General features: G+C 48.3%; 54 protein-coding genes and 1 pseudogene (1 of these 55 running past the window's edge). 32 read left to right on the top strand and 23 right to left on the bottom strand.

Annotation, left to right across the window (positions count from 1 at the left end; all coding sequences use genetic code 11):
• Positions 1-279, bottom strand: the start of a protein-coding gene (locus tag M2277_RS00275) for an ABC transporter ATP-binding protein (RefSeq protein ID WP_280753912.1). Its footprint begins 1,479 nt before the window's first position; 279 of the gene's 1,758 nt are visible here — the first part of the coding sequence; its start codon is at positions 277-279; its stop codon lies off the left edge, out of view.
• 577 nt (positions 280-856) lie between these two features.
• On the opposite strand from M2277_RS00275, the gene M2277_RS00270 reads away from it, so the two are divergent.
• Together M2277_RS00270 and M2277_RS00265 are read left to right on the top strand one after the other, a co-directional pair.
• Positions 857-1,162, top strand: a complete 306-nt coding sequence (locus M2277_RS00270) for a HesB/YadR/YfhF family protein (RefSeq protein WP_006211225.1) — start codon at positions 857-859, stop codon at positions 1,160-1,162.
• 47 nt (positions 1,163-1,209) lie between these two features.
• Complete coding sequence (locus M2277_RS00265; RefSeq protein WP_280753911.1) at positions 1,210-1,659, top strand: NUDIX domain-containing protein; 450 nt, start codon at positions 1,210-1,212, stop codon at positions 1,657-1,659.
• 148 nt (positions 1,660-1,807) lie between these two features.
• On the opposite strand, the gene M2277_RS00260 is transcribed toward M2277_RS00265, so the two are convergent.
• Positions 1,808-2,320: a hypothetical protein gene (locus M2277_RS00260; protein ID WP_006211223.1), complete on the bottom strand. Its 513-nt coding sequence runs from the start codon at positions 2,318-2,320 to the stop codon at positions 1,808-1,810.
• Positions 2,321-2,568: 248 nt separating this feature from the next.
• On the opposite strand from M2277_RS00260, the gene M2277_RS00255 reads away from it, so the two are divergent.
• A complete protein-coding gene (locus M2277_RS00255; protein WP_036642144.1) occupies positions 2,569-4,314 on the top strand; it encodes an ABC transporter ATP-binding protein in 1,746 nt (581 codons plus the stop codon).
• A 118-nt stretch (positions 4,315-4,432) separates the two neighbouring features.
• Here M2277_RS00255 and M2277_RS00250 read toward each other — a convergent pair whose 3' ends face one another.
• The 9 genes from M2277_RS00250 to M2277_RS00210 all read right to left on the bottom strand — a co-directional run bounded on the left by M2277_RS00250 (position 4,433) and on the right by M2277_RS00210 (position 11,741).
• Positions 4,433-5,857: a M56 family metallopeptidase gene (locus M2277_RS00250; protein ID WP_063479998.1), complete on the bottom strand. Its 1,425-nt coding sequence runs from the start codon at positions 5,855-5,857 to the stop codon at positions 4,433-4,435.
• A 9-nt stretch (positions 5,858-5,866) separates the two neighbouring features.
• Positions 5,867-6,241 (bottom strand): BlaI/MecI/CopY family transcriptional regulator, encoded by a 375-nt coding sequence (locus tag M2277_RS00245; RefSeq protein ID WP_006211220.1) that lies wholly within the window; start codon positions 6,239-6,241, stop codon positions 5,867-5,869.
• Between the two features lie 271 nt (positions 6,242-6,512).
• Positions 6,513-7,805, bottom strand: coding sequence for a DUF6080 domain-containing protein (locus M2277_RS00240; protein ID WP_006211219.1), 1,293 nt, complete (start codon positions 7,803-7,805; stop codon positions 6,513-6,515).
• Positions 7,806-7,864: 59 nt separating this feature from the next.
• Complete coding sequence (locus M2277_RS00235) at positions 7,865-8,185, bottom strand: EamA family transporter (RefSeq protein WP_006211218.1); 321 nt, start codon at positions 8,183-8,185, stop codon at positions 7,865-7,867.
• Positions 8,175-8,516: a DMT family transporter gene (locus tag M2277_RS00230; protein ID WP_006211217.1), complete on the bottom strand. Its 342-nt coding sequence runs from the start codon at positions 8,514-8,516 to the stop codon at positions 8,175-8,177. Before M2277_RS00230 ends, M2277_RS00235 begins: the two co-directional genes overlap by 11 nt.
• Positions 8,504-9,136, bottom strand: a complete 633-nt coding sequence (locus M2277_RS00225; protein ID WP_006211216.1) for an HAD-IB family hydrolase — start codon at positions 9,134-9,136, stop codon at positions 8,504-8,506. Before M2277_RS00225 ends, M2277_RS00230 begins: the two co-directional genes overlap by 13 nt.
• Before the next feature lie 28 nt (positions 9,137-9,164).
• On the bottom strand, positions 9,165-10,070 hold the full coding sequence (locus M2277_RS00220; protein ID WP_036642148.1) for a decaprenyl-phosphate phosphoribosyltransferase: 906 nt from the start codon (positions 10,068-10,070) through the stop codon (positions 9,165-9,167).
• Between the two features lie 231 nt (positions 10,071-10,301).
• Positions 10,302-10,745, bottom strand: coding sequence for a DUF441 domain-containing protein (locus M2277_RS00215; protein ID WP_006211214.1), 444 nt, complete (start codon positions 10,743-10,745; stop codon positions 10,302-10,304).
• 18 nt (positions 10,746-10,763) lie between these two features.
• The gene (locus tag M2277_RS00210; protein WP_280753910.1) at positions 10,764-11,741 is read right to left on the bottom strand and encodes a YpdA family putative bacillithiol disulfide reductase; all 978 of its coding nucleotides are present in this window, start codon (positions 11,739-11,741) and stop codon (positions 10,764-10,766) included.
• A 212-nt stretch (positions 11,742-11,953) separates the two neighbouring features.
• Between M2277_RS00210 and M2277_RS00205 the strand changes: the two genes are divergently transcribed.
• Positions 11,954-12,262: a DUF2087 domain-containing protein gene (locus tag M2277_RS00205; protein ID WP_235187430.1), complete on the top strand. Its 309-nt coding sequence runs from the start codon at positions 11,954-11,956 to the stop codon at positions 12,260-12,262.
• Positions 12,263-12,416: 154 nt separating this feature from the next.
• Here M2277_RS00205 and M2277_RS00200 read toward each other — a convergent pair whose 3' ends face one another.
• The 5 genes from M2277_RS00200 to M2277_RS00180 all read right to left on the bottom strand — a co-directional run bounded on the left by M2277_RS00200 (position 12,417) and on the right by M2277_RS00180 (position 15,533).
• Positions 12,417-13,043 carry an FMN-dependent NADH-azoreductase gene (locus tag M2277_RS00200; protein WP_280753908.1) on the bottom strand — a complete coding sequence of 209 codons (627 nt, stop codon included), beginning with the start codon at positions 13,041-13,043 and terminating at the stop codon, positions 12,417-12,419.
• Between the two features lie 78 nt (positions 13,044-13,121).
• Positions 13,122-13,970 (bottom strand): DUF4097 family beta strand repeat-containing protein, encoded by an 849-nt coding sequence (locus M2277_RS00195; RefSeq protein ID WP_006211210.1) that lies wholly within the window; start codon positions 13,968-13,970, stop codon positions 13,122-13,124.
• Positions 13,967-14,527, bottom strand: coding sequence for a DUF1700 domain-containing protein (locus M2277_RS00190; RefSeq protein WP_036642153.1), 561 nt, complete (start codon positions 14,525-14,527; stop codon positions 13,967-13,969). Before M2277_RS00190 ends, M2277_RS00195 begins: the two co-directional genes overlap by 4 nt.
• Positions 14,520-14,849 carry a PadR family transcriptional regulator gene (locus tag M2277_RS00185; RefSeq protein ID WP_006211208.1) on the bottom strand — a complete coding sequence of 110 codons (330 nt, stop codon included), beginning with the start codon at positions 14,847-14,849 and terminating at the stop codon, positions 14,520-14,522. Before M2277_RS00185 ends, M2277_RS00190 begins: the two co-directional genes overlap by 8 nt.
• A 444-nt stretch (positions 14,850-15,293) precedes the next feature.
• Entirely contained in the window at positions 15,294-15,533 is a 240-nt protein-coding gene (locus M2277_RS00180) for a hypothetical protein (protein WP_006211206.1), read from the bottom strand.
• A 366-nt stretch (positions 15,534-15,899) separates the two neighbouring features.
• Here M2277_RS00180 and M2277_RS00175 point away from each other — a divergent pair, with 366 nt between their 5' ends.
• The 10 genes from M2277_RS00175 to M2277_RS00130 all read left to right on the top strand — a co-directional run bounded on the left by M2277_RS00175 (position 15,900) and on the right by M2277_RS00130 (position 27,477).
• Entirely contained in the window at positions 15,900-16,211 is a 312-nt protein-coding gene (locus tag M2277_RS00175; protein WP_006211205.1) for a hypothetical protein, read from the top strand.
• 91 nt (positions 16,212-16,302) lie between these two features.
• Positions 16,303-20,292, top strand: a complete 3,990-nt coding sequence (gene essC, locus M2277_RS00170; RefSeq protein WP_280753904.1) for a type VII secretion protein EssC — start codon at positions 16,303-16,305, stop codon at positions 20,290-20,292.
• 16 nt (positions 20,293-20,308) lie between these two features.
• Positions 20,309-21,115, top strand: coding sequence for a hypothetical protein (locus M2277_RS00165; RefSeq protein ID WP_006211204.1), 807 nt, complete (start codon positions 20,309-20,311; stop codon positions 21,113-21,115).
• A 27-nt stretch (positions 21,116-21,142) separates the two neighbouring features.
• Positions 21,143-21,655, top strand: coding sequence for a WXG100 family type VII secretion target (locus tag M2277_RS00160; protein WP_063479993.1), 513 nt, complete (start codon positions 21,143-21,145; stop codon positions 21,653-21,655).
• A gap of 157 nt (positions 21,656-21,812) precedes the next feature.
• The gene (locus M2277_RS00155; protein ID WP_006211202.1) at positions 21,813-22,088 is read left to right on the top strand and encodes a WXG100 family type VII secretion target; all 276 of its coding nucleotides are present in this window, start codon (positions 21,813-21,815) and stop codon (positions 22,086-22,088) included.
• 165 nt (positions 22,089-22,253) lie between these two features.
• Positions 22,254-24,350 carry a protein kinase family protein gene (locus M2277_RS00150; protein WP_280753902.1) on the top strand — a complete coding sequence of 699 codons (2,097 nt, stop codon included), beginning with the start codon at positions 22,254-22,256 and terminating at the stop codon, positions 24,348-24,350.
• 43 nt (positions 24,351-24,393) lie between these two features.
• Positions 24,394-25,146 (top strand): vWA domain-containing protein, encoded by a 753-nt coding sequence (locus tag M2277_RS00145; protein ID WP_006211200.1) that lies wholly within the window; start codon positions 24,394-24,396, stop codon positions 25,144-25,146.
• A 4-nt stretch (positions 25,147-25,150) separates the two neighbouring features.
• Entirely contained in the window at positions 25,151-25,990 is an 840-nt protein-coding gene (locus M2277_RS00140; RefSeq protein ID WP_006211198.1) for a PP2C family protein-serine/threonine phosphatase, read from the top strand.
• 185 nt (positions 25,991-26,175) lie between these two features.
• Positions 26,176-26,973: an SDR family oxidoreductase gene (locus M2277_RS00135; RefSeq protein ID WP_006211197.1), complete on the top strand. Its 798-nt coding sequence runs from the start codon at positions 26,176-26,178 to the stop codon at positions 26,971-26,973.
• A 123-nt stretch (positions 26,974-27,096) separates the two neighbouring features.
• Positions 27,097-27,477 carry a DnaJ family domain-containing protein gene (locus M2277_RS00130; RefSeq protein ID WP_280753901.1) on the top strand — a complete coding sequence of 127 codons (381 nt, stop codon included), beginning with the start codon at positions 27,097-27,099 and terminating at the stop codon, positions 27,475-27,477.
• A 61-nt stretch (positions 27,478-27,538) separates the two neighbouring features.
• Here the strand turns inward: M2277_RS00130 and gluQRS are convergent, their stop codons facing one another.
• A complete protein-coding gene (gene gluQRS, locus M2277_RS00125) occupies positions 27,539-28,516 on the bottom strand; it encodes a tRNA glutamyl-Q(34) synthetase GluQRS (RefSeq protein ID WP_280753899.1) in 978 nt (325 codons plus the stop codon).
• 191 nt (positions 28,517-28,707) lie between these two features.
• Between gluQRS and hrpB the strand changes: the two genes are divergently transcribed.
• From hrpB to M2277_RS00090, 7 genes are all read left to right on the top strand, one after another.
• A complete protein-coding gene (gene hrpB / locus M2277_RS00120) occupies positions 28,708-31,218 on the top strand; it encodes an ATP-dependent helicase HrpB (protein WP_280753898.1) in 2,511 nt (836 codons plus the stop codon).
• 81 nt (positions 31,219-31,299) lie between these two features.
• Complete coding sequence (locus M2277_RS00115; protein ID WP_006211194.1) at positions 31,300-31,851, top strand: general stress protein; 552 nt, start codon at positions 31,300-31,302, stop codon at positions 31,849-31,851.
• A 183-nt stretch (positions 31,852-32,034) separates the two neighbouring features.
• Positions 32,035-33,222 (top strand): acyltransferase, encoded by a 1,188-nt coding sequence (locus tag M2277_RS00110; protein ID WP_280753897.1) that lies wholly within the window; start codon positions 32,035-32,037, stop codon positions 33,220-33,222.
• 308 nt (positions 33,223-33,530) lie between these two features.
• The gene (locus tag M2277_RS00105; RefSeq protein ID WP_006211192.1) at positions 33,531-33,890 is read left to right on the top strand and encodes a replication termination protein; all 360 of its coding nucleotides are present in this window, start codon (positions 33,531-33,533) and stop codon (positions 33,888-33,890) included.
• Positions 33,891-33,932: 42 nt separating this feature from the next.
• Positions 33,933-34,937: a Gfo/Idh/MocA family protein gene (locus M2277_RS00100; protein ID WP_006211191.1), complete on the top strand. Its 1,005-nt coding sequence runs from the start codon at positions 33,933-33,935 to the stop codon at positions 34,935-34,937.
• Between the two features lie 195 nt (positions 34,938-35,132).
• Positions 35,133-36,407 (top strand): MFS transporter, encoded by a 1,275-nt coding sequence (locus tag M2277_RS00095; protein ID WP_280753896.1) that lies wholly within the window; start codon positions 35,133-35,135, stop codon positions 36,405-36,407.
• A gap of 92 nt (positions 36,408-36,499) precedes the next feature.
• Entirely contained in the window at positions 36,500-37,051 is a 552-nt protein-coding gene (locus M2277_RS00090) for a helix-turn-helix domain-containing protein (protein WP_280754294.1), read from the top strand.
• A gap of 65 nt (positions 37,052-37,116) precedes the next feature.
• Here M2277_RS00090 and M2277_RS00085 read toward each other — a convergent pair whose 3' ends face one another.
• Positions 37,117-37,680 (bottom strand): TraR/DksA C4-type zinc finger protein, encoded by a 564-nt coding sequence (locus tag M2277_RS00085; protein WP_280753895.1) that lies wholly within the window; start codon positions 37,678-37,680, stop codon positions 37,117-37,119.
• A 235-nt stretch (positions 37,681-37,915) separates the two neighbouring features.
• Here M2277_RS00085 and M2277_RS00080 point away from each other — a divergent pair, with 235 nt between their 5' ends.
• The gene (locus tag M2277_RS00080; RefSeq protein ID WP_036642178.1) at positions 37,916-38,293 is read left to right on the top strand and encodes a DivIVA domain-containing protein; all 378 of its coding nucleotides are present in this window, start codon (positions 37,916-37,918) and stop codon (positions 38,291-38,293) included.
• Between the two features lie 83 nt (positions 38,294-38,376).
• Here the strand turns inward: M2277_RS00080 and M2277_RS00075 are convergent, their stop codons facing one another.
• A complete protein-coding gene (locus M2277_RS00075) occupies positions 38,377-38,877 on the bottom strand; it encodes a cupin domain-containing protein (RefSeq protein ID WP_280753894.1) in 501 nt (166 codons plus the stop codon).
• A 311-nt stretch (positions 38,878-39,188) separates the two neighbouring features.
• On the opposite strand from M2277_RS00075, the pseudogene M2277_RS00070 reads away from it, so the two are divergent.
• The 5 genes and pseudogenes from M2277_RS00070 to M2277_RS00050 all read left to right on the top strand — a co-directional run.
• A pseudogene (locus M2277_RS00070) lies at positions 39,189-39,710 on the top strand (CHASE3 domain-containing protein); the annotation flags it as partial.
• Positions 39,711-39,728: 18 nt separating this feature from the next.
• On the top strand, positions 39,729-41,873 hold the full coding sequence (locus tag M2277_RS00065) for a hybrid sensor histidine kinase/response regulator (RefSeq protein ID WP_348537767.1): 2,145 nt from the start codon (positions 39,729-39,731) through the stop codon (positions 41,871-41,873).
• A gap of 277 nt (positions 41,874-42,150) precedes the next feature.
• Positions 42,151-43,038: a PRD domain-containing protein gene (locus M2277_RS00060; RefSeq protein WP_006211184.1), complete on the top strand. Its 888-nt coding sequence runs from the start codon at positions 42,151-42,153 to the stop codon at positions 43,036-43,038.
• A 1-nt stretch (position 43,039) separates the two neighbouring features.
• Complete coding sequence (locus M2277_RS00055) at positions 43,040-43,537, top strand: PTS sugar transporter subunit IIA (RefSeq protein WP_148246957.1); 498 nt, start codon at positions 43,040-43,042, stop codon at positions 43,535-43,537.
• 408 nt (positions 43,538-43,945) lie between these two features.
• Positions 43,946-45,421, top strand: a complete 1,476-nt coding sequence (locus tag M2277_RS00050) for a PTS transporter subunit EIIC (protein ID WP_280753893.1) — start codon at positions 43,946-43,948, stop codon at positions 45,419-45,421.
• A 90-nt stretch (positions 45,422-45,511) separates the two neighbouring features.
• Here the strand turns inward: M2277_RS00050 and M2277_RS00045 are convergent, their stop codons facing one another.
• The 3 genes from M2277_RS00045 to M2277_RS00035 form a co-directional block, all read right to left on the bottom strand.
• Positions 45,512-46,651 carry a Ger(x)C family spore germination protein gene (locus tag M2277_RS00045; RefSeq protein ID WP_148246959.1) on the bottom strand — a complete coding sequence of 380 codons (1,140 nt, stop codon included), beginning with the start codon at positions 46,649-46,651 and terminating at the stop codon, positions 45,512-45,514.
• Positions 46,652-46,781: 130 nt separating this feature from the next.
• Positions 46,782-48,059 carry a spore germination protein gene (locus M2277_RS00040; protein ID WP_280753891.1) on the bottom strand — a complete coding sequence of 426 codons (1,278 nt, stop codon included), beginning with the start codon at positions 48,057-48,059 and terminating at the stop codon, positions 46,782-46,784.
• A complete protein-coding gene (locus M2277_RS00035) occupies positions 48,056-49,159 on the bottom strand; it encodes a GerAB/ArcD/ProY family transporter (RefSeq protein WP_280753890.1) in 1,104 nt (367 codons plus the stop codon). The genes M2277_RS00040 and M2277_RS00035 overlap by 4 nt, the downstream gene beginning before the upstream one ends.
• Before the next feature lie 200 nt (positions 49,160-49,359).
• Between M2277_RS00035 and M2277_RS00030 the strand changes: the two genes are divergently transcribed.
• On the top strand, positions 49,360-50,736 hold the full coding sequence (locus M2277_RS00030) for an amino acid permease (protein WP_280753889.1): 1,377 nt from the start codon (positions 49,360-49,362) through the stop codon (positions 50,734-50,736).
• On the opposite strand, the gene M2277_RS00025 is transcribed toward M2277_RS00030, so the two are convergent.
• The gene (locus tag M2277_RS00025; RefSeq protein ID WP_006211175.1) at positions 50,733-51,371 is read right to left on the bottom strand and encodes a LysE family transporter; all 639 of its coding nucleotides are present in this window, start codon (positions 51,369-51,371) and stop codon (positions 50,733-50,735) included. The two genes, M2277_RS00030 and M2277_RS00025, sit on opposite strands and share 4 nt — an antisense overlap.
• A 248-nt stretch (positions 51,372-51,619) precedes the next feature.
• On the opposite strand from M2277_RS00025, the gene M2277_RS00020 reads away from it, so the two are divergent.
• The 4 genes from M2277_RS00020 to odhB all read left to right on the top strand — a co-directional run bounded on the left by M2277_RS00020 (position 51,620) and on the right by odhB (position 57,526).
• Positions 51,620-52,129: a metallophosphoesterase family protein gene (locus tag M2277_RS00020; protein ID WP_280754292.1), complete on the top strand. Its 510-nt coding sequence runs from the start codon at positions 51,620-51,622 to the stop codon at positions 52,127-52,129.
• A gap of 115 nt (positions 52,130-52,244) precedes the next feature.
• Positions 52,245-53,147, top strand: a complete 903-nt coding sequence (locus tag M2277_RS00015) for a DUF72 domain-containing protein (RefSeq protein ID WP_280753887.1) — start codon at positions 52,245-52,247, stop codon at positions 53,145-53,147.
• Between the two features lie 222 nt (positions 53,148-53,369).
• On the top strand, positions 53,370-56,246 hold the full coding sequence (locus M2277_RS00010) for a 2-oxoglutarate dehydrogenase E1 component (RefSeq protein WP_006211172.1): 2,877 nt from the start codon (positions 53,370-53,372) through the stop codon (positions 56,244-56,246).
• A gap of 5 nt (positions 56,247-56,251) precedes the next feature.
• Positions 56,252-57,526 (top strand): 2-oxoglutarate dehydrogenase complex dihydrolipoyllysine-residue succinyltransferase, encoded by a 1,275-nt coding sequence (gene odhB / locus M2277_RS00005; protein ID WP_280753886.1) that lies wholly within the window; start codon positions 56,252-56,254, stop codon positions 57,524-57,526.
• The last annotated feature ends 145 nt before the right edge of the window (positions 57,527-57,671 follow it).

Below are 57,671 nucleotides of genomic sequence, written 5' to 3'. Positions count from 1 at the left end.
GAGCAGGCGCTCTACAAGGTTCGCTCCACCGAACAGCCGGTGCATCCATATGTACGTGGCACAGTACACAACAGCGACGATGCCGAGAATCATGAGCAAATACTGGACCAGGGAGGCCCAGGTTATCGAACTGCTGACGATATCGTCAATGGCATTTCCGAGCAAGAGCGGCGGCAGAAGTTCAACCAGTCCGCAAAAGATGAGAAGTGCAAGGCCGATCAAATAACGTTTCTTCTCTCGCTTGAAAAACCAGCCTAAATTTTTAAGTACGGCAAACACATTATCCCTTCCTTTCGTATGCAGTTCTGACATCATATCACCCGCAAAAACCAAAAAAAGCACATCATCCGAGGACGGACGATATGCTTCATTAATTTTGAATTTATCATACGCACGGTGATCATGACTTCCGTGCAGCGGTTAGCAGCTTCGTTCTGGTCATTCTTGCGAATGAACGAAGCTTAATGACTATGAGACAGCACCATGGGAGAGTCGATCCATATTTAATTTTAGGAATGGATGCAGATGATCTTTATCCATAGCAATAAGTTTAAACATGTCACTCACCCTTTCTTCGTCATTTTTACAATTTATTCAAATCGCTCTTGTATGGACTGAATTTTATCACCATGAACTGGAATGTGTCAAACTTATTTTTTCGAGAACAGGGCAGGTTATTTCAAACAGCAGGCAGTGGACAACCTTATGTCACTATTTTATTATCAAAATGATTTGTATCCTAACATACGTTTGCGTTATGATAATACTACAACCAAATATGAACCGTTCCTAAGGTCTCCGTCCTTAATAACGATGGGGTCAACATTATATGACGTCTAAGGAGGGTGTACGATACATGCAAATTCAAGTCAGCGATCAGGCGGCACGTTGGTACAAGAAGGAACTTGATCTTCAAGCAGGCACGTTCGTTCGCTTCTTTCCGCGATATAGTTCAGGCGGGGGGCTGCATCCCGGCTTTTCGCTAGGCATTTCAGTAGAAGAACCAAGAGAAGCGGGACTGACAGAGCGTTCGGAAGAGGTAACGTTCTTTATGGAAGAGCAGGATTTATGGTATTTGAACGGTTATACGCTTCGCGTGAAATATGAGGAATCGTTGGATGACATTTCGTATATTTATGAAGAAGAGGGCGCAGTAAATTAACTTGAGTGAGAGACTGCAGCGCCATCTAGGGAGAGGAGGTTCCCAAGATGAGCGTATATCACCGTGATATTCGCCAATACATCGGCAAACGTTCGGTGGTCCGTGTGAAAGCGGCGGTGCTTGTGCTGAACGAGAATGGAGAGATTCTGCTCCTGAAGCGGCAGAACAAGGACGAGTGGGGGTTCCCGATGGGAAGCCTGAAGCCTGGCGAAGCTCTTGAAGATACAGCGTCCAGAGAGCTGTGGGAAGAGAGTGGCCTGACAGCGGATGATATGCGACTCTTGGACCTTGTATCGGGTCCAGAGTATAGGAAGAAGCATCTTGGCGGAGATGAGGAGTATTATGTGATTGGCGTGTATGCAGCAACCGGTCTGCACAGTGCAATTCATCTGTCTCCTAATACGGAAGTATCACTTAAATATTTTGACTTTCATGCATTGCCGGCCATGGATGCCATTACGGTGCACTTGCTGGACAAGGTAAAAGAGAAAATCTGAAAGCCTAGGTGGCATCAGCGTGCATGCCTTCAATTCCCCGCTTGGGGAATTTTTTTCGGTCATAATGAGGAGTCCCTGCCCCATTCAAACCGGGGGAGGGACTCCTTTGCTATATTAGCTTGTGTTCCGCACAATCCGATATCGACCATTAAGTCAGACCGGAAAACGGGACCTCCAGTGCAAAATCAAAATCGTCGATATCATAGACCTGAACAGGAAGAGCGCTATCAACGATACGCTGGATCAATTCGTATTGATCTGTTAGAATGGGAGCTTCCGCTCTTTGGGATGCCAGGAGCAGCTCGGTTTCAATCGGATCAAACGACTCCCCGTACGGTGCCGTGTCCATCGTGTTCATGACGGATACCCGGGTGGTTTCGCCAACGGGAATGGATGGGCTTTTCGCCCAGGGAACTTGAAGGGCCCGTTCGATCTTCTTTTTATTCAACGGCTCTTCAAAATAGGAAATCAATTCGCCGATCTTTATCTTGACGTGCTGATCATCAGCACTGCTGTTCATGAGATGTTCATCGGTGGTATGAAGTTCATATAATTCCAAAATCGTAGTGTATGGAATGATGTATTCGACGGGTTTAGATGGTATTAACAGCTGGCCGTAAATGGCTAGCATAACGGCCTCCGTCACGAAAATTCTGGTCATGACTAAATCCTCCTGCGTGACATGATACTATTTATAAGTTTAGAACTAATAAAGCATTGAAGTTCACAATTGTCAACTGCTCTTCCCCTAACAACCGGGTGGATGTTACGCTATATAAACGTCTATCCATGTACTTTCACAGAAGACAGACCCGCTTTGGAGGGTGTTTTTTCTTGCGATTATCGAATAGGCTCAGCCTCGCGGAAAACTTATAATTCTATAATCTTGGGAAAGGGCTGTTATTACTATTGAAATCATGGAAAATCTATTATCCCTTCGTAAAGCCTTATATGAAGTGGATCATTCTGACTCTCATTATCGGCATGATCAAATTTGCAATCCCGTTATTACTGCCGATGATCATGAAATACGTTGTTGATGATCTATTGATTAACCAGCAGATGACCATCGAGCAGAAAATTCAGGATTTGATGTGGATTCTGGCCGGTACACTTGTGCTGTTTGTTGTTGTGCGTGGTCCGGTTGAATACTTGAGGCAGTACTTTGCCCAGTTTATTACCAGCCGAATTTTGTTTGATATGCGTAACCGGCTTTATGCACATCTGCAGCGCTTATCTCTGCGTTACTATCAGAATACCAAGGTAGGCGAAGCGATATCGCGTTTTATTAACGATGTGGAGCAGTCCAAGAATCTGGTCGAAGTCGGTATGATGAACATTTGGCTGGACATGTTTACATTGCTGTTTGTTTTGATTGTTATGTTCTTTATGAATCCGGTGCTAACCCTGGTCGCCATCTCGATTCTGCCCTTGTATGGACTCGCGGTGAATCTGCTGTACAAGCGGCTTAAGCGGCTGACCAAAGACCGCTCTCAGGCATTGGCAGGCATCCAGGCGTACTTGCATGAACGGATTCAGGGCATCTCGGTTATCCGAAGTTTCACCCTGGAGCGTTATGACCAGAAGAAATTTGAAGGAATCAACGGAAATTTTCTGAATAAAGCGATGGCCCAGACCCGCTGGAACGCGCTCACCTTCTCGATAATCAATACGCTGACGGATATTGCGCCGATCCTGGTGATCGGTTACGGAGGGTACCGGGTAATTCAGGGGGATCTGACATTGGGTACGTTTGTAGCCTTTTTTGGCTACCTTGACAGGCTGTATGCTCCACTTCGCCGCCTGATCAACTCTTCAACGGTTCTGACACAGGCCTCAGCGTCGCTGGAGCGGGTCAAGGAGCTCATGGACGAGCCTTATGACATCCTGGACCGTCCTGATGCCAAAACGCTCAAGAGAGCCGGACAGATCGAGTTTGATCGTGTCTGCTTCAAGTACAATGACGATGCAGGCTGGGTGCTTAAAGATATCAGCCTGACCATTAAGCAAGGCCAGACCGTTGCGTTTGTCGGCATGAGCGGCGGCGGCAAGTCGTCACTCATCGGACTGATTCCCCGATTCTACGACGTGCAGCAAGGCGCTGTTAGGATCAACGGACACGACGTCAGGGATTTGACGCTGGACAGTTTGCGGGGGGCCGTAGGTATGGTGCTGCAGGATAACTTCCTGTTCAGTGGCACAGTTCGGGAAAATATTCTGTTCGGTAATCCGGAAGCAGAGGAAGAAGCGATAGTTGCAGCCGCCAAAGCGGCCAATGCGCATGATTTCATTACTCAGCTGCCGCAGGGCTATGATACCGAGGTGGGTGAACGAGGCGTTAAACTTTCGGGAGGACAGAAGCAACGACTGGCGATCGCCCGCGTCTTTCTTAAAGACCCGGACATTCTGGTCCTCGATGAGGCAACCTCGGCGCTGGATCTGGAGTCGGAGCACCTGATACAGCAGGCGCTTGCCTCCCTGTCAAATAACCGTACAACCTTGATTGTTGCTCATCGCCTTTCGACGATTACGCATGCCGATCAGATTGTCGTGTTAGAGAATGGCCGGATTACAGAGCAGGGCACGCACAGCGAGCTGATGAATCTCGAAGGAAGTTATGCGAGATTGTATAACGTGCAGCATTTGGAGACTTAAAGCTGCAGGGTGTGTTCAGCAATAAGCGGAGGGTATCAAAAATGGAAAAGGTGTACAAATAAAGTCAACAATATCTGAAAAAAGCACTGCCTTTGAGGCAGTGCTTTTTTCAAAATTGTTATTTATGAGAAGATTCATCATAGTCGATAGACTCCTCGAGTTTCATTGTTGCTTGTAATTCCTCTTCAAGTTCCTTCATCGAAGTCTTTTTTTCAGGTGTCATGGATCTTACCGTGATTGAAGTGCCCGGAGGGATTTCAGTTAGGTGAGACTTTCTATAACCTTCGTCTACTGGCATAATCAGTTCTTCAACTGCTAGAGGGTCAGGAGCGCTTTTTTCACTTGCATCCGGAGCTTTGGGTATATCCGTATTTTCTTTGATTTGCGATCCTGTATTTGTTTCATTATCAGATGCAGGTGTAGAACGAGAAACTTCCACCTCATTTGTTTTAGTTTCGTCTATAGGTTTTAAGGTAACTTCATTTGATTGAGCTTTAAATTGACTTTTTTCATCTTCTACTACTTTGGGCGTGTTGCTGGAAGCCCATGCCGCTGCTGTTGTGCTAATTGCGGCCACCAAAAATACAGCTGTTATCGTGAGGTACACTGTTTTCTTTTTCAATTTCTTTACGCTGAGCATAATCGTTAATCTCCTTTTTAATTGTTTTCCGTCACCGGATAAGGAGGCACAAAATCGTACGGGTAAATTTCTTGATCCTGCCATGACGTTCAAGATGGTTTCTCCATAGCGTTTTCGTTCGGCGTAGGACATCCCTTTTACGACTTCCTCATCACAAGAAAGCTCGCTCCATGTGTGAATGTCCTTCTGAAGAATGTGTACCAAGGGATTAAACCAATGTAAGGCACTGGCTCCCAAGGTGAACGCCTTGACCCATAAATCTTTTCGCTTCAGATGAATCAACTCATGATGGATCACCATACCCATATCCATGTCTACGGTATTCTCCATAGGGAGATAGATGGTTGGCTTCCAAAGGCCGACAAGCACTGGACTCCGAACGGCAGAACTGTACGCAAGCTGGACCTTGCTAGTAACACCAAGAGCTTGCTTGGTAAAAAGGAGTTGTTTAGCTGCTTCACTATTCTCCGAAACGGAGGAACGCGTCTGTTCCAGGATTTTCAATAATCTGCGATAAGAAACGGTCTGCCAAGCGGCAAAGGCTACAGCTCCGAGTCCCCATAGACTGAGGAGGAGAAGGGCTATATGGGTTGAAATAGTCTGCTCTGCCATAAATGGCTTCGGATTGAACCCTGAATGTCCAGGTAGCGTATGTTGTACATTTAATGGCAACTGGTTTGAGATGGGGGTGGTTGCTTTAAACTTGAAAGTAAAGAACCGTGAAACCCACTGTATACCAAGCACTACAGGTAGAAGATAAAAGCCTAAAGCCATTTTGCTAATTCTATAACGCCATTTTGGTGGAATAGCATGGATGGATACGATTCGCAGTAAAAGAATACAGACTACGACGACACTTCCGGCAACGGTAAGGATAGACAGCAATTCAAGTATCGTATTCATAAGGTGCACCTACTTTTCCGAAAACCATTTCTTCAGTTCTGAAATGTCTTCATCTGATAGCTTGTCGCCATCGTATAGAGCCGATATTAGGTTTTTCACCGAGCCTTGATATAACCCGTCCAGCACGTTTTGCGTTTCGAGTAATTTATAATCTTTAGGAGAAATGAGAGGCATATATTGATTTGTCCGTCCATGCCTCGTAACTGCAAGCGCCTCTTTGTCCACCAAGCGCGATAAAAAGGTGGATATAGTCTGCGGTTTCCATTCCCTTCCTTTTTGAGAAAACAAACGCAGGAGTTCGGTGGATGTCACAGGCGGCGTACACTCCCAAATTACTTCCATTAGTTCCATTTCAGTATCCGATAATTTTTGTACCTGTTTCACGGTGAGCACCTCTTGAGTTCGTTATGCGTCCATAACGAAATGAATTACTACACTACGTAGTGATTACAATTTACTACATTATGTAGTGGTTCGTCAAGAGAAGAAGAAAGAAAGTGATTTATTACATTTGATAGCATTCTGTTCTTGGTAAGTGAGTAGATAAGCGGTAGTGATACGAGGAACGATTCGTAGAGAAAGTGTCTATTAATAGGAAAAAGAAGGCGTCCGGCCAGATCTAAGATCTTTCGGGACACCCCCTTTGAGGCAATGCTTATTTCTCGATATTATGGAACACCGTGTCATAAGTCGTCTGAATATAATCCAGCGTCTGACCGTGTAATACGATATTGTTCACCAAGGTGATAAACAGGAATAGGATCATGATGCCGGTCAGAGCTTGCTGAATACGATAGCTGTTCAATTTTGCAATGAACATCGCGGCGAGTACGAATACCGCAAACAGATAATGCCCTGCGTACAAGTACATATCGTAATTATACGTAGCCAGACCGAAGCCAACGATGACGTGGAGCAGGATCGCGAACAGAATGTAGATGCTGAACGCCCACGTATCACGGGATTTGATGCCTTTGATGAAGGAGAGCACGGCGAGCAAGAGCATGCCGAGACCGACGATATGGACATGGATCGGATACGGCTTGGACAAATCCGTCACAAACGCAGCGATTCCCGGATCAATCATAGCAAGCTCGGGCGACAGAATAGGACTTACAAACAGCATGTAAAACACGCGTGAATGATGCGTGAAGGAGAAGGGAGAAACGTAGCTGAGCGCGCCGTTCTGCATGCTTGTAAATACGTTCCCGATCCACGATTTGCCTGAGAACAGCAGGTGCTGAAGCAGTGTAACAATTACAACCATGCCCAGAAAGACCAGCATTATGATGATAAACCGTTTAAACGCGTGTTTCATTCGTCTATCCAACATACTGATCAACAGTGCTCCCGAGAAGGTTGCTACATTCGTAGATGTAATTCCGAAATTGATAAGGGCCAGGGAGGCGTTAGGCATTACCCCAAACCGATTCTCGATTCGGTTATGCTGCAAGTAAGCCGCAGATAAAATGATCATAAACTGCGCATAAGCATAGGAATCCGGTATAAAAGCCGTGTACAGTGAGTAAGAGCTGAAACCAAAGAAAGCGGCTGTGACGAGGGAAAGCACCCAGCCTGCTCCGCCTCTGCGGATGATGTAATATACCAGAGCTGCACTCAAGGCATTCAAGACTGACTGAATCAGAAGATAAGGGAGGTTGGAACTCCCGATGATCGATGTTAACGGACTTGTCAGGAAATTAATGAACGGGTGTATGATCGAGATATTTTCCGGGCCATATTCCATCGAAGGGTCGAAGTTAAACAGATTCAAGGTAAAAGGTGCACCATAGAAAGGGCTATGGGGCATCAGGGTGGCTGCATGATCCTTAATGTAGGTCACGAAGGGAAGATTCATGAAAACATACCATAGCGCAAGACAGATGCTTAAGCCGATGGCCGTATAATTATCTTTTTTATGTCGAAACAAATAACGGAAAAAAGTCATGTTCGCTTTCCACCAATCTAATCATTTTATGTATTCAAAGTGAGCCGTTCTGCATGCATTCACCAGATGAGCATAAGCAATCCGGAAATAATAAACGCGACACCCGCGATTTTTCGAATCCCTATGGTTTCTTTGAATACCAGTTTGGCAAACAGCAATGCCCACAGAAATGTCAGCGCATTGGCTGGCATAACCAGTGTGTAGGGAAGCTGGCCAAGCAGGTAAATGTTCAGCAGCGCCCCCAAACCGTAACAGAAAAAACCGATCAGAAGCAGCTTGATTTGTTTGCCCGCGGTGTACCCCTTGAAGAATACGCTCCCAAGCGAGCCCAGAAGTGTCATCAAGAGCAGAAGTGAGTAGAGCAGGATGTCATTTTTCATAGGAAGTTAAGGTCACCCCGATTCCAAGCAGGGCTACAGCGGCCAGTTTTTTTAGGGTAAGAGGTTCGTCCAGAAAAAAATCACCATAAAACAGGGCCACAATATAGCTGATACACATCAGGGGGTAGGCTACGGATAGCTTCTCCAGGGAAAATGATTTGATCATGAGTACAGCCCCGAGGCCATAGCAGACAAACCCGATCCCCATATACAGCAAGTTGGTATGACCCCACTTCCAGAACAGCTGCCCGGTAGCCGTCAAAAAGGCCGATACAACCATCAGCAGCTTGCCGAGGTGGCGCGGAGAGTCCTGTGCTTTTACCTGCTCCATGTTAATCCCTCGCATCCATGAGCGGATTTGTGATTGACTAGATATTTGTGCTTGACCAGCCGGAGCATCGGCAGATCGGATAAGGAATCGGAATAAGCACAGGATGACTCATAGTCAATGGTCAGCTGTTGCTCGTCCAGATATTGCTGAATGCGGTTCACTTTCTCCTCTCCCTTGCAATTGCTGCCTTCAATCATTGAGGTAAAGCGTTCGTCCTGCCGGGTCAATTTTGTCGCTATCACGGTGTCAACGCATGGCAGCTCTGCAAAGTATCTCATATACGCATCCGGGGATGCCGTTACGAGCAGGACATGATAACCCGCGCTCTTTTTAAGCTGCAGCTCTTTCAGCGCATCGGGAAAGATGGCGGGCTTTAATTCTGTTTGATAAAAATGCTCCAGATCGGAGTCTTCCATATGGCGCATCGCATGGAAATAAGCGCTTTTTGCTTTTTCGGCTTCCAAGAGCTTCAGCTTGTACAGCACGGAATGCAGCACGACCTTCAGAATGACGGGTGCCGTGGAAGGTTTTTTCCGTATACCATACTGCAAAAATTGAAACATGGAGTCCGTATGAATCACCGTTTTGTCGATATCGAATATAGCGAATTTCTGGTTCATATGGGATCCCTCTATTACCAATTCTGTATTATTCAAAGTACACCAAAATTCCGACAACGCTTATTACATAGAGAATGACGGTAACCAGGATGTGAGTGTCCTCCAGGAGCACCCGGTCAGGCGCACCGCCTTTCTTCTCGATATGTATCAGATAAAGATAGCGGAACATGCCGTAGATGACAAGCGGAATGGTCCACATGAGGTGAACGGTTCTGCCCGATGTAAAGGTAAACAGCGAATAACTGATGATGGTTGCCGTTGTGACAATGCTGCTCATCTGGTCCAGCAGATCAAATGAATATTGATCCAGCACCTTGCGGTGAGAGCCCTTGTCATTTTGCAGCAGATGAAGCTCATGCCGTCTCTTGCCGATAGCAAGAAAGAGCGACAACAGCATGGTGCACAGCAGGAACCACGGCGTGAAGGGCACATGAATCACCAGACCGCCTGCAATGGCCCGCAGTACAAACCCTGCCGCAATAATCATGATGTCGATGATGACAACGTGCTTCAGCCGGAACGAGTATGCAACATTCATTGCGAAGTAGAGCAGCAGCAAGCCGGTAAACAACGGATTAAGAACATAAGATACCGCTAGAGAAGCTGCTAACAACAACGCACCAAACACAAGCGCCAGCTTGGGCGGAAGTGCACCGGATGCCATCGGACGGTACTTCTTCACCGGATGGTTGCGATCGGCTTCGCGATCCGCATAGTCGTTCACGATATAGACGCAGCCGGATACGAAGGACAAGAGAAGAAAACCGATCAGCGTATCGAGGAGCGATCCAGGATTTATCGTTTCGAACGAGAACAGGGGGGCGGCAAAAATAAGCAGATTTTTGGTCCATTGCTTCGGTCTAAGCTGCCTAAAGAGCAGCACAGGAAGCTGCCTCAATGGGGCAGCCGCTGAATTCGTATTTGTGGATGACAATTGATGTAACCTCCTGATCAATCATGTTTCACTGGGATGTAGGGAAGAAGAGCTGAAATACGATAGCTATCATACCATAGAATAGACTATATATGGTAATGATGAGTGAACAAGCTGTTGCCGCACTACAGAAAAAATAAACCTCCCCAAGGGTCCTTGAACCAGCAGGGAGGCCATCATTCAACGTGTTATTACTTGTTTGCATGGCAGGTGAAGGCAAACAAGCCTTCCTCAAGATTTGCCGATAAGCAGGGAGAGCAGACCGGCGGCAATCAGCGGCCCCACGGGAACGCCGCGGAATAGAGCAACACCGAGGACGGTGCCAACGAGGAGCCCGGCAACCACGGTCGGGTTGCTTCCCATCAGGGTAGCTCCGCGTCCTCCCAGATAAGCGACAAGCATGCCGACGGCAATGGCGAGCAGTGATTTCCAATGGAGGAAGGACTCGCCGATGGTTTGCAGGCTCATCTTACCGCTGGCCAGCGGCGACATCACCCCTATGGTGAGGATGATGATACCGAGGGTCAGTCCGTATTTCTCCAGCCATGGGAAGGCCTGCTGAAAGCCGGTTACGCGGAGCATTAGCAAAGTCAGCATCGCAATGGTCACAGCAGAGTTGCTGCTGATAATGCCAAGTCCGGCCATGGCCAGCAGGATGAGTGAAGTTACGTCCATGGGAGATCCCTCCTTTTGTTAAACATTCGAGACCATGTGCTGTGCGATCAAGCGCCCGTGAAATCTGCCCGTTTCAATGAAGACCTCATTAGCGTTACGGCCCGATGCGATGACGCCAGCCACATAAAGTCCTGGAACGTTGGTCTCCATCGTATCCGGATTATAGAGCGGTTTCTCCATGTCCTCATTCAGTTCGACGCCAGAGGAGGCGAGCAGCTTGCGGTCAGGGCGAAAGCCGGTCAATGCCAAGACAAAATCATTCTCAATGATCGTTTCCTGACCTTGATTCGAAAGAACGGTTACCCAGGATTCCGCGATTTGAACGACACGGGAGTTCAGGTGAAGCTGTAAATGTCCCTTCTGAACCATGCCGTCGAACAGAGGACGTACCCATGGCTTGATATTCTGGGACACTTCTTCGCCCCTGTACACCATCGTGACCTCTGCTCCAACGCGGATGAGCTCCATGGCTGCATCGACAGCGGAGTTACTGCCTCCGATGACAACGGTTTTCATGCCGGCATAAGGATGAGCTTCACGGAAATAGTGCGTTACTTTCTCCAAGTCTTCACCAGGAATGCCGATATAATTCGGATGGTCAAAATAACCCATAGCGATGACTACGTGTTTGGCTTGTCGAATGGATTCCTCACCGCCGCGCTTCTGCGTTTTCACTTGAAAGCTGCCGTCCGGCTGCTTCGTTATCGTGAGGGCTTCCTCATATGGGAAAATGTTAAGATTAAAATGCTTGGCAACTCTGCGGTAATAGGCCAGCGCCTCGTGCCGGAACGGTTTGTCATTCGATATGGCAAATGGAACATCGCCGATTTCGAGCATTTCAGCTGTACTGAAAAACTGCATATGCGTCGGATAAAGATAAATGGAATGGACTACATTGTGTTTATCGATGATCTCGCTGCTGAGGCCCTGGCGGCCGCACTCAATGGCAGCTGCGAGACCGCATGGGCCTGCGCCGATAATTAAGACGTCGAGCATGGTGAACCTCCTTATGTATTTAACCTTACGCTATGGATCAGCATTATAATCCTACAGCAAATAAAATGATAAATCCAGATTTCCCGTTGACGCAGTACGGTTTTTCACATGAGTGGGGGGAGGGATTGACAATCATTAGAAATTAGATTATCTTCTAATTAGATATTTATTAAATTAGATGCTTATAAAATTTGTTTTTTGGAGGGTTGATCATGATGGAATTGACAGCAAGTGAGGCGTATAAAGCCTCCGTACTAAGAAATTTTATGGCTGAGGATGGAAGTCTGCGGCAAATTCCGGCACAGTACAAGAAGAAGCTGGTGATTATGGAGCACCTGGTGGAACAGCTTGAAATGGGGCGGGAATACCCTGAGAAGGAGATCAACGAGTTTATTAAGCAATATCATGCGGATTACGCAACCATCCGGCGGGAATTTATCATTCATAAGTATATGAGCCGGGATAACGGGGTCTATGTACGAAATCCGCGTGAGTTATGGACTCAATGGGACAAGATCTAAATCTTAACAAGCCGCCAATAGACAAAACAAAAAACCACCCTCATTTGAACTGCACCTCCAATGTTAGATGGTGTCTAACCATTGGGATGGAGTTCAATGGAACGGTGGTTTTCGTGTGTTAAATATACAAATTTAAGTTAGTATAAGTTCTCTATTAGAATCCAGCAGCAGCCTTTTTAACAAGCTCAAGACCGTTTTGGACGATCAGTTCAGCCTCATCCGGGAATTGATTATGACCTTCGATGATCAACGTCTCGATGTCTTGTACGCCCCATTGACGGAGATTACCCATCACGAAGTTTACAGCCATCTCTGCTGCTGCCATAGGTCCTTCGGAATAGTTGCCGCCGCGTGCATTCAAGATCACAACTTTCTTGTCGGTCACGAGACCTACAACGCCTTGAGGCGTATATTTAAAGGTTTTGCCTGCTTGGTTCAGGTAGTCGATATAGGTGTGCAGTACGGCAGGTACCGTCATGTTCCACAATGGGAAGGCAAAAACGATTTTGTCAGCAGCAAGAAACTGGTCAATATATTTGCTGACATTCGCTGCAGCAGTTTGCTCTTCCGGTGTTGCTTCGAAGCCTTTGGAGGCTTTGAACATTCCGTTAATGGCAACACCGTCATAATAAGGTAGGTTCTCTGCGAAGAGGTCAAGCTCCGTGATTTGATCTTCCGGGTGGCTTGCTTTGAAAGACTCCAGAAACTCGTGATACATTTTTACACTTACCGATTGCTCAATGGCTCTGTTGTTTGCTTTGATGAATAGAACATTAGACATGTATGAAAACTCTCCTTGTTGTATGGTTTACTTTATAAATTATAGTATATTTCATTTGTATGGTTTGTCAATGACATCCTAGTGAACAATATCAATGTTGCCGGAGTAGGTTTGTATTTGGATAGTGTCGGTTGTTTCCTCCATTGCTTCCGGTGCCTTCACGGATCCCGACAGCGACTTGAGATCATAGAATCCGCGGAATGACGGATCGGGCTGCACTTTCACATCACCGGATCTGCATAAAATTTGGACGGGCGAAACACCAACCAGGCCCAGGTTCACATTTCCTGAAGAAACTTCGATGTCTACGGGGCCTTCCAGATCTTTCAACACGACATTGCCGGAATGATTGACAAGCTGCGTGGATGCCTGAATATCGAAGCCGCGAATATTCCCCGAAATATTTTCCACGTTTAGTTGCTCGGCACGTATCTCACTCATGTTAATGTTGCCTGATTTCACGGAAATGTCCACCGTTTTGGATGATGCACCTTTGACGTGGATGTTATCGGAGAACGTTGACAATTCCAGATCATCGAGTTTTGTGCTTGATGGCAGAACAACGGTCAGTTTTCCTTTGGGTGAATGGAAGTCCACACTCATAAACTGAATCTTGTAGGATGGGGTCAGATCCAGTTCGATTTCCGAACCAGATGGATGAAAAGATTGGAGGATGTCGATATATTCGGGTCTTAATTTACCGTCAAAAGCGATGTATCCTCCCGAATCTCCGCTATCTTCGAAGGCAAAGTCAATTTCGATGTTGCTGGAAATCCTCAGTTTTTTCAGATTTTCCGCATCCTGCAGCTCCCATTTGTTCTGATAGCTGATAAGCTCCTCCCCAAATTTAAATTGATACGCAGCCATACCGACGATGCCAACCAATATAAGTGCAATAGCTGTACTGAACAACCATTTCTTGTTCACTTTGCGTCACGACCTTTCATCATGCGAGTATTCCATCTGGAGTAGCCGAGGGTTATCGATAACAATCCCGATATAATGGAGCGGGTTAGATAACCAAGAAGAATGCCGATTCCCACGAATGAAACGGACAAGAACAGTTTGGCGGGATAAAACGTCCCGTTAACCATATAATCAAGCAGGACAAGCACCGGGCTGAGCAGGGTGGCGAGCGAGCCAGCTGCAATGGCAACTCCCCCGGACCATAATGCCGCAAGGAAAGGAATCATGACCATAGCGCAGAAGAATAAACCCGTTCCCATGGCGATTTTGCCGAACGAAGACGGTTTTCCCGCACTTGCAGGGACCGGGATTTCCATGTCTACATAACGGTCGCCTAATGCTTCCTTTGCCATTTCAAAGGGATCTCCCAGCTCACGGGCGATTTCCTGCTCGGACCGTCCGTTCTGCATGCCGATGTCAAAATGGGACACCACGTCCTCGATGAATTCCCGGCGCTCATGGGGAGGAAGCGCAGCCAGACGCGATTCCAAAATCGAAATAAACTGTTTTTTAGTCATACCCATTTCCTTCCTCTATCAGATTGGTCACATTGCTAACAAAAGTCTTCCATTCCTTTACCATCGCCCTCATATAGATCACACCGCTTGGGGTCAGCTTATAATATTTACGGGGTGGCCCCTCGCTTGATTCCTGCAGGTATGTTGTGCAGTAGCCTTCATTCACAAGCCGGCGAAGAAGGGGGTATAAAGCTCCTTCCGCGACCTCAATATGCCGAGATACCGCTTGGGCCAGCTCATAGCCATATTGGTCCCTGCGATGGATAAGCACAAGCACGCAAATTTCAAGAACACCTTTTTTAAATTGAATACTGACATCCATGCCGATACCTCCTTTCATAAATCCTTGTTCGTGTTGTCATCACGAGGTAGTAATTAATATTCAGTAGTGTCTACAACAAGATATCACTTAGTACTGATTAATGCAAGGTACTGACTATAAATGGGCTGCAGTTTGACTGTTTCGAAAAAAAAGTCGATTCATTAGAAGCTTTGTATAAGGAAGGGAGTTTCGTTTAATCTTGGAAAAGCACGGTTAATAGAAGTTATCAGAACATAGGGTCGTTTTTCCAAGTGAGGAAGTGGAGGGATGAATTGTATGTCTATCGATCGGTTTATATTAAAAAAGCTCAACCATTGCCAGGAGTTAACGACACGGAGAAATCTCGTGAAATTGTTTCAGATTCGAATTCAGAGAGCACAGATAGCCGAGGAGCGCCATTACGGGTTATAATGAAGCTAAACAAAAAAAGGGCTACCCCTCTTTTTAAAAGAGAGATAGCGCAAGAGAGTCGTTTTCACTTTTGCTGTGAAGAATTGCCTCGGATCCCTCGATTTCAATACTGATGAGGGAGTTGAGGCATTTTTGCAGCGCCTTTTTGCCGGTTTGAATTTTATGGTCAAGCGCGCTGGTCAGCAGTTTTAGTACCTTCTGTACCGGCTGCTTGCTGTCCGTTGTAAAGTACACGGGAACCGGCTTGTTTTGGAACATAATAAGTGTTTTCATATCAATCACCTCACGAAAGTTTTTTCATGATAATTGCATTATAAATTGCCAATCTTAAAATAACCTTAAATTCGTATAATTAATCAGAATCATTTTTGTGAGCGTGACATTTTTGTGAACAGTGGCTTTTTAACAACGAAAAGCCTCGATTTGGCCTATAATCAGTACATAAATAGTTCTTCTGAACCAACGTTTATACAGCCGAAATAGGAAAAAGGAAATATGACACAAATTGACAGAACAGATCCTGTAATGATATAGTTACAATAATGTAACTATTTTTTGTGCCTATTAAAATAGGTGTTTGGACATGGAGTATGGAATAAACATATAGAATTAACATTTTTGGGAAGGCAGGTTAACCAGATGATACTCACCGTGATCAGCGGGCGTAATGAAGATGATTGGTTTGATATCGACGTACCCGATGAATGCTCGATAGGACGGTTGAATGAGCTGCTGGGACTGCGTCTCTTTCATGAACCCTCCAGTGAAGGAATTCAATATATATTAGAAGCAAAATTTCCAGAAGGCTTGTGGTTTACGGTAGGGGGCCATTCAAGCCTTGTTGAGGCTGGATTGAGAGAAGGCTCCTATATACGTTTACAGCGGGCATTCTCCACAACAACCGAGGAAGCTCCTGTCTATGGCAGAAGATCGTTGTTTCAAGAAAGTTAGAATTGGGTAAGTAACCCATTGGTTTTGACTGAAACAACAACCTACATAATGTACTTTTCAGATGCTCTCTGGATTAGGAGGAAGTGAACATATGAACGTGTTATATCAACGTTCGCCGCGTATTAGACCGGCCTTACCGAATGAAGAAATGGAGATTCTGAGACCTCCGTCGGAGCCAAGCAAACCGTCATTCTCGATGATTGCCATCATTATCCCGATTATTATGACTGCCGTGACGGTAGGCTTCTATGTCTATATGAGCATGAGCGGCAAAATGTCCAACCCCAACTACATGATGTTTCAGATGTTGTCCATCTTTATGATGCTGACATCCTATACGCTGCCATTTTTCATGTATTTAAGCAACAAGAAGACCTACCAGATCAAGCTGAAGGAACGAGACCAGAAATATCGCGCACAGCTTGATCTGCACCGAGACGAGCTTAAGGAGAAGCAGGAGGACCAGGTTCATATCCTGTTTGACATCCATGGCGATCCGGACGTGTGTTATAACGTAGCAAAGAACCGCAGCAGCAGCTTGTGGGAGCGTTCACCGGAGGATACGGACTTCCTGGAGATTTGCGTCGGCAAGGGGGAGGTGCCTTTTTACATTCAGGTCAAGCCTCCCCGTGCGGATGGATATGACAAAGACCCGTTGATTGAGGCGGCTGAATTGCTGTCTGCGGAGTTTCAGACGGTTGACGAGGCATCGATTGCTCTGCCCCTGTTCGAATCCAAAGTGATAGGGATTGTTGGCGGAAGAGATCGGGTACTGAATATGCTTCGTGTCATGATGGCCCAAACCGCTGTAAGACACTCGCCGGACGAAGTGAAGATTGCCGCGTTCTATGAGGAGAAAGAGGCGAGTGAGTGGCAGTGGCTGCGATGGCTTCCGCACACATGGGATGATGACCGCTCCAGCCGCTATCTTGCTGATCGGCGCAGTAATGCGCATCAGCTTGCAGATGAGCTGTTTACGCATTTATACCGTCGTAAGAACAATCGCTCCGAGCATGGCAAGAAATCGATCGAGACACCTGCATACGTTGTAATTTTATCCGCTGCCCAATTAATCGAGGAAGAACCGCTGCTTCCTCTGTTGCTGGAAGACGGTGATGCAGCTGATGTGGTCACGATCGTTTTGTCTGACCGGAAGGAAAGCCTGCCGATGCACTGCCAGCTTATTGTGGAGGTAGAGCGTGAGCAGGCAGCTTATACCATTAAGAAACAGGATGGCACCGTCTCCAGGCAATCGTTCCAGTCACATCAGATCAGCAAAGACCAGATTGAAGCCTTGGCCCGTTATATGGCGCCGATCCGGTTGAAACGATCCTCTGCATCCGATATCCCTAGCGTTCTGCCTCTCTTTGAAATGATGGATATTCAGAGAATCAACGATCTGGATGTGCACAGACGATGGCAGCAGAACCGTTATCCGGACTCATTGCCCGTTCCCATGGGTGTCCGCGCGGGCGGAAAGAAGATTAATTTGAATCTTCATGATAAAATAGAACGTCAAGGACATGGACCGCATGGTCTCATTGCAGGGACGACGGGTTCTGGCAAAAGTGAGGTCATTCAATCGATTGTTGCTTCACTGGCATCCGAATTCCATCCACATGACCTAGCATTTATGCTTATTGACTATAAAGGCGGCGGCATGTCCAATACGTTTGTAAACTTGCCGCATGTTGTAGGTACGATTACCAATCTGGATAACAATCTGATCGAACGGGCAAAGGTTTCGCTTAAGGCCGAGCTTGTCCGCCGACAGAAAATCTTGAATGATGCGGGCAATTTGCAGCATATTGACGAGTATTACAAATTGCTGCGCAGCCGCCACGGCGAACCGCTGCCCCATCTCGTTATTATTATTGATGAGTTTGCTCAGCTGAAGAAAGATCAACCGGAATTCATGGATGAATTAATCAGCATTGCGGCGATCGGGCGAACGCTCGGTGTCCATCTTATTCTTGCAACACAAAAACCGGCTGGGGTTGTAGATGATAAAATTTGGAGTAATTCGCGCTTTAGGATCTGTCTTCGAGTGCAAAGCGAGGGAGACAGCCGGGACATGTTGAAGATTCCGAACGCAGCCTGGATCAACAAGCCGGGAAGAGGTTATTTCCAAGTCGGCAGCGACGAAGTGTTTGAGGAAATGCAGTATGCCTGGAGCGGTGCTCCTTATATTGAAGAGAAGGATACACCTGGCGCTGTGGTAATACGCGAGGTGAGGATCAACGGCAGGACAGAACCCCTGCTTGCTTCGAATCCCTCGATAGGAGCCCATCTTGAAGTGCCTAAACAGCTGCAAGTGTTTATCGATCATGTGGCTGAGGTAGCAAGACAACAAGGGATAGCCCGACTTCAGGGACCATGGCTGCCTCCGCTTCCCGAAAGTCTGGATTTGGATGCGATTGAGTCCGGTATGGAATTTGAAAAGACGGATCCATTCTGTGAATGGACCCTTACATCTTATGTCGGGATAGTTGATGACCTGCCTAATCAGTGTCAAAAGCCGCTGGTCTTAAATTTGGAACAAGGGCACTGGGCAGTCTACGGAATGCCGGGCCTCGGAAAGACCACCTTCATCCAGACGATGCTGATGTCCCTTGCCCGTCGGTACAACCCGGACTTTTGGCACGGCTATATCGTGGATATGGGTCGGATGATGCGGGACTTTGCAGGACTGCCTCATATCGGAGCGGTCATGACCGCAGAAGAGGAGGATCGGATCAAGCGTTTGTTCCGTTTTCTCGCGAAAACCGCGGCCCTGCGGAAGGATATGATCGCTGATGCGGGAGTGAAAACCGTTGCGTCATATCGCCGGTCGAATGCAATCGCAGTTCCTCAAATAGTCGTGATTATTGATGGGTATCTAAACTTCCGGAACTCATATCCCGATGAGAATGATATGCTGGAATATTTGCTGCGAGAGGGTGGAAGTTTGGGAATCACATTCGTGATAACCGCCAATCGGATATCGGATATGTTTGAGAAAGTCCGGAGCAATATTTCGCAGGCGGTATCGTATGAACTCGCCGACCCGGCTGATTATTATTATGCGGTAGGACGTCCTGCACGAGTTCCAAGCCAGCTTCCTCCCGGGAGAGGCCTGGTCAAAGGACAAGTGCCGCCGCTTGAATTCCAAACGGCACTGCCGGCTTCAGGTCAGGACGAAGGACGCCGTTCCGCAGCGCTTCGCGATAGCATTCGTGCTCATCATGAATCGTGGCAAGGGGAACATGCGCCGCATATTGAATCGCTGCCTGACAGAATTCCGCTTCACCAGTTGCTTAAAGTTCAACATCCTTATGAAAGTGCAGGCATGGAGAAATATCAGGTTCCGGTCGGCGTGACGACGGATGATTTGACGCCTTTTGCGATCAATCTTGAGGATGGGCCGCATTTTATCGTTGCAAGTCCAATGGAAGGCGGCAAGACGTCATTCCTTCTTAGCTGGATGCTATCGCTTGCGTATTATACGTCACCGGATGAGCTGGAAATCTATACGGTAGACACGCGCTATGGCAGCAGCGGGCTAAGCCGGATGAACCATCTTCCGCATGTCAGAGGACATGCGGAGAATGAGGAGGATCTGGCACCACTCATTTCGGGCCTTCATGAACGGGTTCAGACCCGATCGAAGGACGGGGAAGACCCGGCTATCCTGCTTATGATTGATGATGCTGATGTTCTGAGCAAGCAGCTCTCTGATTTCACCTTGAAGGACCAATTGTCCGCCATCGTAAGACAGGGAAGAGACCGCCGGGTTCATGTCGTTGTTGCTGGCGTTCCGGCCGACTTCCCGACGTATGGCGTGGACTGGTTTACGGATATTAAGGCTGCACAGAACGGATTTTTATTCGGGACTTTGGATTCAAACGATTTATCGTTCTTCAGAATTCCTTTTTCCGAGTCTTCGAATAGTCCTGGAGGACTAAAAATTCTTCCGCCGGGACAAGGGTACTACGTAAAACGAAAATTTTCCAGAATAAAAGGCGCAGTTCCGTTCGATGACGAATGGAATGCCCAGAGATGGGTCACAGAAATTCGCGACCGATGGCATGTTGTAGTTTGAGGGGAGGTGGCTCATAATGTTGACAATTCATGCTTCCAAACAAGAAACGATCACACTGAACGACAAGGAATTTTTCTTCTTGGCTGGAATTATCGGATCGGACCGATTACTTGGTGTAGAAGATCCTTTCGTAGGATACTTAACCGAAGAAATCGCGGTTGAATGGGAAAAAGCCAAACAATCGCTCCTAAGCAAGCAATATTTGATTCAAGAGGAAGGCGGGGAATTGTCGATTCCACCTGATGTCTTCTCACGAGTGGCGATTGCCGGACTTGCGGAACGTGCGTGCTGGTTAAAGTATGAAAATCAGGGTTCGTCGTTTGAAGGATATATACATGTAACGGACGAACGAGTTATACAAGTATGCAGGAGCGGTGAGGATAACCGGCGTTACATGCTTAGTGAACTCGGAACAATCGAACAAACCTGCAATCATCTGGTGGAGGATCTGGCGCTAAGCGATCAGAACTGGGGGGATATCCCGGCTTTATTGCTCAGCCGAAAGGAGTTCGGAGATATTTATACCTCTGCCTCCGAACAGAAAAGCGATGATATCAGTGATCGTTTAGCGAGACTGACAGATGATGCCGAGGGTTCCATTGCGCTCGCGAAATGTATGAAGAACAAGGTATCTTCGGGGGAACTCCAGCTATCGATTTGGAACGGAAACAGCTGGGAAAGTCAGAATGCAGCTTTTATAGTGAACGAGTCCATGAATTGGCTGCTGCGTATGAGCCTGGAGGGAGACCAGGACTGGCTAACCGCAGCACCAGCGACCAAAGAGCAGTTTCGTCATATGCTTCTCATGTGGCTGAAACAGTAACAGAGCCTGTATGAAAGGTGAGGACCAATGCGTATTTCTGTCGAGCCGGAGTCTCTCCGGACGTTAAGCCGTCAGCTGCAGCATAGTGGCGATGAATATTTGGCGATAACGAGAACGCTCAACCAAGCAATGAATTCACTCGTCTGGGAGACGTCTCTCAAAGCGGCGGTTATCGATGAGTGGCAGTCTGCCCGAAGTTTAGGAGAGCATCTGGGAGTTCTTCTTGCTCAACTGGGCAAGCATCTTCAAAGTAAAGCCGATCAGTTTCAAGAAACGGATCATCAGTACCATACCATTTTGGAGCATGCGATCGTAAATACCGTATCGCCGACAGCGCTGTTTGCTGCCTCCGGTATGGATGGACGTTTATCAATATTGCCGGATTATGGAAACTCTTCTACTGTTATTTCGAATCCGAGTTCCGTAGCGGCTGCTGTTGGCATGACAAGTGGGGATAACGGAAATTCGGCTAAACAAGCGGCTTTGTCCGGTCAGGGTTGGACCTTTACGGATCCTTCTTCGTTTGGAATTGCTAACTAATTTCCCTGCTTTTTTGGGAAAATCAAGATGGTAAAAGTTTCAAATTGGGGCGTGCAGGGTAACTGGAAATTAGGTCTGAGGACATTTTGATAAACCAAGTCTATTGGGCTAAGATGTCAAGTGTCACCAGAAATTGAATTTCAAGGAGGTTACATAAATGGCAGGACGTATTTTAATAACGCCAGAACAAGTGGAGCAAGTAGCGAACCAATTTAAACAAAGCGGTGATCAAAGTCAGCAGATCGTCAACAGCTTGACTCAATCGATCAACGGAATGGAAGGTCAATGGGACGGTATGACGAAGCAGCGCTTCTTCCAGGAATTCCAGGAGGCAAGCCGCTTGATGAACTCCTTCGTACAAACCCTTGACAGCATCAGCAACGAGCTGAAAGCGATCGCTCAGAAATTCCGTATGGCTGACGAATCCCGTTAATATTCATTCGGCCGCATTTGCATTATAATAGTTTAATAGGCAGAATAAACCGGGTGGTAGATAACCCGGTTTTCTTGCAATCCAGCTTGTTTTGTCTAAAATTTACGGCTTGCCGTTTAATCGAGCATATAGGTTGGTAATGGAGTTATAGAGAGGGTGATGTTCATGACATTTCAGCCAAACCCGGGCGATGGGATTGTTGTAAATGGAAGGGCTTATACAGTAGGACAACATCCCGCAGCACCTGGCGTAGCTTATGCACAGGCAGGGAGGCAAGGCATTGTTTACCAGCTGATTCCTGTTGATGGGGAGCTGCATGAGGCCAAAGCGCTTAAAGTGTTTTTTCCGAAATTCAGAATTCCGGCTATGGTTTATCAATCCGAGCATATGGGCAGTTATCGCGAGATTCCGGGATTGCAAGTAAGCAGCCGAGAGGTGCTCACTCCCGAAAGAAACGGAGATTTGATAGCGGAATATCCGGATTTGCTGTACGCGGTCATTATGCCATGGATACATGGCTGCACTTGGTTTGACGTTATCAGTGATCAGCGTAATCTGGGACGTTCTGAAAGTTTGATGCTGGCCAAGGCGTTGGCAGCTATTGGTTCGAGCATGGAGCAGCGTGGATTAGCGCATTGCGATCTGTCTGCGCCGAATGTCATGCTTCCGTTTTTTTCGGAAGTGAAGCTGCCGGAGGGCACGGCCGCCGTTGAGCTTGTAGATGTCGAGCAGATGTACAGTCCCAAAATGGACCGCCCCGATGTTTTGCTGGCTGGCTCGCCAGGTTATGCGGCTCATCGGACGGTGCACAGTGGGCTATGGAGTGCATATGCTGACCGTTTTGCAGGGGCTGTCATCATTGCGGAAATGCTGGGCTGGAGCGATTCGGCCATCGTGAATCGGGCATGGGGCGAGAGCTATTTTGACCAGCATGAAATGCAGACACCTTGCGAACGATATTTTCTGCTGAAAAAATCGCTGGGTCAGCGTTGGGGTGCACGGATTTCAGACTTGTTCGGCAGAGCATGGGACAGTCAGGATTTGAGCAGTTGTCCGACATTCGGCGAGTGGCTCATTGCGTTGTCTACTTTGAGCGAGGAAGAAGTGGTGGAAGAGATTCCAGCCGCATCAGCCGCTGCCGCAGCGGCTAATGCTTCCGACGAGGGAGAAGCCGCGCCAGAACGTTCGAAGGAAGTGCCTGCAGAGGTTATAGCATCGCTAGGGATCGAGCCGGGTACAAGAGAAGTTAATGATAATGTGGTTGGACGGCTGTTCCATCAAGCCCGTGACTTGGAGAAGGCGGGTAATTTATCAGGTGCGCTGGAAATATTCCGTTCCGCGTATCATTTTGTGAAGAAGGACAGTCCGCTTGAGGTGGAGCTCGCCGCTGCGATTCAGGGGCTGGAGGAGCAGCTTCGACCGGTCGAAGACACATCGAACAAAGGATTCAAGGCACTGTTACTATCTCGTAAATTTATGATCTCAAGTGCGGCTGCACTTGTCATATTGGCTGGTTCGGCGATTACGGTCAATCAGATCTTGGCTGAGAAGGCAGAGAGCAGGCAAATGGATGCGGAGGCTTTAGCCGAGCAGCAGGCGCAGCAGGAGCAAGAAGCCATTCGCAAGCAGGAGGAAGAAGCACGGAGGCAGCAGGAAGAAGCGGCCAAGAAGGAAGAAGAAGCAAAAATCGCGGAAGCGGAGCGTTTGAAGGAAGAGGAAGCCAAGAAGTCGGCGGAAGCTGAGCAGGCTCGTAAAGAGCAGGAAAAAGCCGATCTTCAAGCCAAGTATGATAAGCAGGCGAAGTATGATGCTTACCTGGCATCCGTAGAAGAGAAGAAGAAGAAACAAGAGCTGCAAGAAAAATACGATAACCAGGCCAAATACGAGGCTTATCTAGCGCAGCAGGAAGAGAACAAGAAGAAGGCCGCGCAGGATGAAGCAGCTGCCAAGGCGGCAGCTCAGGCAGCAGTCGAGGCCGAGGCAAATCGCAAGGCACAAGCCAAGGCGGCTCAGCAAGCGCAGGCGGCCCAGCTCCAGAAGCAGCGTTCCCAGAACGTTGTGGAACTGGTTGCCTTATACAATAAGGCATACAATGCACAGGTAGCCGGCAACAAAGACCGGGCCAGGAACGCTGCTCATGAATTTATTAATTTATATAACAAGGATCAGTCCTATTATAAGACCGTTGGCAAAATGAGCAGTCGCCGCAACAATTTGCAAAAATTCATGAGTGACGACAGTCACTGGATACCAAAACTGTAAAAGAAGCAAACATAACGAAATGCAGGGGTGAATGTTATTCACGATGAACTATACCATACAGGCTTCACAGCGCACGCCAGCGCTCATCATATATTTGATTGATATCAGCGCATCTATGAATATGCTGATGGAGGACCGCAGGCGGATCGACGTGGTTTACGAAGCATTATCCCTGGCCATTCGGCAAATGGTATTCCGTTCGACCAAGGGTAACCGGTTAACACCACGGTACCGGATTGCCATACTTGCCTATAGCGATGATGTATATGATTTGTTGAACGGAATTAAGGGCATTGACGAGATTGCGGCAATTGGTTCACTGCCTGATTTGACGCCAAAGAGGTTCTCTGATTCGGCTAAAGCCTTTCTTCAGGCAGAGAAAATTCTGCAATCGGAAATTCCGAATATGCAGGATTGTCCTGCACCGCTTGTGTGCCATATGACAGATGGAGTGTCGACAGGAGATGATCCAGAACCGATTGCCCGCCGGATTATGAGCATGAGCGTTCCGGATGGGAACGTGCTTGTCGAGAATATATTTATATCCGATCATCTGATGAACCAGCCGATCACTGAACCTCGTCGCTGGAAGGGAATCTTGACGGACACATCATTGGAGGATGAGCACGCGCGAAAACTTAAAATGATGTCCTCGGTTCTTCCTGAAAGCTATCGTGAAATGCTGCTCGAAGCTGATTATCAGCTGAGTCCCGGCGCCCTGATGATGCTTCCGGGCACATGCTCGGAGCTGGTATCCATCGGATTCCAGATGTCGGCAGCCACGCCGGTGAGGTAAGAATATGAAGCGATCATATGCTGGAAGCATGGATTCTTGGGGAGCGCGGAAGAAGTCTCCGACATCGACGTATTATTACGAGAGTAAACAGACCGGGGAAGAGCCGCTTACGAGGATTCGTGATCTATTTACATGTCGTTATGCTTATGGTAGGGCGGCCGAATCGGTGAAGCTGTCCGAGAAGGGACAGGATTTCCTGGCATTTTCACTGAACGAAGATGTGTGCCGATTTGTGCTGTGTGACGGCGTCGGACTGAGCTACCGTGGGGATGTAGCCTCGCGCCTGTTGGGTCAGGGGCTTATGGAATGGCTGGAGAATCAGGAGGAGCTCTCCTCCGCATCGCTGGAACGCAAGCTGAAGGATCTATCGCTCGAAGCGGATCGGGAGCTGCGCGATCTTTCAGTAGATTCCGCTACACCTAAGCTGCTTCGCGAGGTTCTGGAAGAGAAACAGCGCATGGGAAGCGAAGCGATGTATATTTGCGGGCGTATCGAGCTTCCCACGCGCTTTCGCCGCAAAGGAAGGCTATGGCTGGCCTGGCAGGGCGATTCTCGTGTGCGCTTATGGCATAAGCAGAGGGAATTGACCTCTCTATTCGGAGACCATTTTCGTACGGCGGAACGCTGGTCATCCCGCATCGGTCCAGTAGGAGGCAAGCCGCATGTGTATAGCAGCAGACTGGATCATGAGAGCGAATATCGCCTGCAGTTATACAGTGATGGCTTGAATGACCTGGATGCTGTGATGGAGCATATTCCGGATGAACAGGTTCAGGTGCTGATGAATGCCCTTCATACGGATGGTTTGGAAGATGACGCTTCCTTCTTGGAATTCATGTGGTAGTTATATGGATGCAACAGAATGTTAACGATTAACCGGACCTGGACCTTTCGAGGGCCGGTTTTTTTTCGTTGATGGTCATGATGCTGCGGCTAAATTGAAAAACATGATTATAAAACAGGCACTTTTGGGTAATCTTGTGACAGATGAATGTATAAGGATTACGAAGAAAAAGGAGCGTGTTAATGATGAATGAAGGATTTGGACGTTTTCAAGGAAAAACCGCCATCATCACGGGTGCAGGTTCTGGGATCGGCAAGGCTGCGGCAGTCTTATTGGCAAAGGAAGGTGCAAACGTGGCGCTGTTCGATCTGCTCGATGACCGTACGAACAAAGTGGAAGCGGAAATCAATCAGTTGCAGGCAGGATCTGCCAGAGCCTTCGATGTGGATACAACAGATCCTGACCGAGTGGAGAAGGCTATTCTGGAAACCGTAGAGATTTTTGGCGGAATCGATATTGTTTTTGCCAATGCAGGCATCAACGGCGTGATGACTCCTATCGATGACATGAAGCTGGAGGAATGGACCAAGACGCTCAACGTGAATTTGAACGGTACGTTTTTGACGGTCAAATATGCGATCCCACACCTCAAGAAGCGGGGACAGGGCAGCATCATCATCACCAGCTCCGTAAATGGGACACGAACCTTCTCCAACTTTGGAATGAGTGCCTACAGCACAACCAAGGCAGGACAGGTGGCTTTTGCGAAGATGGCTGCATTGGAGCTGGCCCAATTCAAGATCAGGGTAAATGTAATCTGTCCTGGCGCGATATCGACCAACATTGATCAAAGCACGAAGAAACAAGGGGATCTGGAGGAGATCGTGATTCCGGTTGAATACCCGGAGGGAAGCCAGCCGCTGTCGGATGGACCCGGTAAACCGGAGGAGGTTGCGGATTTGGTGGCGTTTTTGGCTTCGGATCAATCAAAGCATATTACAGGGGCGCAAATATTCATTGATGGAGCGGAATCGCTCCTGTAGATATGATCATCATGAGGAGCTTCACGTTAGGACTCTGCTTATTTCACCATGTAGTACTTGGAATCCGTGCGGCTCTGATATAAGATAAGGATGATCAAGGTACAAGGAGGAGATTATGCCATTATGAGCGTTTTTTCCAGATTGGCGGAGCAGAAGATTGAAGAAGCGGTTCGTAACGGAGAGCTGGATAATCTGCCGTTTGCCGGCAAGAAGCTGCCCATTGATGATCTGTCTCACCTACCCGAAGATATGAGAATGTCCTATCGAATCATGAAGAATGCAGGTTATGTGCCCGAAGAAGTGACGCTGCGCAAGGAATGTGTTCAGCTGTACGATCTGCTCGGAGCTGCCCGGAATGAGGGTGAACAGGACCAGCTTCGACGCAAGCTGAATGAAAAGCAGTTAAGACTTCAGCTGCTCATGGAACAGCGCGGGCTTAGCGCCAATAGCGCTTTTGCGCAGTATGAAACCCAAGTCAGAGACCGTTTAACCCGTGAGGAATAACAGATCAGTGCCAGCCTTTCTTCTTATCACAAGAACGAAAGCGCAGGCGCTGATTGTTTTTTTATGTTTCGAATAACTGCTGCCTTGTTTCATCCGATATTTTTATCGGGGAAGACGGTATTTTTGACAGGTCGAACAACGAGATCAAGTCTGCAGGAGTAACAAGTTCCGGCTTTTCCAGCAGACCGGCGGTCCAGGCTAACCACCCAATAACCCGTTCCGGCTTAACGCCTTGTCCGCGTAAAAAAGAGAGGCTTAATCCGCGGGTTCGTTTAGCCAGCCTTCTGCCCTCGGCATCGACCATCAGAGGAGTGTGGGCGAACTGAGGAGGCTCATAACCCAGCGCTTGGTATAACAGAAGCTGCCGGGGGGTGGAATCCAGAAGGTCAGCTCCTCGCAGCACATGAGTAATGTCCATCAGCGCGTCATCCACGACAACTGCAAGCTGATAAGAGATCATATCATCTGCCCTGCGAACAACGAAATCCCCTCCATCGGATAACAGATACGACTGTGCCCCGGCGATGCCATCGATAAAAGATACTCGCTGCTGCGGGACCTTCATTCGCAGCGAAGGCTTTTTGCGCAGCTTCCTGATTGTGGCTTCTTCTTCAGATAAATATCTGCAAGTCCCGGGGTAACGGAGGCCTTCCGATGCAATGCCATGCGGTGCTTGGGATGCAGCCGTAATATCTGCCCTGCTGCAATAGCATGGATACAGCTGATGATTGTGCTGCAGCTTCGTAATTTCCCTCTCGTATAATGCCTGGCGTGCCGCCTGATGGTAAGGCCCGTAGTCGCCGTCACGGCCCGGGCCTTCATCCCAATCCAAACCGAGCCATTCCAGATCCCTCAGGATTTCAACCGTAAGCTCCTCGCGGGAACGCTGTGTATCAATATCCTCGATGCGAAGAATATATTGTCCGTTCATACTTCTTATTTGCAGCCAGCCGAGCAAGGCGGTCAATGCATTGCCAATATGCATTTTTCCGGATGGCGTCGGCGCAAAGCGGCCGCGAATGGGGGTGTGCTGCTCCATATATATCACCTTCTGACGAAATGGATCGGATGGATTACCCAGAATCTGACGATGTATGTTATTCACATATTGTAGCGTATTTACATCGTTTCTTGCCAGCAGCCTCTGTTCTCGCCAAGGGTCCACTTGACGCAGTGGAGGTGTCTTATATAATTAAGGAATTATATGAAGAGGATAACGGAGATGTATCCATGACTGAACTTCCCATTCACCAAGTACTGCCACAATTGAAAATGGCTTTATCTACAGGAACGGCTGCCGTTCTGATCGCGGAACCGGGAGCAGGCAAGACCACGCAAGTGCCATTGGCCTTTATGAATGAACCTTGGCTTAAGGGACAGCGAATCATTATGCTGGAGCCCAGAAGGATTGCTGCGCGCTCCGCCGCGAGTTATATGGCATCCTCGCTGGGAGAGAGTGTAGGCGAGACGATCGGGTATCGGGTTCGGATGGATAGCCGAATCGGAAAGGATACCCTGATTGAAGTTGTGACGGAGGGTGTCATGACCCGCATGCTGCAGGATGATCCGGAGTTAAGCGGCATCGGCATGATCATATTTGATGAATTTCATGAACGCAGTTTACAGGCCGATACAGGCTTGGCGTTTGCGCTGGAATCACAGGGAGCGCTGCGCGAAGATTTACGATTGCTCATCATGTCGGCAACGCTTGAAGCTGAATCGGTTGCGGAGCTCCTTGGCAGCGCGCCGGTTATCGTTAGTAAGGGGCGGGCTTTTCCCGTATCCACGCACTATTTGCGCTCCTTTGGCTTGGACGAGATACATAGAGGCACAGCGATGGTCATTCATCGTGCATTGGCTGAACAGCAAGGCGATATCCTGGTGTTTTTGCCAGGTGCTCGAGAGATCAGGCGAACGGCTGATGAATTAGTAAGAACGGGTCTAGGCCATGATGTGGTCATACGTGAGCTGTATAGTGCGCTTCCGGCTGAGAAGCAGGATGCAGCAATCCAACTTGATGCAGCCGGAAGACGTAAAATCGTGTTGTCCACAAGTATTGCCGAGAGCAGCATTACGATTGAAGGGATCAAAACGGTGGTGGACAGCGGATATATGCGGACGGAGATATTCTCTCCGAGAACGGGACTGCCGCAATTGATTACGAGACGACTGTCCAAAGCCTCCGCAGATCAGAGAAGAGGGAGAGCAGGGCGGGTAACCGCAGGCGTATGCTATCGCATGTGGAGCGAGGAGGAACACCGCCACCTGCAGGAGCACACCACGCCGGCCATTTGCGAATCGGATCTGGCACCGCTTGCCCTGGAATTGGCAGCGTGGGGCACTCGTGATCCGAAGCAGCTTGCATGGCTCGATGCACCCCCTCAGATCGCTTACACCCAAGGTCAAACGTTACTGAAGGAGCTGTCGGCTCTGGATGATTCGGACAGTATAACCGGGCACGGGCACGATATGGCCAGGCTTGGACTTCATCCGAGACTGGCTCATATGCTTCTGAGGGCACAAGAAATGGACGAAGCATCACTGGCCATCCGGATAGCCGTTCTGCTTCAGGAACGGGATATAATGCGCCGAAATGAAGCGATACAGGATCAGGATTTGCGCTCACGTGTTGAACGAATTCTCTCTTATGAGCAGGGCTCTCAGTCATACCATTCACAAGACAGAAGCGAGGAAGCTGTTATACAGCGAATGAGACAGGAAATTAAGAAACTCCACGCACAGCTGGATATCGCGTATTCAACACGGGGGGACCTTGACCTGTGCGGGCTTCTGCTGTCGTTTGCCTATCCTGACCGGATGGCTAAGAACCGGGGCGGAAGCGGGTTCCTGATGCGCAGTGGAAGGGGAGTGAAATTCCCTGCGATGCAGCCCCTGAGCCGAGCCCGGTATGTGGTAGTGGCTGCCGTTGATGATCAAGGGGCGGATGGGAACATACAGCTTGCCGCGGAACTGGATGAGCGCTTTCTGGATAAGTATTACCGCAACGAGATGGAAAGCCATAAGGAAGTTATATGGGATGCGGTATCAGGAAGCATCAGGGCAAGACAGAAGCTGAAGCTAGGAGCCATGGTCATCAAGGAGCAAGCCTATCCGAATCCGACAGGAGAAGAAACGGCGCTGGCATTATTGCAGGGCGTTCAGCAGGAGGGACTTGGATTGTTTCAGTGGAGCAAGGCCGCGCTGCAGCTTAGGGAACGAATGGCGTTCATGTTTCGGCATGAACGGGATGGTTCATGGCCGGATGTATCGGATGAAGGCCTGATGGACCGTGCGGATGAGTGGTTGCTGCCTTATCTGAATGGGCTGCGGAATCGAAATGATATCAGGCGGCTTGCACCGGGAACTCTCTTGGAGCATATGCTCAGCTGGGAGAAGAAGCAGTTGCTGCACAAAGAAGCACCGACCCATATCAGGGTACCCAGCGGTTCCATGATCCCGGTTAATTACAGTGACCCCGAACAGCCATTTCTGGCCGTTCGCCTCCAGGAGATGTTCGGTTTACAGGATACGCCGCGCATTGCCGGAGGCAAGGTGGCGCTGACCTTGCATCTGCTGTCTCCCGCCCAAAGACCGGTCCAGGTGACCTCAGACCTGTCAAGCTTTTGGCGGAACGGATATTTTGAGGTCAAAAAGGATTTGAAAGGAAGATACCCTAAACATTATTGGCCGGATGATCCGCTGGAAGCAATCGCGACCCATCGGACCAGACCCAAGGCTTAACAACGCAAGGCTCCAGGTTTAAATCCTCGTACCCTCGGGTAATGTTAGATATGAACAACCACCGATGAAGGAGGGTTTAACATGGAGAAGAAAGTTGTAGGTGTATTCCGTTCGGAGCAAGAAGCGGCTCAGGCCATTGAGCAGCTGCAGCGTCACGGGGTTCCGAATGATGCCATATCCATTATAGCGAAGGATAAACGCGAAGCTGAACTGATTGCTGAACAGACAGGTACGATGGCACCTGAAGGGGTGGCGGCTGGTGCAGCAACAGGTGGCATTCTGGGTGGAACCGCTGGTTTGCTGGCAGGTCTTGGAGCCTTGGCGATTCCCGGCATAGGACCCATTCTTGCTGCAGGACCTATTGCCGCTACGCTTACAGGAGCAGCGGTGGGTGCAGGGGCCGGAGGGCTTGTCGGCGGTTTCATCGGTCTTGGCATACCGGAGGATGAGGCCAAAGAATATGAATCCTATGTAGAGCAAGGACGAATATTGGTACTCGTGGATGCTGACGAAGAGAACACAGGCATTTACGATATATTCCGCGACTACGATTACAGGAATGAGGACCAGTATGGGGCCGTTGATCAGAATCGGGACGACAAGCTGCCGCCGCGAGGAACGTATTTGCTGTAAGAGGTTAACCCGAACCCGGTTCCGCAAGGAGCCGGGTTTTGTTATGATACATATGAATACAGGCAGATGTCTGTTGCTCAAACCATCTGGATCAGTAAGAATTTGGATTACCCGATCGGGGTTAGTCTCCCTTACAATGAGGTGTGTTAGGATGAACGAAAGACAGCGTAAAGGGGGAGCGGAATGTCCAGAGAAAGAATACCGGAAGTGGAACGACTGCGAGGGATTGCTTTTCTGGCCGTAGTCTTGCAGCACTCCATAGCGCATTATACCGTGGAACCGGGTATGACCACCGGAGATGGGATTTTGATGGCGGTTCTGCTTATGGCGACCAAGTTCGCAGTACCTGTCTTTATTTTTATAACAGGCATGGTGCTGTTTTATAATGATAAAGGTTCATTGCATTATGGCCGGTTCATACAGAGGCGCTTTGGTGATATCTACATTCCGTTTGCTGTATGGACACTGATCACATTGCTGATCAATAATAGGTTCAACCCTACCCAGGCAGAGGATTGGAAATATCTTGGGGGAGTACTGTTAACCGGAAAATCCAGCTCGCATTTTTGGTATATCATTATGCTGTTTCAATTTTATCTGCTGTATCCTTTGTTCCGTTCCGCCATATTGGGAATCAAGGAGCGATGGGGATGGAGAACCCAGTTGACCATATTGCTCTTGTCCGGGTTGCTGTATGTGGGCTTAACAGGGGTTATCAGCGATATTGGCCGATGGATGGGAAGCTTGGACATTCCCGTGTGGAGTGAGCTGTTTACAACCTATGCGGATCGAAATGCACTATATTATTTCTTTTATTTTGCGCTGGGGGCAGCGGCGGGATTGTACCATACATCCTGGAAAAAATGGATCCAGAAGGCACGCACGGGAATATGGCTGATCTTTCTGTTCCTGTTTGGATGGATGCTCATCCAGGCAGTGAATGAAATCCGTTCCGCGGAGAATGGAGCGATCACGTTCTATTCGCTGTCTCTGCTGCGGCCGATGATGTCGGTATTCCTGATCAGTTCCATATTGGTTATGTACGATGTGACCGGCTGGATCTGCCGTCAGGGAGGAGCGAGGGTGAATTCAATCCTGACCTCCGTCGGACTGTATTCCTATGGAGCTTATCTAATGCATCTGTTGACACTGCGTATAAGCTATGTCGTTGACGAATCATGGCTGATCAGCATGCCTCCTCTGATTCGGATCCTTTCTTCGTGGCTCATCAGTGCGGCTGTGGCCTATGGGGCAACACGCCTGCTGGCTATGCTACCGTTCGGCAAGTGGCTGGTCGGAATGACCGGAAAAAGAAAAAATCGAACCCTGCAGCCATCCAGTCCGTCTCATTCATCAACAACGGGCATGTGAATGCTAGAAACCACCCTGAGGGGTGGTTTTTTTATGAACACCGCCTGCCGAACCTTGCATCAACGAACCAATCAACAACATGTGAGAAATTATAAATTATGTTATTTCAATATATGAAAAATTCACAATAGTTAATGGATTGAGACTCCCGATTCCATTCAGCTCTCATAGCAGCCTTCCACGTTTCAATCCACCCCTTCCTGGTTTAAAAAGAAGAGGATGCCTCCTATTGTGCAAACTGGGAAACTGTGGGTTATAATGAGGAAAGTATGGGGACAAATAGCTCTGTAGAAAAAGGAGGCGCCCAGATGGCATTTATGATTGCGCAGCGAGCATTTATCAAAGTTTATCTCATTACCATGGTGGAGCAGCAGCGCGGATATGGATATCAAATGCTGGAAGAACTGCGTCAGGACTTCAAGAGCCATGGGTATTCACCGCCGCAAAGCGAAATCTACCGAGCTCTGCATGAGTTGGTGCAGGAGGGGGTTCTATACCGTACCAAGCAGCTGAAGGGGAACGATCCGCGGGTCGATTTTCAGGAAATCGTACTCTATCATTTTACCGATGACGGTGCTGAGAAAGCCAAGCTTTATAAAAAGCAAGTTAAAAGTGATTTGGATCGATGTTTGGGGATACTTCATAAAGCGGTTAACGATAATTATTGAATACACATTCGTATGGAATATAGCAGAAGGAGGAATGACCTCGTGAGCAAAAAACTGCGCTTTGGGATTATGAGTACTGCTCGAATTGCAAGAAACTCCATGATACCCGGCATATTGAAATCGGAACGCTGTGAAGTCGGGGCGGTCGCAAGCCGCAATGCCGAAAAAGCAAGTGAGCTCGCGGAACGCTATCATATTGATAAATACTATGGTTCCTATGAGGAGCTTCTGGATGATCCGGACATTGATGCGGTGTATATTCCTCTACCGAATCACCTTCATAAACCCTGGACGATTAAAGCCGCACAGGCCGGAAAGCATATTCTGTGTGAAAAACCCGCAGCACTGACGGAGGAAGATGTTCGTGAAATGGCCGATGTTGCTCAAGCCAACAACGTGCTGTTCGCGGAAGCCTTTATGTACAGGTATCATCCCAAGCATGCGCGTGTGCGGGAAATCATCGAAAGCGGTGAAATCGGGCAGCTCCGCGGAATCCATGGATCCTTTACCTTCAACAATGCAGAGGATAAAGACAATGTGCGATACAGCAAGGATATGGGCGGAGGCTCGATATATGATGTGGGGTGTTATCCCATATCCGCTGCCCGGATGATTTACGGGCAGGAGCCTAAAGCCGTGACAGCCCATGCCTTTTTCTCGGAGGAGCACGACGGTGTAGACATGATGGTTCACGGGATGATGGAATTCGATCATGGATTGGGTCTGACATTTGATTGCGGGATGTGGACCTATTCCAGATGCTCGCTCGAAATCGCGGGTACAGAGGGAAGGATTGAGCTGCCTTCTGCCTTCGGATGGGAGAGAATGGAGGATATGTCTCAAATATTCGTTCATACCGCCAAGGGATCACGTGAAGAGAAGGTAGGCATCTATAATCACTTTGCTCTGCAGGCAGATGCAATGGCAGCAGCGGTGATGGATGGCGTTCCTTTACCGTACGGCCCGGATGACGCCATCAGCAACATCCGTGCGATTGAAGCTTGTCTCCGTGCAGCCAGTTCCTCATCGCGCGTGGAGATCAAATAGAACCGCAGCCAACTAAATAGGCCTTCAGAGTAATAAATCGCCGAAGCAGGCGGTTTATTTTTTTGTCTATTGCATTTTCCTCCAAAATCGTTAAAATAAATTTAACGATAAAATAATTTTAACGTAAATATTATTTTAACAGGCGAAAAAATTTAACGTGCAGAATTATTTATTTTACGAAGAGGAGATAAGAAAATGCAAAATGCTGCTGTTGTGGAAAAGCAAGGCTTTGGTCAGCTCTTGAAGATTCGTCCGTACATGATTTATTTGTCTGCTCAGGCGATTACCCGATTTGGAGATTCACTGGATTCCATTGCATACAGCTGGATGGTCTACATGCTTACAGGCTCAGAGCTTTTAATGGGCACATTGTTCGCTTTTAACTTCTTGCCTGGATTGCTATTCAGTTTATTTACCGGGACCTATGTGGATCGCTGGCCGAAGAAGTTGGTCCTGATGCTGACCTACCTCAGCCGTGGCCTCATGGTATCGATAACCGCCATTTTATATGCACTGGGTTCACTCGAAGTATGGCATTTGTTCGTGTTTACCTTCATTAATTCAACGCTCGAGTGTTTCTCGCGGCCCGCTGAGACGTCCATTGTGCCCAGGCTGCTTCCGAAGGAGAAGCTGCTGACAGGCAATTCATTCTCCTCTTCCATTAGCCGCAGCGCTGAACTGATCGGTTTATCCATTGCGGGAGCGCTCATCGCCCTGATTGGAATCTCGGGTACCATTTTGGTTGATGCCGTGACCTTTATCCTTGCAGCCATCATTGTCGGTTTTATGCCAAATCCGGATGCTGCTGACTTGGCTGAAGTAGGAATAACTCCTACACAGTCTGTGGAAGAGAAGAAGACAGTCCTAGGTGATATTAAAGAAGCTCTCCTGTTTGTTAAGCAGCATACACTGCTGTTGATAACAACCGTTCTCGCCATGATTAATAATTTTTGTCTGGCACCGCTAAATGTATTGCAGCCGGTTTATGTCAGAGAAACCTTGGGTGCGGGAGCGGGAGGATTGAGTGTGCTCGGAACGGCGCTGCTGATCGGCATGATCTGCAGCGGGTTATGGATCGGGCGCTTCGGCAAGAGCTTCAAAAAGAGTACCTTGATGATGTCAGGTTCGATACTGCTCGGAATCGGTTACTTTGCTTTGGGGATTCCAGGGCATATGCCTGCATTCCGGGTTGAGTCGGCTGCGGTGTGCATGTTCATTACAGGGTTTGCGGTTTCCATGCTGAATGCTCCGATATCCACTTATCTGATGGAAGTCACGCCTAGGCATATGCTCGGCAGGATTAGTGCCCTTATGGCGGTGTTATGTACGGCCGCAATTCCTGTGGGCAGTGTAATCACAGGCTTTGTGGCAGAGCATCAATCGCCTCCGGTGCTCTTTATGATGATGGGATTCATGATGATGCTGCCCGTGCTGTTTCTGATCCGAAAAAGAAGTTTCCGTGCCATCTAAACTTTGGGCTGTTTTGTAATTTCGACATTCTCGGCCTATAATGAAAAGAAGTGAAAAATTAACGTGAAGCTGAGGTGTACGGTGTGGAAACGATGGAACTCACTACACTGGAAGAGATCAAAATATATTCAGATCCATATCGGCTCCAGATATTGAATGTATTGAACAGGATGGATCGTGCGGCAACGGTGAAGGAAGTAGCGGATAAGATCGGCGACGTGCCGGCTAAAGTTCATTATCATATGAAGAAATTGGAGAGAATCGGACTCGTTAAAATCGTATCCACGAAAGAGATCAATGGTATCATCGCTAAATATTATGAACCCTTTGCAGGCACAGTAAAGATCAAACGCGGAAAAAACTCCGAGGAGCCTGTCATTAAGGAATTAATTCGGTCGGAGACGAACAAACTATTATCCGAACTGTTCGATCAGAACAGGGACCGCTTCTTCAAGAACATGAGTAAAGATGACGAAACGACGTCCATGCTAACCAATACTTCGGTGTATATGAGTGAGGATGAGGCGCGTGAATTCTTTGTTGAACTGGACAAAATGCTGACCCCTTATAAAAAGAAACGAGGCGAAGGATATCACGAATACGAGTTCTTTGCTTCTAATATTCGGAATAAGGAAGAATCCTGAATCCGAAATAAAGCTGGTACCTAAGGGCTTGGTACCAGCTTTGCCTTCTATTTTGCTGAACGGGTTCATACATTGTTCTTATAGTCATCTTGTCCAGGCTGAGTGGACATGCCGGGCGATGTGGAGGTTCCATAGTCTTCTACAGCCTCCCATGCACCGGCGTCGTCAAATCTTCCGTCTTCTCGTTGGCGGTTGATACCTGCTCCGGAGGGTGGCGGAGTTATAACATCTTCTTCAACCGGCCGATTATCGGATAGATCCTGTCTGGGAGAATGCTCGACACAGTAGGCGGTATAAGGTATGGCTTCCAGCCGCTCATAGGGAATTTCCTGTCCGCATTCTGCACAAGTACCGTATTGTCCCTGGTCCATTCGTTGTAATGCAGATCGGATCTGCTCCAGCTCGTCAGCAAGTGTTTCTTGAATGGCCAGGTCCCGCCCGCGTTCGAAGACCTCTGTTCCTACGTCGGCAGGATGGTTATCGGCAGCGCTCAGCTCACCCGTTGAATCGCGAAGCGAATTGTTCGTGTTGGTTCCCTCATGGGACTCGAGCTGCTGCTCTAATCGTTCCTGATCGCTGAGCAACCGTTGTCGAAGTTCATTGTATTGTTGTTTTGTTATGGAAGTCATATCAAAAGTCGCTCCTCTCTAGCTTAGCTCCATTAAAAGCTGCCCATGTATTTTCAATACCCGAAATGTGTTGGTAACAATCACATTTATTATGGGAATGGCGGCCTATCGCTTTTGGAACATTCTCCAAAAAAGCCCCGGAGTGTTTTAATCGCAGTGCTTAATATGATATAAACAAAGATAGAGAGAGAAGTCTTTAAAGACGGGCTGCGCCAATATTTGGAGGTAAATCATTATGGATGAACACATGAAACGCCGATTGGATAAACAGAAAAAGCTTTTTCGGCAACTAGGCATTCAACTGGACGCTTTGTCTATCCATGAAAAGAATTTTTCGAATAAGCTGCGGGGTTATGATCAGGAGGAAGTGGATTCCTTCCTGGACGAAGTCATTCAAGATTATGAGCGTTTTTACGCAACCATCTCAGATCTTATGGATAAATGGCAGGAGCAGCAGATCATTATTCGTGATCTTAGAGCCGGGGTTAAGCCAGAAGCAGAACGTCCTGCGCTCAATCCGGAAGAGATTGAGGAAACCGTTGCAAAGCTCGAAGCTGATTTGCGTCTGCTGAAGAAGCAAATTCGCCCTGAACAAAGGTTTTATATTGACTAGAAGCAGTCAACAGGCAGTATAAATTACACGCTCGGAATCATTACATAACAAGCGTCCTTATAACAAAACCACACATGGCCAACTCATCGGCTGTGTGTGGTTTTGTTGCTGTGGTTCGAAGCCATGATTAAGGGTGGAGCTGGAAGGGGGCTTTTTTGAACGACTGACTGCATTTTTTCTTGTATTGGAACAGAGGGGAGGATTGGCCCCGCTTGCTGTTGTGTGTGGACGTCATTGATTTGTAATGGGTCTGCTTCACGCAATGCATGAGACCATAACGGGGCAATGTCCATCTGGTGCGGATGCTCCGCGTTATACATGAATAGCAAAATCGTGTCAGGGGTGAGTGAGGTAACCCAGTGACACCAGCCAACCGGAGCATGTACCATCTGACCCGGCGAAACGTGTAATGCGTGAACCTGGTTGCTGCACGGATCAACCAGGGAATAGCTGATTTCTCCGTTAATAACATAGCATAATTCGTCGGTGTCCGGATGACCATGAGGGGAAAGCACCTTGCCGCGCCCTAGGTGGATTTCTGACACGAACATGCCTTTGAGCAGGGGCAACTCCTGAGATGACACATGGGCGTGTCCTTGACCAGTTATACGTTCGGCCTGCCTCCTCAGATGGAATACATGCCGGGTCAATGTAAATTCGCCGTAAGCGCCGTAGAGGTCATCATAAGAGCGGTCCTCCTTTTCTAAATGTGTCAATAGAAGCTGTACAGGGGTTGTTCTCTATACATATGCTTGGATTTTATAAATCTGACTGCCTACGACTAAAGTAGCATTGAGATCATGCAAAATGGTTTTGCTTGTAAACCATTTTCATAACAATTACTATGAGGATAGGAGCAGACCTATTCTGATAGAGAACAAGGGAGGTTAGCCACTTGTCTAACAACCTGAAAATCAATATCCGCAGCAAGATTGTAATCGGATATTTGTTGATACTGTTATGTCTTGGAGCTTTTCTCTGGATTGTATCGGACCGCATCTCTTCACTGCAGCAAGAGGCGGATTTTATAGAGGAGCATGATATCGAAGTACATAATTTGACGCACGAAATCGAGAAGGATTTGCTGGAGATGGAAACCGGTCAACGCGGGTATGTTATCACGGGTGACGAGACCTATCTGGAGCCGTTCAACCAAGCGTTGTCGTCCTGGCAAATTAAGTACAACAAGCTGTAACAGTTGGTAAGCGAAAGTTCTGAGCAAGCGAATCATTTGGACAATATCAAAGAGAATATCCAGGAATGGATTACCAATGCGGGCCAGCCTGCGGTTCAATTGAAACAGCTTGGACAAGATGAGGAAGCCCTTCATTTCTTCATCAACGATCCCGGACAGCAAGCGATGAACTCCATTCACGAGTTGTTCCTCTCGTTCCGAGACACAGAACGTGAGCTGACAACAAGCAGGATTGACGACATGAAGGATAGCAACACCCAATTGCTGTATATGATGTATGCGTTGTGGGCCGGAGCAGCTCTGATTACGATCTGTGCGGCTTTGATTATTTCCAAGAGCATTGTAAGACCGATCTCTCAAGTAACCCATATCATCTCTGATATCGTTAAAGGGGGCAATATGTCCCAACGGATCCATGTGCGCTCCAACGATGAGGTGAGGCAGTTGGCTGATACAACCAACGAGCTGCTGGCACAGGTCGGGAGACAGAATTGGGCCAAGGATCATATTTCGATCATGTCCACTCTGCTTCAATCTTCTGATCGCGTGGAGACGGCCGTGCAATTTTTCATTCATAAGCTTGCTTTAATCATGAAGCTGCCGTACGGAGCTGTTTTTATTAACCGGGACGGTTCAGAATTGGTAAAGGCCGCGGCTTTTGCTGACCCTGATGGTGAGCCCTGGAACAAGGTCAGAGACCGTTTCCTGCCAGGTGAAGGTTTGGTGGGTCAATGTATGCTGGAGCAGCGAATGATTATTCTGGACGATATCCCGCCGAACTATGTGCGGATAGAATCGGGTCTGGGTGATGCTGAGCCTACGACCTTGCTGCTTGCACCTGTGATGTTCGAGGGGCAAGTCCTTGGCGTAATTGAATTAGCCAAATTCAAACCCTTTGATGAACTGGAAATCCAGCTGCTCGAACAGCTTAATCAACAGCTTGGGGTTACGCTGAACTCGATTCGAAGTAAAATGGAGATCCAGCAGTTATATCACGAATCGCAGACCTTGAATGAGGAGCTGCAGAGTCAGACGGAAGAACTGCAGACACAGACGGAGGAGCTGCAAGCCCACTCGGTTGAGATGCATCTTCTGAATGAACGTCTGGGAGCCCAGAAGGAAGCGGCGTTAATAGCAGCCAGTGAACTGGAGAATTATGCGAAGGAGCTGGAGAAGAGCTCCAAGTATAAGTCTCAATTTCTGGCGAATATGTCCCATGAACTTCGGACACCGCTGAACAGCATGTTAATCCTGTCTCAGATTTTATCGGAGAATAAGCAGGGCAACCTGACAGAGGAAGAGCAGCATTATGCTTCTGTCATTCATAATTCAGGCAGTGAGCTGCTGAATTTAATCAATGATATTCTGGATCTGTCCAAAGTGGAAGCCGGTAAGTTGCAGATCGAGATGGACCTGGTAAATCTGACAGAGCTGCCGGAATTGATGGAAGGGTATTTCTCCAAGAGTGCAGAGTCCAAAAATCTGGAGTTTGAAATTGAGATGGCGGAAGATCTGCCCGACATGATGTACAGCGATGGGATGAGGCTCCATCAAATTCTGCGCAACCTGCTCTCGAATGCCATCAAGTTCACAGAGAGCGGCAGCGTAAAACTGTCTGTAAAGAAAATGAATTCGATTGTCACTTCGGATTTCATCATCAGTGGAGAAGTCATTGCATTTTCAGTGGAGGATACCGGTATCGGGATTGCGGCAGAGCATCTTCAACCGATCTTTGAAGCCTTCCAGCAGGGGGAAGAAACCACTGCCAGAAGATTCGGTGGAACGGGTCTCGGTTTATCCATATCGCTTCATCTTGCCAAGCTGCTGGGCGGATATATTACCGTCGAGAGCGAGGAAGGAAGCGGAAGTATCTTTGTCTTGTATTTGCCGCTCGTAACAGAGTATGGCGGAAGCGAAAGCTTATTTGTGCTGCCTGAGGTGGCCGCTGCCGCAAGCCATACGAGCTTGAGTGATATACGGATAGAGGAGTATGAGCTGGACGAGCTTAGCCAATTGGAACACAAAACGGTATTAATCGTGGACGACGATATTCGTAATGTGTATGGTTTGACCAATGCGCTGGAGAAACTCCAGATGACCGTGCATACAGCACAAAATGGTTATGAATGCCTGGAGGTGCTGAATAAACAATCCTCTATCAATGCGGTTTTGTTGGATCTGGTGATGCCCGAGATGGACGGAATCGAAACAATGAAACGGATTCGAGAGAATTCGGAGTGGTCCGACCTTCCCATTATCGTGATGAGTTCGAATGCCATGAGGGATAAGGATCAATTCCTTGCCGATGGTGCCAACGGTTATATTCATAAGCCGGTTCATATTCACGAGGTTATTGTCGCTCTTCAGAAATGGGTAGGGAATTAACGAATTCCGTTAATGGGCTTGGTGTGAATTCCCGCCTGGGATGTCCAGTTTCGAGCGTCAAATGTTGACGAATGCAAGCGGATTGTTTTATGATGGGGTTATAGCACCAACAAGAGACGGCGTGTTACCTTAGCAGGGCATGAGCCAAGAAGAGACAGCTTTCAAAGGGGTCTTTTCTTGGCTTTTTTCATGTTTGTGGGAATTTGCTTGGAGCTTATCTTCGGACATGAATCCTTCGGCTGTTCTCTGATTAAACTTAAAGGAAAGGGGGAAGTCAATGAGCGGGATCGAGTTGTTTACAGTTGTGCGTGTTATAGGTAATAATGTCGTGATGGTCAATGGCGGCAAAAAAGAATTGGAATACGTCATCCTCGGCAAAGGAATTGGCTTTGGAGCAAAAACAGGCGGCACGATCTCCTCGGACGATGAGCGGATTGAGAAGCTGTTCAGGCTCGAGGATCGGGAGCAGTGGAGTCAAGCTCACCATCTGCTGGAAGAATTTGATCCACTGGTGATGGAGATCACAGACCAGATACTCAATCTCATAGGACAGGAATTTCCGGGCACATTAAACGACAAGGTATATTTGGCTTTACCGAGCCATATCCAGTTTACGATCTACAGAATCCGTAAGGGTATGGATATTATAAACCCTTTCCTTGAAGAGACCCGAATCAGCTTCCCGAAAGAATATGATATCGCAGCCAAAGCAGCGGAAATCATCGGCCAGACCTTTCACATCGAGGTTCCGGAGGACGAGATTGGTTTCTTGACCTATCATGTTTATTCTGCTGTCAGCCATGTGCCGGTAGGCCATCTGGTGAAGGCCTCGAATGTGGTGGGAAGTTTGGTGAAATATATAGAAGAGGAGCGGCAGACGACCTTCGACCGGGGGAGTATGGATTATGTCCGCCTTCTCATGCATTTGAGATTCTCCGTAGATCGTATGCTGAACCAGGAGATCCACGTGGATAATCCGTTCGCAGAACAGATTCGTACCAAGTTCACTTATGAGTACGGTATGGCTGCTCGTCTTGCGGCAATGATGGAGAAGGAACTCGGCAAGAAAGTACCGGAAGCGGAAATCTGCTTTCTAGCCATGCATTTATATCGGCTGTTTACAGGCCGACTACAGCAGAAGAATCAACCCAGGGAGGAATCATAATATGTTCGATCGTTGGAAAAAGAAAAAGACAGCAACAGCCATTCAAGTCACAGCTCCATTGTCAGGTAAAGCAGTACCCTTATCCCAAGTGCCGGATGAGGCGTTTGCTGCCGGGCATATGGGCCAAGGCATTGCCATCGAGCCTTCAGAGGGGAAATTAATAGCCCCGTTTGACGGTACGGTTGCCCATGTCATTAAATCGAAGCATGCCGTGATGCTGGAAGATCCGGCGACGCAGCTTCAGTATTTATTTCATATTGGGATTAATACGGTCGGTCTTAAGGGCGAAGGTTTTACCAGTCATGTTCAAGCTGGAGATCAGGTGAAGTCGGGTCAGACTCTCATTGAGTTCGACATGGCCGCTATCAAGGCCGCGGGTTATCCGACGATTACACCAATCATTGTGACTAATGCGGATGAAGTGGCTTCAAAGGTCGAAGGGCAGATTGGCGATGTCGTATCCGGGCAAGATCATGTCCTCACCATTGAATTGAAGTAGTGCAACATAATGAATCATGGATTGAAATATTGGATATTGACAAAACAGGAACACCTGAATTAAGATAACAGCAGAATTGAATAAGAGAACGGCGTGTTACCGCGTTTGTGGGCATGAGCCAAGGAAGACCATGACTATTTTTATTTAGTCACCGTCCTCCTTGGCTTTTTTTGTTGATATAGAATGCACATTGTTTTAGCAGGTCAGACCGAGTTCTATATCACAAGATAACGTACCTCTCTAGTCATCGTCGCTCTTTTTGAAGAATCTTCGATGAATACAAGAAACCCGCGAGGAGGAGGATTCTTTTTTTACCCGAATGGAGGGACGAAACAGTTATATATTCGACGCATTATGTAAACGTTTTCAGTAGAAAACTAAATTATTGAAGTTGAAAGGATGATTGACATGCTGGCTAAATTGCAAAAGCTGGGTAAGTCCCTTATGCTGCCCGTGGCTACACTACCTGCGGCAGGTATCTTGCAGGGGCTTGGATTGATTGACTATCAAAAAGATATACCTCTAGGGGCTTTCGGAGCTTTTCTGAATCAATATGTAACTCCGTTCATGACCTCCGGTGCCCTTGCGATTCTGGACAATTTGCCGATTATCTTCGCCATCGGGGTTGCAATCGGTTTCGCTGGGGATGCTGTTGCCGCTCTATCCGCTTTGATTGGTTATTTGGTGCTGACAAGGGTATTGGAAAAAGTACCTTTGCAAATACCCTTTATCGCAGATGATGTAAAGTTGAATATGGGTGTGCTCGGCGGTATTTTGGTAGGTGTATGGTCCGCGTATTTGTTTAATAAATATCACAAAATTAAGCTGCCGGATTGGCTCGGTTTCTTTGCCGGCAAACGGTTCGTGCCTATCATTACGGCTGCCTCTGTTTTAGTTTTAGCTGCCTTAGTCGGTATGATCTGGTATCCAATACAGCTCGGTATTGCAGCTTTCGGTAACTGGATTGTAGGGCTTGGCGGAATTGGAGCATTCCTCTTCGGCACGGCGAACCGATTGCTAATTCCTACTGGTTTGCACCATGTTCTTAACACGATTGCCTGGTTTCAAATTGGTGATTTCACGAACGCTGCAGGTCAGGTTGTTCAAGGTGACCTGACCCGATTCATGCATGGAGACAAATCGGCAGGTATGTTTATGAGTGGATTCTTTCCTATTATGATGTTTGCAGTGCCTGCAATAGCACTGGCCTTCGTCCATACGGCAAAGCCATCCAAACGTAAGTTGGTCGGTTCTCTTGTGATCAGTTCGGCAGTTGCTTCGTTCTTGACCGGTATTACAGAGCCGCTAGAATTCGCGTTTATGTTCCTCGCTCCTGTACTGTACGTTGTGCATGCGCTTTTAGCAGGTCTATCAGGTTTAATCATGTACTTGCTGGATGTACATTTGGGCTTCGCCTTCTCGGCTGGTATGATTGACTATCTCTTATATCTGAAGCTGTCCACCAACGCTTGGCTTCTCTTTCCGGTAGGATTGGCTTTCGGTGTAGTTTACTATCTGCTGTTCAGATTCCTGATCGTCAAGCTGAACTTGAAGACGCCTGGACGCGAGGATGACGACGATTTGGATCTGTCCTCTGAGGACGCTGGAACCGATGGCCAGTCTCCATCCGGTGCAGTATCCAAAGAGTCCAAGGCGGCCAAGGTCCTGCAAAATATCGGCGGTGCCGATAATATTACCAGCATCGATGCTTGTATCACGCGCCTGCGCCTTGTTGTTAAGGACGAGAAGGCCGTAAAAGATTCGGAATTGAAAAAATTAGGCGCATCCGGTGTCATGCGTCTGGGTCAGGGTGCGGTTCAGATCGTATTCGGACCGCAGGCAGAATCCATTAAAGACGACATCAAGGATATCATGAAAAAATAATTCAACAAGTAAAGAAGCAGGCCGGTTATTCAGCGGCCTGCTTCTTTTTTGCGTACATGGCAATGACCAATCCATCGCGGCTTCGGATGGTTACCGGTTCAGATTTTTACGTTGTCCCCAGAAGCGAAGATTGACATCGACCTCAAGCTCGCGAAGGGAAGCATCATGGATTTCTTTTTTCTGCTCGACTAATTTCTTCCATAGTTTGGGGTCGGTTCGATACAACTGAAGACATAACTCGTAGGGGTCGGCTTTTAGCAGAGCAGCCTTATGAAAGGTGGTATGCATCTCTTTCTTCAGCGTGGCTTCGGTTAACCGCTTCATCTCGCTGACACCAACCTTCTTGTACATATTCTGTACCGTCCCCGTTACGTTAAGTTTAATTCTGTAGGCCACGTCGTCGGGTTCGCGTATGATCTCAATCGAGGATTGAGGCTTCTCCAGGCTGATGCTCCCAATGGCTTCCCCCTCCTCTTGCACGATGATGGAAGCGTGGGTGTGCGGGGAAGCCAACCAGCGGGTACCTAGCAGGTCGGAGCGGCTGAGCCAGCCCATCAGCTTCTGGTTTTTAATCATAAAGGCGCCGCTGACCTCCAGAATCGGGTGCTGCTTCAGATTTTCAGACCAGTTTTGACTGGAGATATGAATGGACGGAAGGACAACTGTAGCCGCTCTTTCCCGGTAGAGCCGAATGAAATTGACGAATTGGATCGGGCGTATGAACGAGAACTGATCGTAGCTTTCTTTGGGTTCATGCAGCAGCGAATGAAGGGGAGAGAGTTGAAAGAATGGCGAGACGGTGAACAGGTCCTCCATGCTATCCTGAGTGCCGTATACCCATTTAGTATAGCGGATTTCCTGGGAACGATTGGTCAGGTCAAACACTTGGGACATCTGATCAGGCTTTAATACGGCTTCCGTAAGTACCAATGCCGTGACATGTCCCCAGGAAACTCGCTGCTGACTTGACGTATACAGGTCTATCAATGCTCCGGCCAGTGTAGTTCCGGTACCTCTCCCGACCCAGATGGGTGCTTTCTCCGTTTGTTTGCCGCTTTCTTGCTTGGCAATTGTAGCGAAGTCAAGCATCTGCACATAGATGATATAATTCCCGTCTTTATAATCGACACCCAGTGCAGTGATGTAGTTGATATCCTGTACTTCTTTGTTGTCCCAGCACCCTGTGAGCAAAAAAGACAATATACCTACAAGCATCAAGACCCGTCTCATAATGCCCCGCCTTTTTTTCGCTTACCCGGAAACCTCATGAGATTGCGAATGATCTTGGACAGGGAGAAGGGGGAGAAGGGAGCGAGAAAGGGCTGTCCGAACGGATTATGGTTGGCCGCATACTGCACCATCAAGAATATCGCGATAAAAAACCGAATAATCCGAATACCGAAGAGAAAGCAAGCACAAAAAAACGCAAAATCGTCTGGGTTACCACAAAGTCCTGATTGGAGTGGGTCGAACCGGCCACAAAGGCCAATGCACCGACTACGGTCATTGTAGGCGAGAAGAATCCCCCTCGAATGGCGGCATCGCCGATAATAATACCGGACACAACCGTGATGGTGGATGCGATAGGAGAAGGCATCTGCATGCCGGCCTCCCGCAGCAGGGTGAGCAGAAACAGGATGACCAGCATTTCGATTCCGGTCGGAATAGGAAGTCCGAGCCGGGTGTTGGCCACCGTTGCCAGCAGCGGAAAAGGGATCTGATCCTGGTGGAACGACATCAGTGTAATATAGAAACCCGGAAGCAGGATGGATATCAGGAAGCCCACAAGCCTAAGGATTCTCCATGGAAATACAAAATAAAATGGCATTTGCGGGTCCTCGGCAGCAAACAGGAGCTGCATAAAGCTGGCAGGTGCAATCAATACCACGGGACTTCCCTGCATAATAATGATCAATCTGCCGCGCGTTAAAGAATCGTATGCGAGATCCGTCCGTCCCGTATAATCAAACATCGGCAGTACCGTAAATCGGTAGGGTGTTATATGTTCAGCGAGTTCACCGATGCCCACCGGTGAATCACCGGAGTAATGATTCAGTCTCTCTTCGACTTCCTTCACCGTTTCCGGTATAACCTTGTCCTTCAAATACATGATGCCTACGGAGGTTTTGCTCCGGTCACCCAGCTTGAAGGAGGTGTAGACAAGATCCGGAGATTTCAGGCGTTTGCGAATGAGGGACACGTTGACGTCCAGTTCCTCCACAAATCCGTCTCGCGGCCCCTTAATCGAAGTTTCCGATGCCGTTTCTTCGGGTACTCGTCCGATTCTTTTGCAGGCACTATAGGAGAATAACTTGTTATCCTTGGGGAAATACAGCGCAACATAGCCTGAGAAAACAATGTCATCAATGGATTCAGCGCTGGCCTCAGCGGAGTCAAGAGTAAGATAGTATTCGAGATGTCCCGGATCAAACTCATGTTTTTGCGTAACGGAAATATTCCATTCCTTACTGATGACGGGCAGCAGGATTTTGGACATCAGCTGGGAGTCGCACATCATCGGACTGTATATCATAAGAGCCCATGGTTGTGCCGCGCCTTCCATCCCAGGATAAGACGAAATATAGATGTCATTGGAATCGGCATAACGTTCTCGGAGCTGCTGCTCGGTAATGGTCATGGTTGAGATTCTCCTTTCGCTGTAATGGAATTCGCTTGCTGCTGCTTGTGGATTAAGAAAAACATCAGCAGACATAACACGGTAAGATACACGGCGGATACAGGCATAAAATAATCAGCCATCGCATAATACATTTTCAGATTGCTGATTGGTGAGGCGCACAGGATGATAAGCAGCGTGGAAATGGCTAACACGCCGGTTCTCCGCTTGGTTTTGGGCAGCAGCGCTTCACATAGCAAATAGATGCAGATCGATATAGAGACATAAGCTCCGCTCAGCCACTGGAATATGGAAAAGAAATCAACATGCTCCACGAATTTTCCGAGCTTGACGAGCCGCCACTGCTCATAAGCCGGATACCGCTGCAGCTTCATTTCTTCCGGACCGAATTCGGCAATGCCTCCGATCGTTGGACCAAACGTTAAAAAGATGAAGATCAGATGGATGAGCAGAACCGTAACAAAACGCGGCTTTTTCTGAAGGTGGGGACGGAGAAACAGGATTAAGAAAATTTGCGAAAGCCCGCCGAACATGACAGGGATTCCGCTAAGTATAGGCATGAACCCATCTTCCAGAATGGGCAGCAGATAATTGTAATTTTTGACCTTCAGGTTGGCTATGGATACGAATATTCCCAGTAAGACAACAAAAGGAAGTAATATCCCTGCAGAAACCCCAATGGTTTTGATGCCATGATTCACGCTGACGAGGCATAGTAACATGAGGACCAATGCGGTTGCGATGACCGGCGTTTGGATCATGTAGGTGGATTTGGTCCAGTCGATCACTTCCTTCAATGTATAAAATGAAAAGGAGAAAAAATACAATCCGGACATGCCCATCACGATGATGCGAGCCCATTTTCCGCTGCTTTCGTCTAATGCCTGCGTTAATGTGCGGTCGCCGATTTTCTTGATAATTCCGTATATAAGCAGAATCCAGGGCATGAACAAGAACGCTGACAAGAGAATTGTAATCCAGGCATCCCGGCCTGACTTTTCAAGCAGGACAGGAATAATCATGACATGGTTGGTCAAACCGGCAGTCAACATCATAATCATGAATACTTGATTCGTTGGAATACCGCGAGCAACGGACATGTTATTCGATCCCCCATTTCACTTTCTTCAGCTTAGAGTTCTCGGGGAACAGCCAAAATATGCGAGGATATCCAGTGAAAGGTGCAATGCAATACAAATAGGGATTATAAGGACAGACACCTGGTACATAATGCATGGAGATTCCCTTCATAATAAGGAAAGTTTTGAAGTACTTATTATGAAGTCTGGAGGATAAGACCGTGAACAGAGGGGCGAAGTCGAAGGAAGGGAACTTGAAATGGTGGCAGCTGTCGCTGCTCGGGGTGGCATCCACCATCGGAACAGGCTATTTTCTCGGATCTGCACTTGGCATTAGATTGGGTGGGCCTGCATTTCTTCTATCTATTATATTGGCAGCGGCAGCGACCTATTTTGTATTCGATGTGCTGGCGAAGATGACGGCCGAAGACCCGCAGAAGGGCTCATTCCGAACCTATGCCAAAAAAGCCTTCGGCCGGTGGGCAGGCTTCTCGACAGGCTGGATGTATTGGTGCTCGGAGGTATTGATCATGGGAAGTCAAATGACGGCCCTCGCTATTTTTTCACGCTTCTGGTTTCCGTCCGTTCCGATGTGGATATTTGCCTCTGGATACGCGGTGCTTGGGCTGATTGTCATATGGCTTGGTAACAAAGGGTTTGACAGGCTGGAGAATGTACTTGCGGTTATAAAGGTAGCTGCTATTGTTATGTTCCTGATCATTGCGGGGGCCGCATGGATGGGATGGCTAAAAGGCGGGACAAAGCCGCACTTTCCGGGAAGTTTGAATGCTTTTTTCCCTGCGGGAGGAAAGGGTGTGTGGTCTTCCCTGATTTTTGCATTCTACGCCTTCGGCGGTATTGAAGTAATGGGCATGATGGCCGTACGTCTGAAAAATCCAAAGGAAGCACCCAAGTCGGGTAAAGTGATGATCATCTTGCTGTCGATTGTATACGTTCTATCAATTGGACTGGCGGTCATGATGGTTGCCTGGAATCAATTCTCTACGACCAAGAGTCCGTTTGTTGTCGCACTGAGCTCCTATCAGCTGCCGTTCATCCCGCATATTTTTAATGCTGTATTAATTGTGGCCGGTTTCTCGACGATGGTTGCCTCGCTCTATGCAGTCACAACGATGCTCGTGACCTTATCAGAGGATCATGACGCGCCCAAGGTCTTTGCAGCCAAAAAGTTTCATCGGCAGGCTCCGGTCTATGCGCTTTCCCTTACAGCAGGAGGTCTGATTCTCTCCATCGTCCTGTCACTGCTCATTCCTGGCAAGATCTATGAATATTTGACGACCGCAGCCGGTCTCATGCTATTGTACAACTGGCTGTTTATCCTTATATCTGCAGGCAAAATAGTACAGCTTACGATGTGGGGGCAGATCAAAAGATACACCGGCATGCTGCTCATTGTATCTGCGGTAAGCGGAACAGCAATGCATCCCACGAGCCGAACAGGGCTCTTGATCAGTCTAGGCTTCCTTGTCATCATCGGTCTGGTTGTCCTATGTATGCGTCCAATATGGAAGAAATCCGGCAGCGGTCAAGGGAAAACGCTCAACAAATCCAAACTGAATCCGAAGCCTGCCCGTTAAAACACGAGGGGATAGAGCAGGGTTAATGCCCGAATGCCGAAATAGATACCGAAGGCAATGAGGGATACGCCAGATATAATGGAAATGATGGAGAGTCCTCTCTGGCTTAAATATTTCCGGAAGAAGCTCCCGAGTGCTGCCATGAACAAATCCCATACAACAACCCCTGCAATGACCGCAAGGCTGTACAGAAAAATATGACCGGAGCTGTTATCGTCCGCAGCGGCCTTAACAAGAATGGAACCATAGATGCCAAGCCAGAACAGGATTGTCATGGGATTGGATACCGACATAATAAAGCCGGAGAACATGGTTTTGGGAATGGAGTCTTCACTGCGCGCGCTGCTGATTGTAATTTTACTGGCATTCATGATGCTTTCAAATCCCGTATAGATCAGCACAAAGGCACCAAACAGCCACAGAAAGGTCTGCATAAACGGAGTGCTCAGGAAGTGGACGACGCCCAGGTACACCAGAATCATGTAAAGAATATCAGCAAACACAGCGCCGACGCCAAACATCCAGGAGTGCCAAAAACCGTTCTTAATGCCTTTATCAAGCTGAGCAGCATTGATTGGGCCAATCGGTGCAGACAGAGAGAGCCCCAGAATCATGTAGCTTAGAAAAACACTCATTGTTATCCCACCTTATCCCTGATTGAATGGAACGAAGCATGACTCGTACAAGCATGCTCGTACATTGTATTCAGCTTCGGGGCAAACTAAAACTGTGAATTGGAAAATGTTTTCTGTTCATCCTCCCCTTAGAGCCGCGCAGCTTCAGCGCGGTTTTATTTGAATCCAAATATTTGGTAGGATATATAATAGTGCCTGCAGCAAAGCTGCTTGCATCTGATGTGAACAAGAAGGGGCTGCTGCACAGGATGAGTCATCCTTTTCGAATTACGGTATTATCAGACACCCATATGCCCAAAAAGGCGAAGGAGCTTCCAGCTCCGCTGTTAGAAGATCTTAGGCATTCGGATCTGATCATCCATGCAGGGGATTGGTCCAAGTGGGAGCTCTACGAGTTGCTGAGCCAGTATGCTCCGGTTGAGGGCGTTGCCGGCAATGTTGACGATGAGGTGATTATAGATCGCTTAGGATACCACAGGATTGTCCTCGCCGAGGGAAAACGAATCGGCATTGTGCATGGACACGGTCAAGGGGGGACGACGCCATCACGTGCAAGAAAGGCATTCCATGATAGCGAGGTGGATTGCATAGTGTTCGGTCACTCCCATATTCCTTTCCTAGAAAATGTACAAGGCGTGCTGATGTTTAATCCGGGATCGGCAACTGACAAACGCAGACAGCCCCGGTATTCGTATGGACGGCTTCTTATCCAGGACGAAACCCTGGAGGCACGCCATATCTTTTACGATCAGAAGTAGGTGCCTGCAGGCATTGGAAAAATCAGTATGGGGCTGCTTGCTTTTGAAATCGCCGGGTTGAGGTTAATTAATAGAAGTCCCCGATATGGTAAATCATGTTGATGAGAGGATTGTTATGTTAAAGGAAGAAAAGCTTGAGAAACGGATTCAGATGGGGCTGTCCGGCTGGGGAGACCATGACAAGTTGTACGATGAAGGGGCAAGGGCTGCCGATAAGCTGGAAATGTACAGCAGGCATTTTCCGATTGTGGAGATGGACAATTCGTTCTATGCCATTCCTTCAGCAGAACAGATGAGTAAATGGGCAGCCGCGGTCCCGGACCATTTCGGTTTTATTGTAAAGGCCTATCAAGGCATGACGGGTCACGCGCGCGGCCAAGGCAAAGACAGGTACCCGAATGTAAAAATGATGTTTGAGCATCTGCTCGCTTCGGTTGAAGAACTGCGATTGGTGGGAAAGTTAAGGGCGGTTCTCTTTCAATACCCGCCATGGTTTGGGTGCGAACGCAAACACGTGGAAATTCTGAAGCGCACCCGGGAGTGGATGAAGGATGTTCCTGTAGCTCTGGAATTTCGGCATCAGAGCTGGTATGCGCCGGAATATCGCGAGAAGACGATGGAGCTTATGCGTAGTGAAGGTTGGATTCACAGCATAGCTGACGAGCCCCAGGCAGGTATCGGTTCTGTGCCCGTTGTGTTGGAGACATCGGATACCGGTGCCGTCATGATCCGAATGCATGGGCGCAATGCCGAGGGATGGCATTCCAGCGGTCAGCCCAACTGGCGTGAGGTGCGGTACTTGTACCGTTACAGCCTGGAGGAGCTCAATCAATGGAAGGGATGGATCGAAGAGCTGCTTGAGAAATCGGAGCAGTGCTGGATAATCTTCAATAACAATTCAGGAGGCGATGCTTCCGATAATGCGAAACAGCTTCTTCGCTTACTCGGAATGGACAGCGGACCCGAGCCGCTGAGGCAGATGAATTGGCTGGATGAGGATATTTTTACCGATAAATGACTTTAATTGTATGCTCATACAGATAAATGGTTAGCGAATGGACAAATCGTCAAAAAGTTGCCGCAAATTCATCTGTTTCCGAGATCATTATTATATATAAAGGGTATTTTCGGTAAGTAGGTCAAGTGTATTATAATGTAATCGTAAGAAAACGTTAATTTAATGTAAAACCAGAATTTCCGTCCATGAACAATCAAAATAATCTGACGGAGGGAGTCAGCGATGAAGACCCTTGACAGAATGACAGAGGGACCCTGGCAGAAATATCACGGTCCGAACTTGGGGTACATTCAAGATCAGTATGAGAAGTTTTTGCAAGACCCGCAATCTGTGGAGCCAGGATACCGTGAGCTGTTCGCCAGCTGGGGACCGCCTCCATCTTTGGAAAACAATGAAAAGAAAGCGGATTCGCAGGGACAAGGTGTAAGCTATGACCCGCAATTATTGAAAAAAGGGGTAGCTGCCGGCAAACTGGTGTGGAACATTAGAACCTATGGTCATCTTGCCGCCGACATTGATCCAATTGGAATTGGAAACGAAGCCGACACACGTCTGCTTCAACCAGAAAGCTACCAACTCAGCCAAGCGGATTTGGCAGCTCTGCCTGCAGATATCGTCTGGGAGGAGGCTCCTAGTGATATCAAGAACGGCTATGAGGCAATCCAGCGGCTGTTACAACTATATACAGGCTCTATTGCCTACGAATTCAGTCATGTGCATGATGAAGAAGAACGCAAGTGGCTTAATCAACAAGCGGAATCCGGCCGTTTCTTGTCCGACATAAGCGCTGATGAGCGCAAGGGACTTCTGAAAAAACTGCTGGAGGCCGAACAATTCGAGGAGTTCCTGCACCGTACGTTTGTAGGTGCGAAGCGCTTCTCCGTTGAAGGCAACGAAGCGCTTGTACCGCTTCTGGATGAGATTGTTCGTCAGATGGCTGAAGTGGACGTCAACTCGATCCTGGTGGGCATGGCGCACCGTGGACGCTTGAACGTCCTGGCTCATGTGCTGGGTAAGGATTACAGCAAGATTTTCTCGGAGTTCATGCACTCCCCGAATAAACATCTGGTGCCGTCCGAAGGCTCCATGGGCATTAACTACGGCTGGACAGGTGACGTGAAGTATCACTTGGGAGCTGACCGCTATCTGAAGAAGGATGAAGCACGCGAGATTCGCATTACGCTCGCGAATAACCCGAGTCACCTGGAATATGTCAATCCGGTGGTGGAGGGCTTTGCACGTGCGGCTCAGGAGGAACGCGGTGAAGCGGGATATCCGAAGCAGGACGTAAACAAAGCGCTGAGCATTCAGATCCATGGCGATTCCGCATTCCCTGGCGAAGGCATCGTGCCGGAAACCCTGAACTTCAACAAGCTGCCGGCATACCGTACGGGTGGATCGATTCACATTATCGTGAACAACCGTATCGGATTTACGACAGAGGGCAAGGATTCCAGATCGACCCATTATGCGAGTGACCTGGCTAAAGGATATGAAATTCCGATTATCCACGTGAACGCAGATGATCCGGAAGCATGTATTGCCGTTGCCCGACTTGCCAGCGACTATCGGAATAAGTTCAAGAAGAGCATTCTGATTGACCTGGTTGGCTACCGTAAATATGGCCATAACGAAACGGACGATCCGGAAACCACTCAACCGCTGATCTATCAGAAGGTTAAGAATCATCCAACCGTCAGCACGCTCTATATGAAGAAGCTGGTTGATGGAAACGTTCTGACCCAGGAGCAAGTGGACGAATTGAAGAATCGTGTTGTAGAGGTATTGAAGAATTCTTATGAGAGCGTAAAGTCGAAGGATCCTGTGGATCAGATCCTGCTAGGATTGAAACCGACCGATAGCAAATCGAAGAAGGAAGCTGCAACGAACGTATCTGCAGAGGTACTGCGCGGGATTAATCGCGAGCTTCTGCAATGGCCTGAAGGCTTTACGGTATATCCGAAGCTTCAACGCATCCTTGAGCGCCGCAGCAATTCCCTTGATGAAGGCGAGAAGGTGGATTGGGGTCATGCGGAGACGCTGGCTTTCGCTACGATTCTTGCGGATGGCAAGCCGATCCGTATTACCGGACAGGATGCGGAGCGGGCAACGTTCGCTCACCGTAACCTTGTGCTTCACGATGCGGTTAATGGAGAAACCTTCTGCCCGCTGCACCGCTTGCCGCAAGCCAAAGCTTCGTTCGCCATTCATAACAGCCCGCTGACAGAAGCAGCTGTTGTTGGATTCGAATATGGCTACAATGTATATTCTCCTGAGACCTTGGTTATCTGGGAAGCGCAATATGGTGATTTCACCAACTGTGCCCAAGTTATCATTGACCAGTTCATTACAGCTGGACGTTCGAAGTGGAGACAGAAATCCAGCATGGTCATGCTGCTTCCTCACGGATATGAAGGAAATGGTCCTGAGCACTCCAGTGCAAGATTGGAACGCTTCCTCCAGCTGAGCGGAGAAGATAACTGGACGGTTGCGAATCTGACTTCTGCTGCTCAGTATTTCCATCTGCTTCGCAAGCAGGCGTCTTTGACTGAAACGGAAGATGCCCGTCCGCTGGTTGTCATGGCTCCGAAGAGCTTGATCCGCAACCCGCGTGTGGCATCACCGGTGAACGCATTCAGCGAAGGCGGCTTCCAGAAGGTTATGGAACAGCCTGGTCTTGGCCAATCACCGAAGAAGGTCGAACGCTTGGTGCTGTGCTCGGGGAAAGTTGCGATCGATCTGGAGGACGCGCTGGATAAGCAGAAGGATGAAGACCAATCATGGATTCATGTTCTTCGTGTGGAACAGCTGTATCCATTCCCTAAAGAGGAAATTTCCCGTGTTATGCAGAAATATCCGAACCTGAAGGAGATTCTGTGGGTTCAGGAAGAACCTCAGAACATGGGCGGCTGGAGCTTCATGGAGCCGAGAATTCGTGAAATTGCACCAAAAGGCACAGAGGTCCGTTACAGCGGACGTCCTGAGCGTTCGAGCCCGGCTAGCGGATATCAGGATGTTCATGCTTATGAGCAACAGACCATCATTTCTTTTGCCCTTAATCGTAAAACTATAAATCAACAGATCTCATTGGGGAGGTAGCGGCTGTGAGCGAAATTACTGTACCAGCTATGGGCGAATCCATCACCGAAGGAACGATATTCAAATGGCACGTTAAAGAAGGGGATAGCGTAAACATCGGTGATGTTCTGCTCGAGTTAGAAACGGATAAGGTTAATCTAGAAATTAGCGCAGAGTCTGAAGGCGTTGTGGAAAAAATCCTTCGTCAAGAAGGGGAGAATGTGACCATCGGGGAAGTGATCGGTCAAATTTCTCTACAGGAAGGCGTTGCAAGCGCACCGGCATCGAAGGCTGCTGAAGCTCCTGCACCTGTACAACCGGAGGCTGCACCAGCACCAGTTGCAGAAGCACCTAAGCCACAAGCTTCTGTGCCGGCCCCAAGCGAGGAAGGAGCAGGCCTGACTGCATCGCCATCCGCACGCAAACTGGCTCGTGAGCGCGGGATTGATCTGGACCAGGTACAGGGCCGCGACCCGATCGGTCGGATTTACCATGATGATGTGAAGAATCATAATGAAGCCAAGCAGCCCTCAGCACCTAGCAAGCCTGCAGCTTCAACGCCAGCACCGGCAGCATCAGCTCCGGCTGCTGAGTATGGCAAACCGGTTGAACGTACCCGCATGTCCCGCCGCCGTCAAACGATTGCGAATCGTTTGGTTGAAGCGCAGCATACAGCTGCCATGCTGACTACCTTCAATGAAGTCGATATGACAGCGATTCTGGATGTGCGCAAGCGTCGTAAGCAAGCATTCCAGGAGAAGCATGACGTAGGCCTCGGCTTCATGTCCTTCTTCACCAAAGCGGTTGTGGGCGCGCTGAAGAAATTCCCGCATCTTAACGCGGAGATTGATGGCGACGATATTGTTGTGAAGAAATTCTATGATATCGGTATCGCGGTATCCGCTAAGGAAGGACTTGTCGTTCCGGTCGTTCGCGATGCGGATCGCCTGGGCTTCGCCGAGATTGAGAAGGAAATCGGCAATCTGGCTGCAAAAGCTCGCAATAATGCGCTGTCCTTGTCTGAACTTCAAGGCGGAACATTTACGATTACGAACGGCGGCGTCTTCGGCTCGCTGCTGTCTACACCGATCCTGAATACACCTCAGGTGGGTATTCTCGGCATGCACAAGATCCAGCTTCGTCCAGTAGCCATCGATGCTGAGCGCATGGAGAACCGCCCTATGATGTACATCGCATTGTCTTACGATCACCGAATCGTTGACGGATCCGAAGCGGTTCGCTTCCTGGTAACGATTAAAGAGCTTCTTGAAGATCCGGAGTCACTGCTTCTGGAAGGATAATTATCCAAGAGAAGAGAGACTTGCATAATAAGAAGGCCGCATGGACATTCGGGACTGACCCCCGTTTGTGAGACAGGGATCAAAACACCTTGCAAGTTTAAGCAGCCAGTTGGCGGAAATGAACCGGCGACTGGTTGTTTAGTTT

Origin of the sequence: Paenibacillus sp. LBL, assembly GCF_029893715.1 — a bacterium.
GTDB lineage: Bacteria > Bacillota > Bacilli > Paenibacillales > Paenibacillaceae > Paenibacillus_AQ > Paenibacillus_AQ glucanolyticus.
Note: the sequence above shows the minus strand (reverse complement) of the source record. Positions and strands in the feature narration are given on the sequence as shown.

Excerpts from the sequence above, each read along its gene's own strand:
- M2277_RS00270 (WP_006211225.1), top strand. The coding sequence starts at position 857 with ATGCAAATTCAAGTCAGCGATCAGGCGGCACGTTGGTACAAGAAGGAA.
- M2277_RS00265 (WP_280753911.1), top strand. The coding sequence starts at position 1,210 with ATGAGCGTATATCACCGTGATATTCGCCAATACATCGGCAAACGTTCG.
- M2277_RS00260 (WP_006211223.1), bottom strand. The coding sequence starts at position 2,320 with ATGACCAGAATTTTCGTGACGGAGGCCGTTATGCTAGCCATTTACGGC.
- M2277_RS00250 (WP_063479998.1), bottom strand. The coding sequence starts at position 5,857 with ATGAATACGATACTTGAATTGCTGTCTATCCTTACCGTTGCCGGAAGT.
- M2277_RS00240 (WP_006211219.1), bottom strand. The coding sequence starts at position 7,805 with ATGACTTTTTTCCGTTATTTGTTTCGACATAAAAAAGATAATTATACG.
- M2277_RS00235 (WP_006211218.1), bottom strand. The coding sequence starts at position 8,185 with ATGAAAAATGACATCCTGCTCTACTCACTTCTGCTCTTGATGACACTT.
- M2277_RS00230 (WP_006211217.1), bottom strand. The coding sequence starts at position 8,516 with ATGGAGCAGGTAAAAGCACAGGACTCTCCGCGCCACCTCGGCAAGCTG.
- M2277_RS00225 (WP_006211216.1), bottom strand. The coding sequence starts at position 9,136 with ATGAACCAGAAATTCGCTATATTCGATATCGACAAAACGGTGATTCAT.
- M2277_RS00215 (WP_006211214.1), bottom strand. The coding sequence starts at position 10,745 with ATGGACGTAACTTCACTCATCCTGCTGGCCATGGCCGGACTTGGCATT.
- M2277_RS00210 (WP_280753910.1), bottom strand. The coding sequence starts at position 11,741 with ATGCTCGACGTCTTAATTATCGGCGCAGGCCCATGCGGTCTCGCAGCT.
- M2277_RS00205 (WP_235187430.1), top strand. The coding sequence starts at position 11,954 with ATGATGGAATTGACAGCAAGTGAGGCGTATAAAGCCTCCGTACTAAGA.
- M2277_RS00200 (WP_280753908.1), bottom strand. The coding sequence starts at position 13,043 with ATGTCTAATGTTCTATTCATCAAAGCAAACAACAGAGCCATTGAGCAA.
- M2277_RS00190 (WP_036642153.1), bottom strand. The coding sequence starts at position 14,527 with ATGACTAAAAAACAGTTTATTTCGATTTTGGAATCGCGTCTGGCTGCG.
- M2277_RS00185 (WP_006211208.1), bottom strand. The coding sequence starts at position 14,849 with ATGGATGTCAGTATTCAATTTAAAAAAGGTGTTCTTGAAATTTGCGTG.
- M2277_RS00180 (WP_006211206.1), bottom strand. The coding sequence starts at position 15,533 with ATGAAAACACTTATTATGTTCCAAAACAAGCCGGTTCCCGTGTACTTT.
- M2277_RS00175 (WP_006211205.1), top strand. The coding sequence starts at position 15,900 with ATGATACTCACCGTGATCAGCGGGCGTAATGAAGATGATTGGTTTGAT.
- essC (WP_280753904.1), top strand. The coding sequence starts at position 16,303 with ATGAACGTGTTATATCAACGTTCGCCGCGTATTAGACCGGCCTTACCG.
- M2277_RS00165 (WP_006211204.1), top strand. The coding sequence starts at position 20,309 with ATGTTGACAATTCATGCTTCCAAACAAGAAACGATCACACTGAACGAC.
- M2277_RS00160 (WP_063479993.1), top strand. The coding sequence starts at position 21,143 with ATGCGTATTTCTGTCGAGCCGGAGTCTCTCCGGACGTTAAGCCGTCAG.
- M2277_RS00155 (WP_006211202.1), top strand. The coding sequence starts at position 21,813 with ATGGCAGGACGTATTTTAATAACGCCAGAACAAGTGGAGCAAGTAGCG.
- M2277_RS00150 (WP_280753902.1), top strand. The coding sequence starts at position 22,254 with ATGACATTTCAGCCAAACCCGGGCGATGGGATTGTTGTAAATGGAAGG.
- M2277_RS00145 (WP_006211200.1), top strand. The coding sequence starts at position 24,394 with ATGAACTATACCATACAGGCTTCACAGCGCACGCCAGCGCTCATCATA.
- M2277_RS00140 (WP_006211198.1), top strand. The coding sequence starts at position 25,151 with ATGAAGCGATCATATGCTGGAAGCATGGATTCTTGGGGAGCGCGGAAG.
- M2277_RS00135 (WP_006211197.1), top strand. The coding sequence starts at position 26,176 with ATGAATGAAGGATTTGGACGTTTTCAAGGAAAAACCGCCATCATCACG.
- M2277_RS00130 (WP_280753901.1), top strand. The coding sequence starts at position 27,097 with ATGAGCGTTTTTTCCAGATTGGCGGAGCAGAAGATTGAAGAAGCGGTT.
- gluQRS (WP_280753899.1), bottom strand. The coding sequence starts at position 28,516 with ATGGAGCAGCACACCCCCATTCGCGGCCGCTTTGCGCCGACGCCATCC.
- hrpB (WP_280753898.1), top strand. The coding sequence starts at position 28,708 with ATGACTGAACTTCCCATTCACCAAGTACTGCCACAATTGAAAATGGCT.
- M2277_RS00115 (WP_006211194.1), top strand. The coding sequence starts at position 31,300 with ATGGAGAAGAAAGTTGTAGGTGTATTCCGTTCGGAGCAAGAAGCGGCT.
- M2277_RS00110 (WP_280753897.1), top strand. The coding sequence starts at position 32,035 with ATGTCCAGAGAAAGAATACCGGAAGTGGAACGACTGCGAGGGATTGCT.
- M2277_RS00105 (WP_006211192.1), top strand. The coding sequence starts at position 33,531 with ATGGCATTTATGATTGCGCAGCGAGCATTTATCAAAGTTTATCTCATT.
- M2277_RS00095 (WP_280753896.1), top strand. The coding sequence starts at position 35,133 with ATGCAAAATGCTGCTGTTGTGGAAAAGCAAGGCTTTGGTCAGCTCTTG.
- M2277_RS00090 (WP_280754294.1), top strand. The coding sequence starts at position 36,500 with ATGGAACTCACTACACTGGAAGAGATCAAAATATATTCAGATCCATAT.
- M2277_RS00085 (WP_280753895.1), bottom strand. The coding sequence starts at position 37,680 with ATGACTTCCATAACAAAACAACAATACAATGAACTTCGACAACGGTTG.
- M2277_RS00080 (WP_036642178.1), top strand. The coding sequence starts at position 37,916 with ATGGATGAACACATGAAACGCCGATTGGATAAACAGAAAAAGCTTTTT.
- M2277_RS00065 (WP_348537767.1), top strand. The coding sequence starts at position 39,729 with ATGAAGGATAGCAACACCCAATTGCTGTATATGATGTATGCGTTGTGG.
- M2277_RS00060 (WP_006211184.1), top strand. The coding sequence starts at position 42,151 with ATGAGCGGGATCGAGTTGTTTACAGTTGTGCGTGTTATAGGTAATAAT.
- M2277_RS00055 (WP_148246957.1), top strand. The coding sequence starts at position 43,040 with ATGTTCGATCGTTGGAAAAAGAAAAAGACAGCAACAGCCATTCAAGTC.
- M2277_RS00050 (WP_280753893.1), top strand. The coding sequence starts at position 43,946 with ATGCTGGCTAAATTGCAAAAGCTGGGTAAGTCCCTTATGCTGCCCGTG.
- M2277_RS00045 (WP_148246959.1), bottom strand. The coding sequence starts at position 46,651 with ATGAGACGGGTCTTGATGCTTGTAGGTATATTGTCTTTTTTGCTCACA.
- M2277_RS00040 (WP_280753891.1), bottom strand. The coding sequence starts at position 48,059 with ATGACCATTACCGAGCAGCAGCTCCGAGAACGTTATGCCGATTCCAAT.
- M2277_RS00035 (WP_280753890.1), bottom strand. The coding sequence starts at position 49,159 with ATGTCCGTTGCTCGCGGTATTCCAACGAATCAAGTATTCATGATTATG.
- M2277_RS00025 (WP_006211175.1), bottom strand. The coding sequence starts at position 51,371 with ATGAGTGTTTTTCTAAGCTACATGATTCTGGGGCTCTCTCTGTCTGCA.
- M2277_RS00020 (WP_280754292.1), top strand. The coding sequence starts at position 51,620 with ATGAGTCATCCTTTTCGAATTACGGTATTATCAGACACCCATATGCCC.
- M2277_RS00015 (WP_280753887.1), top strand. The coding sequence starts at position 52,245 with ATGTTAAAGGAAGAAAAGCTTGAGAAACGGATTCAGATGGGGCTGTCC.
- M2277_RS00010 (WP_006211172.1), top strand. The coding sequence starts at position 53,370 with ATGAAGACCCTTGACAGAATGACAGAGGGACCCTGGCAGAAATATCAC.